The following is a 56,297-nucleotide window of genomic DNA, read 5'->3' as shown; positions in this document are numbered from 1 at the left end:
GCCTTGAAATGGGTGACTTCAAGAGGATTTATGCCCCACAAGTTGATCTGAATGCCGGTTTGTTTCTTGACCGTCTCGACATGGCGAAAGAAGTGTTTGTCCCCGGCAGTCAGGATGCTGACCATCCCCAGATGCGGCGATTTCAGCCAGGCCCGAAGGTTCTTGGCGATATTGTCGCGTTTTTTCGCAATATCATCCGCTATGATGATGTTTTCAACCCCCAGTTCGGCGCACATGCGACTGATGTTGCGCCTGCCCAGATCGGTCACCATGCCCCAGTCATAGGTATAGGTGATGCCCGATCCCGGCTTCAAGCGGCAAAACCAATCGCATGCGCCTGAACCGTGGCGGCAACCGACAAGCCAATGCAGCCCTCTACATCGTCGCTATAACCCGAATGCGCAATCATGAGGCCACACGAAGCTACGTCGTCAAACGCACCGCTCAAGGCAAAAGCAAGCGCGCGATCATTCGCTGCCTGAAACGCTATATCGTCCGCGAAATCTATCACCACCTTTGTGTGCCCAACGACGAAAAAGGCGCAGCTTGACAAACATAGGAGCATCACAGGGGGTCTGACACTTGTAGAGCCTGTAGCCTACTTCCGGAATCAAGGACTTCGAGCACCTTATTTATACTTACCATTCAAGGCGTTAGATGATGTTTTCAGCAAAAAAGTGAGGTGGTGCACCCAGCAGGATTCGAACCTGCGACCTCTGCCTTCGGAGGGCAGCGCTCTATCCAGCTGAGCTATGGGTGCATCCGGTGCCAGGAATCGCCTGACGTGCATACGCGGGCCGCAAGGGAATTGAAACAGGAATATGGCAGCCGTTCAACTCCTTGCTTTCCCGATCCTTTTCATCGCATCTCTCATCGCGACTACCCTTGCCAGCAGCCTTTGAAACGCGCCGCGCCCTATCTTGCGCAACCAGGCGGCAAACTCAGGCGCGGATATACAACCCGCGACCGGCCCTCGCAACGGAAAAATCCGGGCACCTTCCGCTGGCTTCTTTGCGCCTGTAAATATCCAATTCCCGCCCGGTTCACTCAAAACCACCCTCAAGGGTCCAGCCATTGTCACCAAACGAGGACGCGCCGCGACAGGCAGGTCGACAGGCGGCACCAGACCGCGCGGATCGGTGCCCGTCAGGGCACCGAGACCGACATCACGAAAACAGATCGTGACAAAGTTCCAGCGCCTCAACCAGCGCGTCGACCTCGGCCACCGTGTTATACATCCCGAAACTGGCCCTAACTGTCGCGGTGACGCCCAGATGCGCCATCAAAGGCTGCGCGCAATGATGGCCGGCGCGCACCGCGATGCCTTTCTTGTCCAACACGGTCGAGATGTCATGCGCATGCGCCGCGCCGTCCAGCGTGAAGGAAAAGATCGCGCCCTTGCCTTGCGATGTTCCCTGCACATTCAGCCAGTTCAGCCCGTCCAGCCGGTCGCGCGCATAATCGCGCAGCACCCGTTCATGGGCCGCCACATTCGTCATGCCGACCGCCATCAGATAATCCAACGCCGCGCCAAGCCCGATCTGCTGCACGATCGCCGGTGTGCCGGCCTCGAATTTCATCGGCGGATCATTATAGGTCACGGCCTCGCGTGTGACCTCGCGGATCATGTCGCCACCGCCCATGAAGGGCTGCATTTCGGCCATCCGGGCGCGTGTGATATGGATCGCACCCGAGCCGGACGGACCATAGAGCTTATGGCCGGTAATGGCATAGAAATCGGCCCCGATATCCTCGACATCCACCGCCATGTGAACCGCCGCCTGCGACCCGTCGACCAGCACCGGCACGCCCTGCTCATGCGCCCCCGCAACCACCGATTTCACATCGACCACAGTGCCAAGCACATTTGACATATGGGTCAGCGCAATCAGCCTGGTGCGCGGCGTGATTGCCGCCAGCACCGCCTGCGGGTCCAGATCGCCATTGGCATCGACATCGACCCAGACCAGCTTAACGCCCTGACGTTCGCGCAGAAAATGCCAGGGCACGATATTGGCGTGATGCTCGGCAATGCTGAGGATAATCTCGTCGCCCGGCCCCATCCGCGGCATGGCCCAGCCATAGGCCACCAGATTGATGCCCTCGGTGGTGCCCGAGGTAAAGACGATCTCGCCCTCATCGCGCGCGCCCAGAAACTGCGCGATAGTGCCGCGCACGGCCTCGTATCTCTCGGTCGCCAGATTGCTCAGATAATGCAACCCGCGATGCACGTTGGAATATTCCTCGCCATATCCGCGCGTCACCGCATCAATCACCACCTGCGGTTTCTGCGCCGAGGCCCCGTTATCGAGATAGACCAGGGGCTTGCCATTGACCTGCCGTGACAGGATTGGAAATTCGGCGCGGATTTTGTCGATATCATACATATGCGGTTTCCCTACCCGATCCGGAGCCCCAGAAGCGCAAAAAGGATGTTGAAGACGAAAGCCAATGCCATAAGGCTCAGGACAATGCCCAGAAACACCCGGCCCATCGAGGTAAACCCGTGCAGCGCCGCGATGAACTGGGCCAGCAGCCAGAAAAACAGCGCCAGAGCCAAAAGCGTGATGACATCACCCGCAGGCGGCAGGATCATCATGACGAAAATCTGCACCACATTCACGCAAAGCAGGATGAATTGCAGCCAGACAATCAGTGCCAATGCGCCCGCAAATGTGCCCGCGCCGCCGAAAACCCGCCCTATATGATATGTGGCCAGCACCAGAATGACGCCGATTGCCGCCTCGATCATGGTGAAACTGATCGCCGCGGTCGGGCCCATCTCGAATTCGGGGGTGGGAAAGAAGGTAAAGACAATCACCTTCAAAATCGCCGACAACACCAGTTGCAGCAGGAAAAACTGCCACAGAACCGGCACCGGCAGGCGCAGGTCAAGGATTGCCCGCGCGCCGCCCTTGGGGTCGGTCACGGTCGCGCGCGCCATGCGCAAAAGAACGCGGATATCCAGCAGGTCGGTCATTGCGCAGCCTCCGTTTCCGCCTCGATCAGGCAGGCGGCCCATATTCCAAAAAAAGCCACGGCGACCACCAGATTGATCGCCAGAAGCCCCGCATCGCTACCCGCGATCTCAACCAGGCCGCGCAGCAAAAACAGCGGTGAGACCGTCAGCACCGTCCAGAACAGCGCAATCCGCGCATCCGCGCCCCGACCCCGCGCGCCCATTGCGCGCGCCAAAAGATGGCTGAGACCCGCCAGCGCGTAAAAGATCAGCGGCCAGATAAAAAGCCAGGCAAAAAACGTGATGGCCAGCCGCGCGTCGCGTGGCGCGGCACCGGCGGCCCCGTCCTCCATCGCCACCAGGGCCGGGATCTGACTGATGAAGATCAGCACGCAGCCCAACAGCAGATAGACCAGCGCGCGCGCCTCGGGCCGGGTATCGGCAGCATTCGACGCAAGCAAGGCCCGCATCACCAGACGCGGATGCCTGTATGTGCGCAGAATTTGGGTTGTGACAGCCACGCCAGCTACCCCCGATGTCGATCAAGCCAGCCTTGCAGCCGGGTCAATATATCCGCGCGCAGGGCTTCATCCTCGATCTCGTCGATGGATTCGGCCAGAAAGGCCAGCACCAGAAGATCGGTGGCCTCGCCTTCCTGCAGGCCACGCGAGCGCAGATAGAACAGCGCCTCCTCGTCAATCGCACCGGTGGTCGAACCATGGCTGCACTGCACGTCATCGGCGTAGATCTCCAGCTCGGGCTTGGCCTGAAAGCTGGCATTCTCGTCCAGCAACAACGCCTGGCTCAACTGGTAGCCATCGGTTTTCTGCGCCCCCGGTTTGACCAGGATCTTGCCCTGAAACACGCCCTCGGCCCCGTTTCTGAGCACTTTCTTGAACACCTGTCGGCTTTCGCAACCTATCGCGTCATGGGTCACGAACACGGTGTCGTCATGATGGTAGCTGCCGGTCGCCCCGTCGCCAAGGGCGGCCGCGGCGATATGGGCCAGCGCGTTGTCGCCCGACAGCTCCACCACCTGTTCATTGCGCGTCAGCACGCCGTTCACCGTCAGGGTAAAGGATTTATACGCCGCGCCTGCGCCAATCCGGGCAAACATATGCGTTGCCGCGCGCCGTTCATGGTCGCGCCCTTGCAGGCGGATATGGTGAAAAGCGGCGTCATCGCCCAACTCGACTTCCATCACTCCCGAAAGCCGCGCAGCAGCGGGGCCATTTTCCAATATGGTCAGGCTCGCGCCCTCCTCGACCTTCACGACATGGTGCAGGATCGCATCGGAAATCTCTGATTTATGAAGGTAAATCAGGCTGATCGGACGGGGCACATGGCCAGTTGCGCGGATCACGACACCCTGTTCCGCATAGGCGGTATTCAACGCCGCATGGGGCCGGGGCACCGGGGTCTGGCCGCGGGTTTCCAGCACACCGTAAAGATCGCGTGCCCAATGGATGTCGCGGGCCATGGCGTCGGACAGGAGCTCGATCTCGACGCCCGCCATCGCCAGATCATCGCTGGCTGCGGCGTCGAACACACCGTCGACAAAGACGATCCGAAGCCGGTCAATATCGGAAAACGGCCGCACCTCATCGGTGACAAAGCATTTCGCGGGCACAGCCGCCGGCAGGTTCAGCGTCGTCGGATCGGTGAATTTCCAATACTCATCGCGCTTGCCCGGCAAGCCCATGCTCCGCAGGCGCGCCAGGGCAGATGCGCGCGCCGCATTGGCCCACCCCGCGCCGTCCGGCAGGGCAAGCCCCGCCACCCGCATATCGATCGGATCCGTTTTCGGTGCCGGATTGGCCATCAAGCCACCTCCGCCAGAATATCGACATAACCGTTCTGCTCGACCTCAAGCGCCAATTCGGGCCCGCCCGTCTTAACAATGCGGCCATCGGCCATGATATGGACGAGATCGGGTTTGATATGGTCCAGAAGCCGTTGATAATGCGTGATAACCAGAAATCCCCGATCGGCATTGCGCAGCGCGTTCACGCCTTCGGCCACCAGTTTCATGGCATCGACATCAAGCCCGGAATCGGTTTCATCCAGGATGCACATCGAAGGCTCCAGCATCGCCATTTGCAGGATCTCGTTGCGCTTTTTCTCACCGCCCGAAAAGCCCACATTGACCGGACGTTTCAGCATATCGGCATCAATTTTCAGATCCCTGGCCTTGGCCCGGATCACCTTGAGAAATTCGGCGGCCGACATCTGCGCTTCGCCGCGCGCCTTGCGCTGTGCGTTCACCGCAGTGCGCAGAAAGGTCATATTGCCCACACCGGGGATCTCGACCGGGTATTGGAAGGCCAGAAAAAGGCCCGCCGCCGCCCGTTCCTCAGGGTCCATCTCCAGCAGGTCATCCCCCTTCAACGTGGCCGATCCCGCTGTCACCTGATAGCCGGCCTTGCCGGAAAGAACATAGCTGAGCGTCGATTTGCCGGAGCCATTCGGCCCCATTATCGCATGCACTTTGCCGGCCTCGACGGTAAGGTCAACACCCTTCAGAATCTCTTTATCCTCTTCTTCAAGAGAGACATGCAGGTTTTTGATTTCAAGCATTTATAGTCCTTTCTGGCCGCATCGGCATGATATCATGTTTCTGATCATCTATCGCAACCCGACAGCGGTGCCACTGGCCGAATCCATCAGCATTTCATTGATCACTTCGCAACCTGGATCGACGCCCGCGACGGCATCCGCCCCAGGACCGCTGGCATGGGCCTGCATGGCATCCAGTGCAGTTTCACGCGCCCCGATTGCGGCAAGGCCGTGAAAATCAGCAAAGGCTGTTGTGGTGGCAATCATGTGTCCTCCTTCGCCCGCTTGCGGTCGTGGCGATGCGGATACCGGACAATATTGGCCGCAGCCAGGCCCGCGCGGCATTTGTCGCAGAACGCACCCATCCTAGCCGCGCCCCTTGCCCAGAGCCGCCCGCGGGGCAATCGAGCCAAAAATTCCGGAGGATACCGCAAGCCCGGCCACGGCCAGGGCGCTGAGCATGGAGACAACCACGTCGACCGCCAACGCAAATACGGCACGAAACGCACCCGTGAGCACGGCGGGAATAAGATAGCTACGAACCATCAAAGGGTGTCCTTTCCTGCGGTGACCCGAAAATTCTTCACCGAAGAATTTTCCGTCCAAAAAGTTTTCATGAAAACTTTTCTACCCCACCGAACCTTCCAGTGAAATCGCCACCAATTGCTGCGCCTCCATGGCAAATTCCATCGGCAGCGCCTGCAAGACCTCCTTGCAGAAGCCATTGACCACCAGCGCCACGGCCTCTTCCTCATCCATACCGCGCTGGCGGCAATAGAACAGCTGGTCGTCATCCACCTTCGAAGTCGTCGCCTCATGCTCGACCCGGGCCGAGTTGTTCTTGACCTCGATATAAGGCACCGTATGCGCGCCGCATTCGCTGCCGATCAGCAGGCTGTCGCATTGCGTATAATTGCGCGCATTCTCGGCTTTGGGATGCATCGAGACCAGCCCGCGATAAATATTCTGCGCCTTGCCCGCCGATATCCCCTTGGACACGATCCGGGATTTGGTATTCTTGCCCAGATGGATCATCTTGGTGCCGGTATCGGCCTGTTGATGGTTGTTGGTGATGGCGATGGAGTAAAACTCCCCCTGGCTGCCATCGCCACGCAAAATGCACGAGGGGTATTTCCAGGTTATGGCCGATCCTGTTTCGACTTGCGTCCACATCACCTTGGACCGGTCACCCCGGCAATCGGCACGTTTGGTGACGAAATTATAGATCCCGCCAACACCGTTTTCATCGCCCGGATACCAGTTTTGAACGGTGGAATACTTGATCTCGGCATCCTCCAGCAGCACCAGTTCCACCACCGCGGCATGCAGCTGATTGGTGTCGCGCATCGGCGCGGTGCAGCCTTCCAGATAGCTCACATAACTGCCCTTGTCGGCAATGATCAGGGTGCGTTCAAATTGGCCTGTATTCTCGGCATTGATGCGGAAATAGGTGCTCAGCTCCATCGGACAGCGCACGCCCGGCGGCACATAGACGAACGACCCGTCCGAGAACACGGCAGAATTCAGCGTGGCATAGAAATTATCGGTAATCGGCACGACTGATCCGAGATATTTCTTCACCAGATCGGGGTGGTTCTGGATCGCCTCTGAAATCGGGCAGAAGATCACGCCGGCCTCGGCCAGTTCCTTCTGAAACGTCGTTCCGACCGACACCGAATCAAACACCGCATCCACGGCTACCCGGCGGGTTTCCGCGGGCACGGCATCGGCCCCTTCGACACCGGCAAGAACCATCTGTTCGCGCAGCGGAATGCCCAGTTTCGCATAGGTCTCCAGCAGTTTCGGGTCGACGTCATCGAGGCTTTTGGGTTTTTCGACCATGCTTTTGGGCTTGGCGTAGTAATACTGATCCTGAAAGTCGATCTTGGGGTAGTTCAGCATCGCCCATTCGGGCTCGGTCATCAGCTTCCAGCGTTTGAAGGCCTGAAGGCGCCAGTCGGTCATCCATTCCGGCTCGCCGTTTTTCTCGGAAATCAACCGGACGATGTTTTCATTCACGCCCTTGGGCGCATAGTCCATCTCGATCTCGGTTGCCCAGCCATGCTTGTATTTGCCGCTCATCGCCTGAACGGTCTCGACGGTCTCGCGATCAACACCGTCACGCACTTCGGTTTCGGCAATTGCCATATCTGGGCTCCCTTATCTTCCCGTTCCGGTCCAAAACCGGCGGGCATGTCCATCATTTCGGGCCGCAGGGCCTCAGGCGACGCGCGCCCGGTGTCGTTTCAGGCTGGCATTCCACGCATCAGCGAAACGCAAAACCTCATCCTTTGTCGTTTCGGGACCGATCGAGATGCGGATGGCACTGGCCGCCTGCACCTCATCAAATCCCATCGCGCGCAACACGCGGCTCGGCCGGACCTTGCCGCTGGAACAGGCCGAACCCGCCGAAATGGCGAACCCTTTCAGATCCATCTGCATCACCTGCGTCTCGCCTTTCCACCCCGGCGTGATCAGGCAAGTGGTGTTCGGCAATCGTCGCGCGCCTTTCCCGACTAAAATAGTCCCGTTTTCGCTGACGTCCAGAGCCAATTCTAGAATATTTCTAAATTCCGCAACCTGATCCCATGCACCATCGGCCAGATCTTGCGTCGCAGCCTGCGCCGCGGCCCCAAATCCGGCAATGCCAATGACGTTCTCGGTCCCCGATCGGCGCCCTGTCTCTTGCCCGCCGCCAACCGACAGCGCCTCTATATCCAGCCCGCCGCGCACAATCAGCGCCCCGACCCCCTTCGGGCCACCAATCTTATGCGCCGAAACAATCGCCATATCGGCCCCGCTCCAGGCAAAGGAAAACGGAATCTTGCCGATCGCCTGCACGACATCCAGCAGCAGCCAACTGGCGCGCAAGGCCCCATGGGGCAACAGACCGCCAACGCGGGCCGGCGGTTCGGTGATCACGCCGGTTTCACTATTGGCAAGCCCCATCGCCAGCATGTGCCCGGGCCCATCCGGGCGCGATGCGGCGTTTGACAGGTCCGAATGCGCCAGCAGGCAATCATGAGCCGTATCCTGCACCATCACGTCACAGGTGGATGGGCGGCGCGCCAGGACCGAGGCCGCCTCGGTCGCGCCGCTGGTGAACACGACCTCGCCCGGATCACAGCCAACCGCTTCGGCCACCTCGGCGCGGGCTTTCTCGATCACCGCCTTCGCGGCACGGCCTTCGGCATGAACCGAGGACGGATTGCCCACCAGATCCATCGCCGCCGCCATCGCCGCGCGCGCCTCTGGCCGCAAGGGGGCCGTGGCATTCCAGTCAAGATAGCTTCGCATCGCCGCCTTCTTTGTGCTTCAAATATCCAAATCCATCGCCCGGCGGAATTTTCCTGCCCGCCCGGTCATCCACCACCCAACGAAACAACCCGCACAGATCCCCGATATTGCGGGCTCACCGCGCAACAGGCACCAAAAAATCTCTTGCCGCCATCGGCGGCGCCGCTGGATCAGGCCGCATCACGCGTCATCCACAACATGCAGGATGTTCGGCACCGCGGGGCATGGCATCAGATCGTTCTGCACCACATCCGACAGTCGCGCCTGATGCAAGAACACATAGACATGCGCGCTCAACCCTTCCCACAGCCGGTTGGTCATGCTCTGCGCACGGCTGCCCGAATGCGCGCCGCTGGCCCCCGCCCCGGTATGCAGCGCATTCACCGTTTCATCGACCGCCGCCAGCACATCGGCCACCCGGATCTCGGACGCGGCCCGCGCCAACCGGTAGCCACCACCGGGGCCGCGCACCGATTCCACCAGTTCGGCCCGGCGCAGTTTGACAAAAAGCTGCTCCAGATAGGGCAGCGAGATATCCTGCCGCTTCGAGATATCCGACAGCGATGACAGCGCGCCCGGTGCCTGCAGGGCAATATCGACCAGCGCCACCATCGCGTAGCGGCCTTTTGTGCTCAATTTCATCGGATTTCTCCCGGTGCCACGCGCTCCAGCCCGCGCATAAGATTGACCTTTCCCGGCAGGAGGCTTAACTGCGATCAACCCGGCCCGTCAGGCCGGAGCAATATTGGAACCATTCTAGGTTGCGCAACCCGGCCCGTCAATCGCGCCTGCACAATCCGGAGATGCGTAGCGAAAACGAGGACCGAAAGATGCCCGAGGTGATTTTCCCAGGCCCGGAAGGCCGGCTGGAAGGCCGTTACCACCCGCAAAAGGCAAAAGACGCGCCGATTGCCATCATCCTGCATCCGCATCCACAATTCGGCGGCACGATGAACAATCGGGTCGTCTACAACCTGCATTACGCCTTTCACAACATGGGCTTTACCGTGCTGCGCTTCAATTTCCGCGGCGTCGGGCGCAGCCAGGGCGAATATGATCAGGGCATCGGCGAGCTGTCAGACGCCGCTTCGGCGCTCGACTACCTGCAATCGATGAACCAGAACTCGAAACATTGTTGGGTTGCGGGCTTTTCCTTCGGGGCCTGGATCGGCATGCAGCTTTTGATGCGCCGCCCCGAGATCACCGGCTTCATCTCGGTCAGCCCGCCCGCCAACATGTATGATTTCAGCTTTCTGGCCCCCTGCCCGGCCTCGGGTCTGGTGATCAACGGATCGAGCGATCGGGTCGCCAAACCGCATGACACCCGTATTCTGGTCGACAAGCTGCATGAACAAAAGGGCATCACCATCACGCATCAGGAAATGGAGGGGGCCGGTCATTTCTTTGAAGACCCGTTCATGGACCCGATGATCGACTCTGTGCAGAGCTATGTGCGCCGCCGTCTGACCGAAACCACCCGTTGAGGCCACCCATGGATTTTGTGACCCAACTGGCCGACGAGCTTGCCAAAGACGCCCTCAAGGCCGAAGCCGATCTTGATGATGACCGCCTGATCGAACAGCTTTCCAACACGCTGCGCGCGTCATCGCAAACCATGCAGGAGGCGTTCATGACCTCCGTGCGTATCCGACGTTCGGAAAAGGCGGGCCGCAAATGGCTGGCCAACAGGATCGCCAAGGCCAGGGCAGAGTAGGCCCGGCGCATGGATCGCCTTCCACCAAAGGCCAACCGGCGCTGAATCGCGACAGATACCCATGGCTCCCGCACCTATGCCCCCGCGACAGCACGTCGCCGGTATACAATCGCATACCATCTTTCCAGATGCCGTATTTTAGGCTAGAGACAGCCTCAGACATGCAATTCACATGGTAGAGCCGAGGGACACACATGACCAAGATCAAAGTAGCCAACCCGATCGTCGAAATGGACGGCGACGAGATGACCCGCATCATCTGGCAGTTCATCAAGGACAAGCTGATCCTGCCCTATCTCGATATCGACCTGCTCTATTACGATCTGGGCATCGAAGAACGCGACCGCACCAATGACCAGATCACCGTGGATGCCGCCGAAAAAACCAAAGAGGTGGGCGTCGCGGTGAAATGCGCCACGATTACACCCGATGAGGCGCGGGTTGAAGAATTCGGCCTGAAACAGATGTGGCGCAGCCCCAACGGCACCATCCGCAACATTCTGGGCGGCGTCGTGTTCCGCCAGCCGATCATCTGCTCGAACGTGCCGCGCCTGGTGCCGGGCTGGACCCAACCCATCGTGATCGGCCGCCACGCTTACGGCGACCAGTATCGCGCCACCGACATGAAATTCCCCGGCCCCGGCACGCTGACAATGAAATTTGTTGGCGACGACGGCACGGTGGATGAACGTGAAGTGTTCAAGGCCCCGTCCTCGGGCGTTTTCATGGGCATGTATAACCTTGATGACAGCATCCGCGACTTTGCCCGCGCGTCAATGAATTATGGCCTTAAACTCGGCTGGCCGGTCTATCTGTCGACCAAGAACACCATCCTCAAGCAATATGACGGCCGCTTCCTTGAGCTTTTTCAGGAAGTGTTCGACGCCGAATTTGCGCAGAAATTCGAAGATGCCGGCATCACCTATGAACACCGCCTGATCGACGACATGGTCGCTTGTGTGATGAAATGGAATGGCGGCTTTGTCTGGGCCTGCAAGAACTATGATGGCGATGTGCAATCCGACACCGTGGCGCAGGGCTTTGGCTCGCTTGGCCTGATGACCAGCCAGCTGATGACGCCCGATGGCAAGATCGTGGAGGCCGAGGCCGCCCACGGCACCGTCACCCGCCACTATCGCCAGCACCAGAAGGGCGAACAGACCTCGACCAATTCCATCGCGTCGATCTTCGCCTGGACCGGTGGCCTCAAGCACCGCGCCAAGCTCGATGACAACGCGGCCCTGATGAACTTTGCCGAGACACTGGAAAAGGTCGTCGTGGACACCGTGGAATCGGGTTTCATGACCAAGGATCTGGCGCTGCTGGTCGGCCCCGATCAGAAATGGCTGACCACGATGGGTTTCCTCGAAAAAATCGAAGAGAGCCTGAACGCCGCATTGGCCGGATAAGGGCAGCGGAATTGCTGAACCAAGGCCGGTTTTCACATCGGACCGGCCTTTTTTCATGCCTGAATTCATCCTGGACCAGCAGCGCCCCGAAATCGCGCTTGACGACAGTGTCGAAAACACCTCAGACACCGACGCATGACGCTGCTGGATCCGCCCCCCTCAACCGACCATTCCCTGATCGAAGACATTATCGGCCTCATCGCGGGCACCGCGCTGATGGCGCTGACCGTGCAACTATTGCAGGCGGGCGGGCTTTTTACCGGCCAGATCGCGGGGCTGTCGCTGGTCCTGTCCTATGCCGGTCTTGGCGGCTTTGCGGTGGTGTTTTTTGTGCTCAATCTGCCGTTTTACTGGCTTGCGATGGCCCGTATGGGGGCCCGATTCACGCTCAAGACCTTCGCCGCAGTGGCACTGGTCTCGGTGCAAACATATCTCATGCCTGAGGTTTTCGAAATTGCGTATCTGCATCCGCTGGCGGCGGCCGGGCTGGCGGGCATCACCGGCGGCTCGGGGCTTTTGATTCTGTTTCGCCATGGCGCCACGCTCGGCGGCATCGGCATTGTCGCCATCTATCTGCAGGATACGCGCGGCATCAAGGCGGGCCATGTGCAACTGGCCTTCGATGCCGGTGTTTTTTCACTGGCGCTGGTTCTGTTCGACTGGCCGGTCGTGGCGGCCTCGGCCTTTGGCGCTGCCATCGTCAATCTGGTGATTACCCTCAATCACCGCCGTGACCGCTATATCGCGCGCTGATCCTCGCGGAGCCAAAGCCGTCGGAGCCGCCCCCGAAAATTGGCAGGTCTCAGCTGCCGCGATTGTGGATCCGCCCGTATAGCCTGGTGATGATGCGGCTGGCGGTCTTTTCAAACAGAAAGGGTAAAACCGCATGCACCGCCGCCGCCCCGGCCGCCAGAAACAACCACAACGCGAACGTGCTCGCGAAACGAGCATGTTCCAAATAGGTTTCTTCGACGCTGTCAGGGTGTTCGGTAAATAGACGGGCGATCATGTGGCTTTCTCCTTGGCGCAGTCAGCTGCCATATGTGATGAAAATACAATACCCGGTGCATGGCCAAAACCTATCCCGAACTTCCCGTCAATCCTCCGTATCTTTGGGACATTATCCCACCTATTGTCATGAAATGGAAAACCTGGATACATTTGACCGCAAGATCCTCACCGCCCTGCAACGCGACTGCACCCGGTCGCTTGATGATCTGGCCGAGATCGCCACGCTGTCGCGCAATGCCGTCTGGCGCCGGATCAAGGCGTTGGAGGAACGCGGCATCATCACCGCCCGCGTGGCGCTGTTGAATCCCGCCGCTCTCGGGCTGGGCCTTTCGGTTTTCATGCTGATCCGCGCCGGTGCGCACAGCCCCGATTGGACCACGCGTTTTGCCCGCGCGACGCGGGACATGCCCGAGATCCTGGCCGCCTATCGCATGACCGGCGATCTTGATTATCTGATCCATGCCCGTGTCGCCGATGTCGCCGATTATGACGGGCTTTATCAACGCCTCACCGCGCGGGTCGAAATTGACGATATCTCCGCCAGCTTCGTGATGGAGGAGATCAAGGAAACCACCGCGCTGCCGCTCTAGGGGCGGGATCAACCGATCCCGACCCAGGCCGCCACGCCTGCTTCTTTGCGCTTCAAATATCCAAAATCCCGGCCCCACCGCTCGCAGATCGGGGGCGGATGCGCGCCAAGGCCGGCCTGCGCCCTATCGGTTGCGGCAACCCCGTCAGTCAAACTCTTCGATCAACACCAGGTCGCGCTCGGATGCGCCGCGGGCATGGCTCAGGGCTTCCTGATAAATATCAGATTCATAGCAGGCATTGGCCGCCTCCAGCGACGGGAACCGTGCCACCACATTGCGCGGATGGGCCCGGCCTTCCTTCTGGATGGAGCGGCCGCCCCGGGCCAGAAAAACGCCGCCATGCTGCGCGATCGCCTCGGTCGCGATGGCCGCGTATTTCATATAGGCATCCTCATCGGTCACCGTCACATGGGCGACCCAAAGCGCTGTTGCCATTCGTCAAACTCCCTTCAAAACCGCGGCCGCAGCCGCTTTCGCGGCCGCCGCGCCACCAATATCACGGCCACCGCCCTGGGCCATGTCAGCCCGTCCGCCGCCGCCCCTGCCGCCCAGTTCGACCACCGCCGCCTTAAGCAGGTCAACCGCCGAAACCCGGCCCGTCAAATCATCGCTGACGCCCGCCGCCACCGCCACCTTGCCACCGGTATCGGCCATCAGCAAAACCACCGCGCCCGAACCCATGCGAGCCTTGTGCTCATCAATCAGCCCGGGCAGATCCTTGCCGGTCACACCCTCCAGCACCTGCGCAAGAAAGGTGATGCCGTTGATCTCTTCAGCCTCCGGGGCCGCCGCGCCGCTGCCCGCCATGGCCAGCTGGCGGCGCAATTGCGTTACCTCATTCTCCAGTGATCTGCGTTCAGCCATCAGGCTTCGCACCCGCGCGCCGACCTCGGCGGCAGGGGATTTCAACGCGCCCGCAATATCAGCCAAGCGGCGGTCCTGCGCGCTCAGATACTCAAACGCCGCCGCACCGGTCAGCGCCTCGATCCGGCGCACACCGGCACTGGAGGCGCTGTCGCCAAGCGTCACGAAGACCCCGATATCGCCGGTCCGGGCCACATGCGTGCCGCCACACAGTTCCAGCGAATAGGTCTGGCCATCCGCGCCCTTGCCCGATCCCGGCAGGCGGCCCATCGACACGACCCGCACCTCATCGCCGTATTTTTCCCCAAACAGCGCCTGCGCGCCCAGATCGCGGGCATCATCGGGCGTCATGATCCGGGTTTCGACGCGGCTGTTCTGGCGAATGAAGGCGTTGACCTCGGCCTCGATACTCGCCAATTCCTCCGGGCTCAGCGCCTTGGAATGGCTGAAATCGAACCGCAGCCTGTCAGCCGCATTCAACGAGCCGCGTTGCACCACGTGATCGCCAAGCGCGCGCCGCAGCGCCTCGTGCAACAGATGGGTTGCCGAATGATTGCCACGGATGGTGCTGCGGCGCGCGTGGTCAACGCTCAGCTGCGCCGCCTGACCGCTGGCAATCTCGCCCTCGGTCACATCGGCCACATGCAAGACAACGCCCGCCACCTTGCGGGTATCGGTCACGCTCGCCTGGCCGGTCTCGGTGCGGATGGTGCCGGTATCGCCGACCTGCCCGCCGGCTTCGGCGTAAAACGGCGTCTGGTTCAGCACCAGCACCACCTGATCACCTGAATTGGCGCTCGCAATCTCGGTCCCGTCCCGCACCAGCGCCAGCACCTGACCCTCTGCCACCTCGGTGTCATAGCCCAGAAATTCGGTGCCGCCATGTGTCTCTTCCAGGTCATACCAGATCGTGGCATCGGCGGTTTCGCCGGACCCCACCCAGGCCGCCCGCGCCTTGGCCTTTTGCGCGGCCATCGCGGCGTCAAACCCGTCCGTGTCGACCGCACGGCCCTGCTCGCGCAGCGCATCCTGGGTCAGGTCCAGCGGAAAGCCGTAAGTGTCATAGAGCTTGAAGGCCGCCTCCCCCGAAAGGTTTGCGCCATCGGGCAGGCGCAGCAATTCCTCATCCAACAGCTTCAGCCCGCGATCCAGCGTCTGGCGAAACCGGGTTTCCTCCTGGCGCAGGGTTTCCTCGATCAGCGCCTGCGCCCGGCCAAGTTCCGGATAGGCCTGCCCCATCTGGCCGACCAGCGCCGGCACCAACCGGTGCATCAGCGGATCATCCGCACCCAACAGATGTGCGTGGCGCATGGCGCGCCGCATGATCCGGCGCAGCACATAGCCGCGCCCCTCATTCGAGGGCATCACCCCATCGGCAATCAGAAACGAGGTCGATCGCAGATGATCGGCAATCACCCGATGATGCACGTTCTGGTCGCCATAAGGGTCCACCGATGTCAGATGCGCCGAGGTCTCGATCAGTGATCTGAACAGGTCGGTGTCGTAATTGTCATGGCTGCCCTGCAACAGCGCGCCAATGCGTTCCAGCCCCATGCCGGTATCGATCGACTGCATCTCGAGCGCCCGCATCGAGCCATCCTCGAACTGCTCGTTCTGCATGAAAACGATGTTCCAGATCTCGATGAAGCGGTCGCCATCCTCCTCCGGGCTGCCCGGCGGGCCACCCGGAATATGGTCACCATGATCATAGAAGATCTCGGTGCAGGGGCCGCAGGGGCCGGTGGGGCCCATCTGCCAGAAATTGTCAGACGTGGCAATGCGGATAATCCGGTCCTCGGGCACGCCGACCTTTTTCCAGATCTCGAAAGCCTCATCATCGCTGTGGTAGACCGTTACCAGAAGGCGGCTTTCATCGACGCCGAATTCCCTGGTGATCAGGGTCCAGGCAAAGGCGATCGCCTCGTCCTTGAAGTAGTCGCCAAAGCTGAAATTGCCGAGCATCTCGAAAAACGTATGGTGGCGCGCGGTATAGCCGACATTGTCCAGGTCGTTATGCTTACCGCCCGCGCGCACGCATTTCTGGCTGGTTGTGGCGCGCTGGTAATCGCGGTGCTCGACCCCGGTAAAGAGGTTCTTGAACTGCACCATGCCCGAATTGACGAACATCAGGGTCGGGTCGTTGCGCGGCACAAGCGGTGAGCTGGGAACGATTTCATGCCCCCGATCGCCAAAGTAATTCAGAAAGGTCGAGCGGATATCGTTCAGGCTGGCCATCGTGGCGGGGCCCCTTTGCTACAGGCGGATCAGCGGGTTTTCATGGGTGTAAACCGCTGCCCGGGCGCTGTCCATGGGGGACAGAAAAAGGGCGGCCTGCGCTGCTGCAATGCCGCCCCTTTCGGTCAATGGCGGGCCAAACTCAGCCCTCGATCATATCCGCATCACCTGCATTCATGTCGAAATCCAGCCCATGTGCGGCGCGGACCTTGTCTTCGATCTCAAGCGCGATGGCGGTGTTTTCCTTCAGATAGGTCTTGGCGTTCTCACGTCCCTGGCCGATGCGTTCATCACCATAGGAAAACCAGCTGCCCGATTTCTCGACAATCCCGGCCTTCACGCCCATATCGAGCAGCTCACCGGTCTTGGAGATGCCTTCGCCAAACATGATGTCAAACTCGACCTGCTTGAAGGGCGGGGCCACCTTGTTCTTGACCACCTTCACCCGGGTCGAATTGCCGACCACCTCGTCACGATCCTTGATCGAGCCGATGCGGCGAATATCGAGCCGCACCGAGGCGTAGAATTTCAGCGCGTTGCCGCCCGTCGTGGTCTCGGGGCTGCCAAACATGACGCCGATCTTGTGCCGGATCTGGTTGATGAAGATGACCATGCAATTGCTGCGCGAGATCGAGCTGGTGAGCTTGCGCATCGCCTTGCTCATCAACCGGGCATGCACGCCAACGGACGCATCGCCCATATCGCCTTCCAGTTCGGATTTCGGGGTCAGCGCAGCCACCGAATCAACCACGATCATGGCAACCGCGCCCGAGCGCACCAGCGTGTCGATGATCTCCAGCGCCTGTTCGCCGGTATCGGGCTGGCTGATCAACAGCTCATCCAGATTGACGCCCAGTTTTCTGGCATATTGCGGGTCCAGCGCGTGTTCGGCATCGACAAAGGCGCAGACACCGCCCTTTTTCTGCTCTTCCGCCACGCAATGCAGCGTCAGGGTGGTCTTGCCAGAGCTTTCGGGGCCATAAATCTCGACAACCCGGCCCTTGGGCAGCCCGCCAATGCCAAGCGCGATATCGAGGCCAAGCGACCCGGTCGAGGTTGATTCGATACCGACGATGGGGTTGTCAGCCCCCAGTTTCATGATCGAGCCCTTGCCGAATTGCCGTTCAATCTGGGCCACTGCGCTGTCCAGCGCCTTTTTCTTATCTGCGGATTTACGGTCAGTCATATCGAGAAGGTTCGCCGTTGCCATGGAGTTCGTCCTTATTCCATACCGCGAGGGCCGCGGCAATGATGCTCGTGTTCGCTTCTTGTTCTGGTTTCCTTTTGAGATCAAAATGAGAACATTTCAAGTAAAATCTTGTGAATTCCAGTTTTTTACCGGAAGGATTAAGAAAGTGTTGAGGCGGCGTGAATTATAGCGGAGTTTGGCCCATGTTGGTGTTCTGGAAGCAGAAATTCGTGCTGTTGGCGGTTCCCAAGACCGGCACGACAGCACTGGAACAGACGCTGTTGCCACATGCCAGCGCGGCCATATTGGACCCGCCTGGCCAAAAACACATCTCTGCTGTGCAATATCGCAACCGGTTGTCCAGATTTTTCGAACAGCGCGGCAAGCGCCCGATGGAGCTGGTTGCGGTGATGCGCGAGCCGGTCGAGTGGCTTGGCAGCTGGTATCGCTATCGCGGTCGGGCGCAATTATCGGGCAAGCCAAATACGACCGAGGGCCTGAGTTTCGATGAATTTGTCGCGGCCTGGTTGCAGCCCAAACGCCCCGATTTCGCCGATGTGGGCTCGCAGGCGCATTTTCTGACGGGTGATGATGGCCGCCTCGCCGTCGATCACCTGTTCCGCTATGATCGAATGGGGGATCTGGTGACGTTTCTGGAGGCCAGGCTGGAGGCCAGGTTCGACCTTCCCCGCGCCAATGTTTCTCCGAAAGGGCCGGTTGATCTGAGCGCTGCGATGCGCGCCCGGCTGGAGCGCGAGGCGGCCGCAGAATTCACGCTCTGGCGGTCACTTGGTGGAGCCTGAAGCCAAAGACCTGACGGGCAGCAGATCCACATATATCAGTGCAATTGGCGCTGCACGGTCGAGGTCAGATCCGAGAGCGAAAACGGCTTGGCCAGGAAAACGGAATTGGGCACCCTGGCACCGGTTTTCTCAAAAGCATCCTCGGCATAGCCCGAGACAAAGACCACCTTCACATCCGGGCGCTCCTTCAGAGCCTCAAGCACCCAGGTGGGCCCGTCCATGCCTGGCATAATCACATCGGTCACGAAAACATCTACCGCAAGCGAGCTGTCGGCAAGTTTTTCCAGCGCTTCCTCTGCGCTTTCAGCCTCCAGCACGGTATAGCCGCGCATCCTGAGCGCCCGCGACGCAAAGGCACGCACGGAGGCTTCATCCTCCACCAACAGCACCACGCCATCACCCGGCATCTGTGCGACACGGGAAACCAGCGCCGCCTCAGCCTCTGCCGCAACCGGTGCCTCCGTTTGCAGAGGCATATCATGGACCGGAAAATATATAATGAAATCCGTTCCTTCACCCTCATGGCTGTCGGCAAAGATAAAGCCACCCGTCTGTTTGACAATGCCGTAAACCATCGACAGGCCAAGCCCGGTGCCCTCGCCGGTGCGCTTGGTGGTAAAGAAGGGTTCAAAGATGCGCGGCAACTGATCGGCGGGAATGCCGATACCTTCATCGCGGACCAGAACGGTTACATATTGGCCCGGTGGCACGGTCGCCTCATCGCGAAACAGCGGTTCACTGAGATGCTCAACCCTGGTCTCGACCCGGATATCGCCACCATCGGGCATTGCATCGCGGGCATTGACGACAAGGTTCATCAAGACCTGTTCCAGTTGCCTCCGGTCGGCGCGGATCGGCAGCAGCCCCGGATCATGGTCCAGATTGAGGTGGACTTTTTCACCGACCAACCGGTTCAGAAGATGGGTGAGTTCCGATATGATATCGCGCAGATCGAGGATTTCGGGTTGCAGCGTCTGCTTGCGTGAAAATGCCAGAAGCTGCCCGACCAGGCTGGCGGCGCGGTTGGCATTCTGGTTGATCTGCACCAGATCGGCATAATCCGGCGCGCCCTGATCATGGCGCAGCAGCAGCAGGTCGCAATGGCCGGTGATCGCGGTCAGAAGATTGTTGAAATCATGGGCAACCCCACCGGCAAGTTCGCCGATTGCCTGCATTTTCTGGCTTTGCACGAATTGCTGTTCCATGGTTTTCAGCTCGGTCGCATCATGCAGCACGCCCAATAGCGTCGGATCCCCCTCGCCGGTGATACGGCCAAGGGTGATCTGCAGGAAACAATCATCGTCGCGCAGCCTTGCGCGGACCATTTCGGGGCGCCCCGGAATACGTTCTTCCAACGTATCGGTCAGCCAGTCATTGATCGGACGGCCAAGACCCTCAACCGCGCCGGACAGCGCCAGTTCTATGCCCGGTTTCAGGTTCAAAAGGCTCTGCGCCTGAGGATTGGCCGCCAAAAGCCGCCCATCGCGCGCAATATGGACCAGCGCCACCGGCAATGCCTCGAAGGCGCGGGCCGCGACGCTGTCTTCCAACGGCAGCAGGTCCACCGGCAGGGCATAGATCTCGCGCCGGCCATCGCCGGCCTGCAATTCAATCGGGACCGCGTCGAAAAACCCGTCCGCCCCCTTCAGCCGGGTTTTCTGGCCGGTCTGCACCGGCAGCGTTTCAAAGACATCGCCAAGCGCGCGCATGCGTTTGCCAAGGCTGCGCCGCATCGCCTCATTCATCGACAGGATGGTGTCATTGCGGCTGACCACCATCATCGGCAGACCGATCCAGTCCGCGCTGCGGCCTGCGGTCTCAACCGTTTCCTCAATGCGCCACATGGTGCCGCGCCCGACCCGAAACGCGGTAATCCGCAATGTCCCGCGTTTGGTGACCACGGTTTCGCGCGCCTGCCGGTCGCGCATCAGCGCGGTTTCCTGGCGGAACACGACCGCCGATGCATTGGCGATCAGGCCCGCGATGGCGCGCGACATCGGCAGGCCCAAACGATCCTTGAACCGGTCCACAGCGGCCGGATTCTGGAACACGATCGCGCCATGTGCATCGGTGCAGAAAACCGGTGCCGGATCATCGGTGGCGACCCGGCCCGCCGTGATCAGCAGCGCCCTGTCCTGGGCCCGGGCCCGCCGGCGCGACAGATGCAACAAGATCGCCGTCATGGTGACCGACCCCGCCACCACATAAAGCGAGATCCGCCAGAGCAGGGTCGGTGCAAGAAAGCTGAGCCCAAGGCTCAGCGCGGCCAGACACAGCAACGCCACCGACGGCCCGCCCTTGAGCCGCAGGCCGAATAGTCGAGGCAAGATAGCCTGATCCGCCACTCTGGTTCTCCAACGCGATTCGGGTGGTGACAATTTCGCAGGCATTTTCTTAATTGCCGATTAAGATTTCCCGCCTGAAACCCGGTATCTGCGAATAAACCCTGACGGGTCAGCCATTATGCGTCAATTCGGCCAGAAAAAACCCGTCCGAGGCGTCGGGCGGCAGGAACCGGGTCTGCTGCGTCAGCTGCCAATCGCCATTCTGCTCGAGGAAGGTGGCAATCTGATCCTCATTCTCGGCGCGCAGCAGTGAACAGGTCATGTAGACCAGCCGTCCGCCCGGGCATATAAATGCGCGCGCCTTGTCCAGAATCTCGGCCTGCAGGGCGATCAAGCCGGCCAGCCGTTCCGGTGTCAGGGCCCATTTCGCCTCCGGGTCGCGCCGCCAGGTGCCCGAGCCTGAACAGGGCACATCGACCAGCACCACATCATAGATGCGGGCGCTGTCCATCGGATGCAGCGTGACGCCCGCCCGATCGGCCCGCGGGGCCAGATCACGCATCCGCGCCGGCTTGGCATCATGAACATGGATCACCGCATCGCTGGTCGCCGCAATCGCCAGAGCCTTGCCGCCGCCGCCTGCACAATAATCCAGAATGGTGCCGGATCGGGGCCATGAAATGGCGGCCACCGCCTGCTGCACCGACAGGTCCTGGATCTCCACCAACCCCTCCAGATAGACCTGCGACTGGCGCAGATTTCGGCCACCACCAGTGACCTTCAGGGCGGTTTTCAGTATCGTTTTTTCCGTTAAAATAGCGTCTGTTACAAGTCGTTCTTCAACTTCTGACACAATGGCTTTGCGGGTATTCACCCGCAAATAAAGCGGGGCCCGTTGCGTCATCTGCCCGATCACGGCTTCGGCCTGTTCGCCAAGCGCCTCGCGCAAGGCCGGCTGCATCCAGACCGGCACATCGACCCAAGGATCAATGGCTCTATCCGGGGCCTGCTTTTCACCCCCATCCAGAGGGTCGGGCGCGTAGCCACCGGTGAACAGATCCTCCAGCGCCTTGCCTTGCTGACGGGCCAGCCCGATCATCAGGGCCCGCCCGCTGCGCCCGCCACCCGCAGCGGCACAGCTTTCCAGCCGACGCAGCACATCATAGACATGGTCACGGATGGCGGCACGGTCGCCCGAACCCGCATATCGTGCGCCGCGCGCCCAAGTGGTCAGCGCCTTTTCGGCGGGCGTGCCCGCAAGCCAGGCATCCAGAACCTCAATCGCAGCGGCCATGCGCGCGCCGGGGGTCATGGCCTATCCCGCCCGGTAATTCGGGCTCTCGCGGGTGATCTGCACGTCATGGACATGGCTTTCCTTCAGGCCAGACCCGGTGATGCGCACGAAACTGCACCCCCCCCGCATCTCATCGATCGTGGCCGCACCAGTATAGCCCATGGCCGCCCTGAGACCACCGACCAGTTGATGCACCACCGCCCCGGCAGAGCCTTTATAGGGCACCTGGCCCTCGACCCCTTCGGGCACCAGCTTGTCGCTGGCGGCATCTTTCTGGAAATAGCGATCCGCCGAGCCGCGCGCCATGGCACCAAGAGAGCCCATTCCGCGGTAACTTTTGAAGCTGCGGCCCTGATAAAGAATGACCTCTCCGGGGCTTTCATCGGTGCCGGCAATCATTGACCCGACCATGGCGCAGGAGGCACCCGCCGCAATCGCCTTGGCAAAATCGCCCGAATATTTGATGCCGCCATCGGCAATGACGGGAATATCTCCGGCGGCCTCGGCGCAATCCATGATCGCGGTCAGTTGCGGCACGCCGACGCCGGCCACGATCCGCGTGGTGCAGATCGAGCCCGGCCCGATGCCCACCTTGATCGCATCGGCACCGGCGTCGATCAAGGCCCGCGTGGCGGCGGCTGTTGCGACATTTCCGGCCACGACCTGCACCGCATTGGACAGGCCCTTGACCCGTTCGACCGCGCGCGCCACGCCTTCGGAATGGCCATGCGCGGTGTCGATGACAATCAGGTCACACCCGGCATCAATCAACGCCGCAGAGCGTTCGAACCCGGCATCACCCACAGTTGTCGCGGCGGCGACGCGCAGGCGCCCCAGCTCATCCTTACAGGCGGTGGGGTTCAGCACGGCCTGTTCGATATCCTTGAGGGTCAGAAGGCCGGTCAACTTGCCGTCGCCATCCGTGACCAGAAGTTTTTCGATCCGGCGCGCGCGCATCAGGCTTTTGGCTTCCTCCAGATCCGCCGGTTCGCGCAGGATGGCCAGGTTGTTTGACGTCATCATGGCATGAACCGGCGTCGTGTCGGAGGGCGCAAAGCGCATATCGCGATTGGTGACGATGCCCATGACATGGCCATTGCCGTCCACCACCGGGAAGCCGGTAAAATTATAGCGCTCAATCAATGCTTTGGCATCAGCCAATGTCTGATCGGGACGCAGGGTAACGGGATTGTAGACAATGCCGGATTCAAATCTTTTCACCCGGCGCACCTCACGGGCCTGCGCCTCGATATCCAGGTTGCGATGGATAACGCCCATGCCGCCGGCCTGCGCCATCGCGATCGCCATGCGCGCTTCGGTCACCGTATCCATCGCGGAACTGAGCAATGGAATGTTCAGCGCGATGGATCTGGTTACGCGCGTGCGGGTATCGGCAGCCGACGGCAACACCGAGGACGCGCCGGGAACCAGCAGAACATCATCAAAGGTAAGTGCCTCACGAATCTCCATTTGGGCCTCCTTGGGCGGAGCTTCAGTTGGCACGTCGCTATCTCATGGGCCGGAGCAAAGGGAAAGCCCGAATCTGGCAAAGCACCTGAAAACCGCGCCCTCAGCCCCGAAATCCGCTGGCGACAAGAAATTTCTCGGAGGAATCCGACCGGCTGGCCTCGGGTTTCATATAGGCGACCTTGGTGAATTTCTGTCTCAGGGTCTTTTGCAGGTCAACTTCGGCCCCGCCGGCCAGAACCTTGGCGACAAAGGTGCCGCCCTCCTCCAGCACGTCAAATGCGAAATATGCGGCCGCTTCACACAGCGCCATGATCCGCAGATGATCGGTCTGTTTATGGCCCGAAGAGGCGGCGGCCATATCGCTCAGCACCACATCGGCCTTGCCGCCGAGCCAGTCCTTCACCTGTGCGTCGGCGTCATCCTCCATGAAATCGAGCACGTGAAGCTCGGTGCCGGGAATCGGTTCCACCTCCTGCAGGTCGATGCCCAGAATTCTGCCGACACGCTTGCCTTGTTTGTCACCCAGGGCATTGACCCGTGGAACCGCGACCTGACACCAGCCGCCCGGGGCGCACCCCAGATCGACGACCCGGGCACCGGGCACGAGAAAGCGAAACTTGTCGTCAATCTCCTGGATTTTGAATGCCGCCCGGCCGCGATAGCCCTCACGCCTGGCGCGCTGCACATACGGGTCATTCAACTGGCGCTCCAGCCATAGGGTGGAGCTCAGCTTGCGCCCGCGCGCGGTCTTGACCTTGACCCTGAGTTCGCGCTGACCGCGACCGCTGGAATTTTTTGTCATCTCTGGATGTCCTCTGGCTTGCTCCTTCTTCGCGCATTGCCGCCCGAGGTGCAATCGGCACGGCTGCGCCAAAAGGGCCTTCGGCGAGGATATTTGAGGCACAAAGAAGCAGGCGGCGCGCGTTAAGGTTAACCCAGGGCGTATTAAGGTTAATGGCCCTTCTTCTTTGTCCAAATACTCAAAACTGCGCAGCATCGGCAACGAGCACAGCGTCTGACATTTGGCCGCGACCGATCAGAACGGACCATCTTCCAGCACCCCATCCGATGACATCTGCGCATAAAGCAGCCCCTCACGCAGGCCGCGATCGGCGACGCTGAGCCGATCGGTGGGCCAGGCCCGCAAAAGCGCCTGCAAAATGGCGGCCCCCGACATGATCAGCGCCTGACGGTCGCGCCCGATACGCGGATCGAGCCTGCGCCCGGAGGGCCCCAGCGACAGATAATCCTGAATCACCGTGTCAATCTGATCGGACGTCATGCGCAGCCCGTCGACCTTGTTTCGGTCATAACGTCTGAGACCCAGATGCGAGGCCGCGACCGTGGTGACCGTGCCGCTGGTGCCGATGATCTGGAACCCTTCGCGCGCCTGGTCGGCGGCATCGTCATAGGGCGAAAAATCAGCCAGTTGTTCCTCGAAAAACCAGCTCATCAAGGCAAAGCGGGCCCCGTCATCGGTGACATCGCGAAACTGGTCCTTCAACGTCGCCACGCCAAGCGGGATCGAAATCCAGTCAACCACCTTGGCCTTCGGGAAAATAGTGTCGGTATGATCAAAGCCCTGATGCAACCGCATGATGGCGCGCGGGCGTTCAATACGAGGCACCCGGCTGAGATCGATCCAGACCAGCTCGGTCGACCCCCCCCCGATATCGACGACCAGCAATTGTTCGGTCCGGGTTGAAACCAATGGCGCGCAGGCAACGACGGCCAGGCGCGCTTCCTCTTCGGGTTCGATGATTTCAAGGTTCAGTCCGGTTTCGCGTTCCACAACCGATATGAACTCAGCCGCATTGGTCGCCCGGCGGCAGGCCTCGGTTGCCACCAGCCGCATGCGTTTTACATCCCGGCGCTGCAATTTGTGCTTGCAGATTTTCAGGGCGCTGACGGTGCGCGCCATGGAATGGAGCGAAAGCCGCCCCGAGGCTTCAAGCCCATGCCCCAGTTGCACCGATTTCGAGAAACTATCGACCACATGCAACTGGTTGCCCTTGGGCTGCGCAATCAGCATTCGGCAGGAATTGGTGCCCAGATCGAGCGCCGCATAAAGATCGGCAGGGTCCGGCTGGATCGGAACTGCAGGCTGCGGTGCCACAGGGCTCGGCACCGGCGCAATAGGCGGGGATACGGCCAGCGGTCGTTTTTCTGGCATTCCACCTTTGGCATTGCCACGGCGGCGACGGCGGCCCATATCGCTTGTCCTTACTGCGTCCTCTACCGCCAAGCCTACGTCCTGCGGCCAATTCGCACAATGGGCTGTCGCAGGGTGCCTCATCATCTTCATGAGAATTTTGAGCCGCATCGACCATGGCCATGCCCCCCTTGATCCCGTAACACCTGCTTTGAAAGTCGCAAGGACGCGCCGGTTTGTCGAAAACGGATAAGGGCGCGCGCGCCGGGTCCCTATTGTGGCCAGCAGGACATCAATCGAGGATAGGCTCCATGCCCGCAGTCACCATTGTTTACTGGCGCGACATCCCCGCCCAGATCATCGTCGGCAAGGGCCGTCGCGCCACCAAGGCCCCCCTGCCCGAACGCTTTGAACAGGCCATTGACCGGGCCGCGATGAAGGCCGGGGCCAAGGATGATGATGCCTATATGGCCGGTTTTCGCAAAGCCCCCCCGGTCGAGGTCGAAGGCGACGCGCAACAGGTCGCAAATGCCGAAGCCGCGCGCATTGATGCAGAATACGACGCCAACAGGCTGAAAGCGCTGATTGCAAATGACGGGCTGGCGCTGCCGGTCGCTGAATGAGCGCCACGCCACCACGCATGATCTGGGAGACCCTGATGGCCCTGTTGAAATTCCGATCCCCCGCCCCTGCGGCCGCGGGTGCCAATCCCGCGCATCTGGAGGCGTTCCTGCAGGGCTATTCCATCGAGGTGATGCCGCGCACCGCCCAGAAGATCGAGGATTTCCGCGACCTGCTGCCGCGCGGCACCCGCGTCTATATCGCCCATATCGAGGGCACGCCGATTGAAGAGATGGTGGCCACGGCCCGGCGCATCGCGCGCGAAGGCTATGATGTCATGCCGCATTTCCCGGCCCGTATCATCAAGGATGCCGCCACGCTGGAAAACTGGATCGCCATGTATCAGGGCGAGGCCGGCGTGAAACAGGCGTTGCTGCTGGCCGGCGGTGTGGCCAGACCGCATGGAGATTTCCATTCCTCGATGCAGCTTTTGGAAACCGGGGCGTTTGATCGCGCCGGGTTTACCCATCTGAACGTCGCGGGCCACCCCGAGGGCAACCGTGACATCGACCCCAAAGGCGGCGATGCGGTGGTGATGGAAGCGCTGCGCTGGAAACAGGATTTTGCCAACCGGACCGATGCCAGGATGGCGCTGGCGACGCAGTTTGCCTTTGAGGCGGGGCCGGTCATCACCTGGGCCGACCGGCTCAAGGCCGAAGGCATCGACCTGCCCATTCATATCGGCATTGCCGGGCCTGCCAAGCTGCAGACCCTGATCAGGTTCGCCATCGCCTGCGGTGTCGGCCCATCGCTGAAGGTTCTGCAAAGGCGCGCCCGCGATGTGACCAAGCTGCTGCTGCCGTTCGAGCCCACCGAGATTTTGAATCAGCTGGCCGCCCACAAGGCTGCCAACCCCGATTTCAACATCGAAAAGGTGCATTTCTTCCCCCTTGGCGGCATCAAGACCAATGCCGGGTGGGTCACTCAAAACGGCGGCCGATCCGGTCGCCCCGCAAACCAGAACTGAGAAAAGAGCCCATGACCCGCACTGTCCTCGAATCCAAATCCAAGACCGTTATCATCGGCTTTGACGAACCCTTTTGCGTAATCGGTGAGCGGATCAACCCGACCGGGCGCAAGAAACTTGCGGCTGAACTGGAGGCGGGCGATTTCTCGACCGTTGAAAGGGACGCGCTGGAACAGATCGCCTGCGGGGCCATGGTGCTCGATATCAATGCCGGCGTGGTCTATAATTCCAACCCCAATCCGAACGAGACCGAACCGCCGCTGATGACACGTTGCATCGAGCTGGTGCAGGCGCTGGTCGATGCACCCTTGTGCATCGACAGCTCGGTGCCCGCAGCGCTTGAGGCCGGGCTGGCCGCCGCCAATGGACGGCCGCTGCTGAACTCGGTGACGGGCGAAGAGGACCGGCTGGAGCTGGTCCTGCCGCTGGTCAAGAAATACAACGTGCCGGTGGTGGCGATCTCGAACGATGATACCGGCATTTCCGAGGATCCCGATGTGCGGTTTGAGGTGGCCCGCAAGATCGTCGAACGCGCCGCCGATTTCGGCATTCCGGCCTGTGACATCGTGGTTGATCCGCTGGTGATGCCGGTGGGCGCGATGGCAACCGCCGGGCGGCAGGTCTTTACGCTGGTGCGTCGCTTGCGCGAAGAATTGGGCGTGAATACCACCTGCGGTGCCTCGAATATCAGCTTTGGCCTGCCCAACCGCCATGGCATCAACGCAGCCTTCCTGCCGATGGCCATCGGGGCCGGCATGACCAGCGCCATCATGAACCCGGTGCGGCCGGTGGAGATGGAGGCGATCAACGCGGCCAACTTTCTGATGAACCATGATGCCAATGGAGCCAAATGGATCAACTTCGCCAAAGTTCTGGAAGCGACCAAGGCAGGCACCCCCTTCCCCGAGGCCGCCGCCGCCGCGATGGCCGCGGGCGGCGGTCGGGGCGGGCGCCGGGGTGGACGCCGTCGCGCCTGATAACCATACGTTAGAGCGTGTCGCGTTTTATCGAATTCACCCGGCGGGCCGAACGCGTTCTGCGTCGCAAACTCTGCCTCGGCCCGCCGGGTGAATGCTTGTTTCCTGATGAACGCGACACGCTCTAAGCAAAACAGGGCGAAGGTGGGGGCATGTCCTACCTTCGCCCGTTTGATTCCCCCCGACCACTCAGCCAGACCGCGATCTGGTTCCGGCAGATTTTTTCCGCAAAAGCTGTGCAATCGGGCGGCGTCGTGCGCCGAAAAATCTGCGATGTGGAACGCAAGGTCGGCCGGGCTGCACTTGAACTCGAGGTGCGCCGCCGCGGCTTTCACCTGGTCGAAGCCGGCAACCAATTCATCATCATCTGCACGCGCGGTGACGTGCGCCTGATCTGCTAAAGCATGTCTCGCAATAGCCGAGACAGGATGCATCTATTGACGCGTTGAAATCCTTGATTTCAGGCAGCGTTACGTGAGTCAGGTTTTCTGAGACGTGCCATAGAAAAATCTTCCCGAAGATTTTTCGGCCCCCGAAGATTTTTCCCGAAAAATCTTCTTCCCGCCCCGGTTCTGCGCTATGGGCTTGGGTCTAGCCCCTGCCCCCCGGTGCTTCGCATGCCGATCCCTGCCCAAGACATTTCCACCGCTCCGCCCTGGCGGCAGTCGATCCCGCGTCTGGCGTATCGGCTTGGGGTGCTTGTGGCCATCGTCTATCTCTCGCATCTCGGCATCAACGCGGCCCTTTCCTGGACAGAAGGCCTGCCGCAGGGCGATCAGGATGCGGCTCAGTTCTGGGTGCTGGCGGCTGTGTTCGCTCTTTACGCGCTGCTGATCTCCATTCCCTTTGTTCCCGGGCTGGAAATCGCGCTGGCGCTGCTCATGCTGCGCGGTGCGGACCTGGCGGTGCCGATTTATCTGTCGACCATTCTGGGCCTGATGCTGGCCTATTGCGCCGGTCGCCTCATGCCGCTGACGGCCCTCAGCCGAGTGTTTCTTGACCTGCATCTGAGGCGGGCGGCGGCGTTGATCAATCAGATGGCACCCCTGTCGCCGCGCGACCGTATCGCCATGTTGCAGGCCGTCCTGCCACAGCGCATCGCGGCCCCGGTGATGCGATTTCGCTACCTCGGCCTGGCATTGCTGATCAACATGCCGGGATCGGTGCTGATTGGCGGCGGCGGCGGCATCTGTCTTGTTGCGGGGATAAGCCGCCTTTTTGCGCCGCATTGGGTCGTGCTGACGCTCTTCCTTGCGGTCCTGCCGCTGCCGCTGTTTATGTGGCTATCCGGAAGCGCAGGCCTTTCCACCTGGCTTCCGGGTTGAACTGCGTTACTGCATCGCGGCGGTGCGACGCGGAAAGGCATCAGTGGTAAACAGATAATCATCGCCACCGGCCCCGATATGGCAGGCAATGCACCCACCGGAAAGATCGCGGCCTATGGCCCCGGCCAGCGCCATGCCCGACGGGGCGCTATCCAATGCGCCATCGGGCTGATATTTGGCATAGAACCAATCATCATGTTCCGCATCATAGCCTTCGGCGCGCTGGAACATCACGGTAATGGCTCCAAGATTGCCCGCCGGATCGGCCAGAACCTCATCCGCAGTCACGCCGACCGGGCCGTAATTGCGCTTGACCACCAACAGGCCGGTCTCGCCCATGATCTCGGTCTCGACAAAGAAGGTCTCAAGCGTTTCGCCATGCGGCGGCCCACCCTGATATGGCAGGCCCATAATGGCACCGTCACCAGCCAGATTCAGCTCCAGCATCTGTGCCCACATGGCATCCGCAAATGCGATATCATCATCCGTTCCCGCCGTTTGCGCAATCACCGCACCGGCGGTCATCATGCCGGCCAAAGCCAGCCCCGCAACCAATTTCTTCATTGTTCATTTCCTTTCCGTAAGCGCCGCACAGGGCGCGGCACGGCCCCACCTGAACCGGTCAGCCGGATCACCTCGGACCCCATGACCGGGTCCGAATCGGAGACTTTTGACAACGCCCCTGCGCGGCTGACAGTTTGCTCCGGGAAGGCCCCGGATATTCGTCCATCAGGCCGCAGCCGGACACTAGCACGAAAATTTGGTGATTTTCCGCGATCACGGCGACATCACGCGGTGTTGACATCGCGCGAGCGGCTCCGAATGCCGCAGCCGGACCGATTTTTGCCGTTTCGCACCTGTTACCCGGCGCGTTCCGCGTTAGAAACCAGCAAAGGGAAAAGGTGCCGCGCATGTCTCATGATCCATTGGTGATTTTCACGCCCTCCGGCAAGCGGGGGCACTTCCCCGTCGGGACCCCGGTTCTGACGGCGGCGCGGCGGTTGGGCGTCGATCTGGACAGCGTTTGCGGCGGGCGCGGGATCTGCTCCAGATGTCAGATCACGCCGGCCTTTGGCGATTTTCCCAAACATGGCGTAACGGTCAGCGCCGATGCATTGTCGGAATGGAACGCGGTCGAGGCCCGCTATGACCGGGTGCGGGGCCTGAAAAAGGGCCGCCGTCTTGGCTGTCAGGCGACGGTGCAGGGCGATATCGTAATCGACGTGCCACCCGAAAGCCAGGTCCACCGGCAGGTGGTGCGCAAGGCGGCCAGCGCCCGACCGATCATCATGGACCCGGCCACGCGGCTCTATTTCGTCGATGTGGAAGAACCCGACATGCACGAACCCTCGGGCGATCTGGAACGGCTCAAGGCGGCACTGGAGGCGCAATGGCAACTGACCGGTATCAGCGCCGATCTGGGCGTCATCACCCGGCTGCAACCGGTGCTGCGCAAGGGCGGCTGGCAGGTCACCGTCGCAGTGCACCGGGCGGCAGGCAGCGAGACCGGCCAGATCCTCGAGATCTGGCCCGGCCTGCATGAGGGCGGCATCTACGGCCTTGCCATCGACCTCGGATCAACCACCATCGCGGCGCATCTTTGCGATCTGTCCACCGGCGACGTGCTGGCGTCATCGGGCATCATGAACCCGCAGATCCGCTTTGGCGAAGATCTGATGAGCCGGGTCAGCTATGCCATGATGAACCCCGGCGGCGACAAGGAAATGACGGCATCCGTGCGCGAGGCCATCAACGCACTGGCCGTCGAAATCGCGGCTGAGGGCGGCATTGACACCGGCCTGATCCTGGAAACCGTCTTTGTCTGCAACCCGGTCATGCACCATCTTTTATTGGGGATTGATCCGGTCGAACTGGGCCAGGCCCCATTCGCGCTGGCCACATCCTCGTCGCTGACCCTGCCCGCCCGGTCGCTGGATCTGGAGGCGCTGAATGCGCAGGCGCAGGTCTATATCCTGCCTTGCATCGCGGGCCATGTCGGGGCCGATGCCGCCGCCGTCGCCCTGTCGGAAGAACCCAACCTCTCTGAGGATCTGGTGCTGGTCGTCGATGTCGGCACCAATGCCGAGATCCTGCTCGGCAACCGCACCCGGGTGCTGGCCTGTTCCTCGCCCACCGGGCCGGCCTTCGAGGGGGCGCAGATATCTTCCGGCCAGCGCGCCGCGCCGGGGGCCATCGAGCGCATCGAGATCGACCCCGACACCAAGGAACCCCGGTTTCAGGTCATCGGCTGCGATCTCTGGTCGGATGATGCCGGTTTTGTGGATGCGGTTGCAACAACGGGGGTCACCGGCATCTGCGGCTCGGGCATCATCGAGGCGGTGGCCGAAATGCGCATGGCGGGGCTACTGGATGCGGCAGGGCTGATCGGATCCGCGGCCCAGACCGGCACGCCGCGCTGCGAGCCCGAAGGCCGGACGCATTCCTATCTGATCCATGATGGCAGCGCCGATGGCGGCCCGCGCATTACCGTGACCCAGGGCGATATCCGCGCCATTCAACTGGCCAAGGCAGCCCTTTATGCCGGGGCCAAACTGTTGATGGATGAAATGGGTGTCGATCACGTCGACAAGGTCACGCTGGCCGGGGCGTTCGGGGCCCATATCAGCCCGAAACACGCGATGGTTCTGGGCATGATCCCGGATGCGCCGCTGGACAAGGTGACATCGGCCGGCAATGCCGCCGGCCACGGCGCCCGCATCGCGCTGTGTTCGCGTGAGGCACGCAGCCGGATCGAGACGGTGGTGGGCCAGATTCACAAGGTCGAAACCGCGGTGGAGCCGAAATTTCAGGACCATTTCGTCAATGCCTCCGCCATCCCCAACGCGGTCGATCCCTTTGTGATCCTGAGATCGGTGGTGAGCCTGCCCAACCCGTCTTTCAACAGCGGTGATGGTGAGGGCGGCGGCCGGCGCAGACGGCGCCGGGGCTGACGGCCCCCCGCCAAAAGAGGATTGACGCCCGCCCGGGCCAAGGCTATCCCAATTGCCCAGAGCGCGGGTATGGTGAAAAGGTATCACGCGAGCTTCCCAAGCTTAAGTTACGGGTTCAATTCCCGTTACCCGCTCCATTAACTTCACCCTTTAATGCGCTGAAACTATATCGTTAAGTTTGATGGTTCCTGTAATATTCCGCCAAAGCACGCGTTGATCCGTCCTTATCCTCATCCGGCCCGCCGCGCAGCACCGGCTCCAGCGCGACGGCCAGCTCCTTGCCAAGCTCGACCCCCCATTGGTCGAAGGAATTGATGCCAAGGATCACGCCTTCGACAAAGACACGGTGTTCATAGAGCGCGATGATCTGGCCCAGAACATGCGGCACCAGCTTCGGGTATATCAGCGTCGTCGACGGTCGGTTGCCCGGGAAAACCCGGTGGCGGGCCTGACGTTCAAGCTCTGCCCCCGTCAACCCGGCCGCCGACATGCGCGCGCGGGCCTCTTCCAGCGACCGGCCCTTCATCAGCGCCTCGGACTGGGCCAGACAATTGGCGACCAGCAACCGGTGATGATGCGCCAGTTCCGGCTCATGCCCCTGGGCTGCCACCAGAAATTCGCACGGCACCACGCGGGTGCCCTGATGGATCAGCTGATAGAATGCGTGCTGGCCATTGGTGCCGGGTTCGCCCCAGACGACAGGGCCCGAGGGCAGCGCCAGATCGCTGCCATCCATCGCCACCCGCTTGCCGTTCGATTCCATCTCGAGCTGTTGCAGATAGGCGGGCAGACGTGACAGGCGCTGATCATAGGGCAGCACCGCACGGGTGGCATAGCCGCAGATCTGATTGTGCCAGATGCCCACCAATGCCAACAGGACGGGCAGGTTATCAGCCAGATCCGCCTCACGGAAATGGCTGTCCATCGCAAACCCGCCGGCCAGAAAATCGTTGAAATCATCCGGCCCCACCGCCAGCATGAGACCAAGCCCGATCGGCCCCCACAGCGAATAGCGCCCGCCGACCCAATCCTCGAACCCAAAGACGCGCGCCGGGTCGATGCCAAACTGCGCCGTCAGATCCGCAGCGCTCGACAGGGCCGCAAACTGCGCCCCGGGATCGGTGACCGTGGCCGCCATCCAGTCACGCGCGGTCTGCGCATTTGTCATCGTCTCGATCGTGGTGAAGGTCTTGGAGGCGACGATGACCAGCGTCCGCCCCGGATCGAGCCCTTTCAAAACATCATGGATATGGGCCCCATCGACATTCGAGACATAATGCAGCCGCGGCCCGTCATGATAGGGGGCCAGCGCCAGCGTCGCCATCGCGGGCCCCAGATCAGATCCGCCAATACCGATATTGACCACATCGCGATAGGCCCCGCCCTGCCCCGCAATCCGGCCAGACCGGACCCCATCGGAAAATTCGGCCATCCGGGCGCGGGTTTCCAGAATACCGGGCATCACATCCCGGCCCGCGACCATCACGGCACCACCGGGCGCACGCAGCGCCGTGTGCAGCACCGCGCGGCCCTCGGTTTCATTGATCTCAGCCCCGGCAAACATCGCATCGCGGCGCGGCTCGATATTGGCGCTGCGGGCCAGTTCCAGCAGCAGGGAAAACCCGCCAGTGTCGATCTGCGTTTTGGAGAAATCGAAAACCAACTCGCCAGACCGCGCCGAAAACTGGGCAAACCGATCGCCACTATCGAACATTTCGGCCATCACCCGGCCCGATTTCGCAGCCTGGTGTGCTTTCAGATCATCCCAAAGGGACATGTCGGTTTTCCTTTGTCCTCAGGCGGCCCAATGCACGGTGGCACCGGGCAAAACGGCCCGCACGGGGGCTTCTTCTGGCTCCAGGTGCTGCGCCCGTTCCAGGGCGGCACGCTTGGCATCACCGGTGATCACGATATGGGTCGAAAGCGCGGCAGACAGCACCGGCGCGGTCAGGGTCACGCGCGGCTCGGGCACCCCCGGCGCACGCATCGCCATCAAGACCGGGCCCGGATCGTTCAGCGCATCATGCAACCGGTCGGCCCCCGGGAATAGGGACGCCGTGTGCATGTCGGTGCCCATGCCAAGCAACAGCAGCGTGATCGGCAAATGCGGGCGCAACCCGGCGCTGAGGCTCTCGATCATTTCTTCGGGGGTCTCGGCGGCGGCGTAAAGCGGCACCAGCCTGGCGGCGGCAGCCTTGTCGGTCAGCAGACGTTGGCGCACCAGCCTTGTGTTCGAGCGGGGATGATCCTCGGGCAGCCAGCGTTCATCGCTGAGAAAAACCGACACCCGATCCCAATCCAGCGCCTGCGCGCTCAGGACATCGAAAATCGGCCCCGGTGTGGTGCCGCCCGGCACGCAGAAGCTGACGCTATCCTCGCGCATCAGGTGGTCATTCAGCTCAGCCGCCAGCTTGTCGGCGACATCGAGCATCATCAGGTCAATATCAGGGTATTCGATCAGCTCCATCATGGCTATATCTCCCGCCATCTGCGCCCGTCGCGATGCAGCAGCATCAGGGCATCTTCGGGCCCGGCCGTGCCCGGTTCATATTGTAGCGGAGTATCCTCTGAACGGGCCCAGGACGCAATGATCGGATCGGTCCAGGCCCAGGCGGCCTCGACCTCGTCGCCGCGCATGAACAGCGTCTGATCGCCTCGGATCACATCCATGATCAGGCGCTCATAGGCATCGGGCACATCGGCCCCTTCCGGCCCGAGCGCACGGGCAAATGTCATATCCATCGGCACCTCGATCAGGCGCATGCCGCCCGGCCCCGGTTCCTTGATCGTCATGCGCAGGTCGATCCCCTCATCGGGTTGCAGCCGGATGGTCAGGATATTGCTGCGCGGATGGGACGCTTCCGAAAAGATGTTATGCGGCGGTTCTTTGAAATGGATCACGATCTCGGACATGCGCGATTTCATCCGCTTGCCGGTGCGCAGATAAAACGGCGTGCCCGACCAGCGCCAGTTCGAGACATGGACCTTCAATGCGATGAAACTTTCCGTCAGGCTGGCGTCATTTTCTGCATCCTGGCGATAGGACGGGTGGGTGCCCGCCTTGTATTGCCCACGCACGACATCACCTTTAAGAACGGTATCCAGCGCCCTGATAACTTTCAGTTTTTCATCTCTTACGGAATTGGGTTCAAACTGCGAAGGCGGTTCCATCGCGGTCAGGCATAAAAGTTGCATCAGGTGGTTTTGCACCATATCGCGCATTGCACCCGATGTGTCGTAATAGGCCCCGCGCCCGCCGACGCCGACAGTTTCGGCAACCGTGATCTGCACGTGATCGACATATTGGGCGTTCCATAACGGCTCGAACAGGACATTGGCAAACCGCACCGCCATCAGGTTCTGCACGGTTTCCTTGCCCAGATAATGGTCGATCCGGTAAATCTGCGTCTCATCGAAATACGCCGCCAGGGTGGCATTCAGCGCGCGCGCGGTATCAAGATCGCGGCCAAAGGGCTTTTCGACGACAATGCGGGCATCGGGACGCGCGATGGCGTTGGATTTGAGCCGCTCGGCCAGATCCCCGAACAGGCCTGGAGCCACCGAGAAATAAAACGCCTGCGTGGCCCCGGGGCGCATGAGCTCGGCCAATTCCTGCCAGCCGCCGGTGCCCCTTGCGTCGATCGGCACATATGACAGCGTTTTCAGAAAGGCCTCGATCGTGGCGGGGTCTTGCTTGGCCTCCGAGACAAATTCCATGATCGCCGCGCGCGCAAAGGCGCGCCAGGCGTCGCTGTCCTGATTGGTGCGCGCGGCGCCGATGATGCGGGCACCGGGCGGCATCTGTTCGGCAAGGTAGCGCCGGTAAAGGCCCGGCAGGATCTTGCGGCGGGCCAGATCGCCGGTGCCGCCAAAGATCACCAGATCGAAATCTTCCACCGGTATGACGCGAGAGACCATTCGGAGATGTCCTTATTCGGGCGCGTATTCAAATTATGTTAGCGCTACCACAATCGCCGGTCATGGTGCAATAGCGCAGGCTGTCGCAAATGGGGGCGCTGCCCCCGTCGCCCAAGGGCGACGCCCCCGGGATATTTCAAGCGCAAAGAAGGCAGGTCGGGCGGGCGCGTTAAGGTTAACGGGAAGGCGATTGGGCCTGGTTGACCGGCGCGGGACGGACATTTGGTCAGACCATGACGCAAAGCAGTTCAAACAGGATCGAGGCCCCGAGATAGGCCGTGCCCCCCGATTGATCAAAGGGCGGAGACACTTCAACCATGTCTGCCCCGACGATATCGAGCCCTTGCAGCGCACGCACCACCTCGAGCGCCTCGAAACTGTTCGGGCCGCCCACCTCGGGCGTGCCGGTGCCGGGCGCGAAGGCGGGATCGACAAAGTCGATATCGTAGCTGACATAGGTGGGGGTGCTGCCGACAATCTCACGCGCCTCAGCCATGACATCGGCAAAACCGCGGGCGAAATATTCCCGGATCGGGATCAGCCGGATGCCGACGCTTTTGGCGAAATCCACATCCTCGCTGTCATACATGGTGCCGCGGATGCCGATCTGCACGACGCGCTTTGGATCGAGCAGACCCTCTTCGACCGCGCGGCGAAAGGGCGTGCCATGGGTATAGAGCTTGCCGCCGAAATAGGAGTGGAAAAGATCCGTGTGGCTGTCGAAATGGACCATGCCCAGGGGGCCATCATCCGCCAGGGCGCGCAGCACGGGCAGCGTGGTCAGATGATCGCCGCCTGCCATCAGCGGCCGGATGCCCTGCGCCTTCATTGCGGCAAAAAAGCGGGTGATACGCTCCATGGTGTCCATCAGATCGGCCGGGTTCGGGCCGACATCGCCAAGATCGGCGCAATTGGCCGCCTCGAACGGCCGGATCCCGGTGGCGTCGTTCTGGGCCCGGATCATGGTCGACATGTCGCGGATCTGGCGCGGCCCGTGGCGGGGGCCGGGCCGGTTGGTGGTGCCGGCATCCCAGGGCACGCCGACCAGACCGATATCGACCTCACCGATGCGGGCATGGTCAAGCGTCATCTGCGGCAACCGCATGAAGGATGGAACACCCGCGAAACGCGGCAGGTCAAAGCCCGAAACGGGTGTGAAAAACGGATCGGACATATGCGGATTTTCCTTTCCTGTCGGCGCGCAGGCTACTCGGGATTTTCCCATGCGTCCACGTGAATACCGAGAAATGGCCCTGTCACGGCAGCTGACATCTGCGGTGACATCAGGCCTCCAGCTCGGCATCCCAATAGAGGAAATCCAGCCAGCTTTCATGCAGATGCCCGGGCGGAAATTTGCGCCCGGTATTGCGCAGTTCACCGGCCTGCGGGCGGCGCGGTGGTTTGCGCAGCGAAAGCCCCGAACGGCGCAGCGATTTCGACCCCTTTCGCAGGTTGCATTCCGAACAGGCCGCAACGACATTTTCCCATGATGTGATGCCGCCTGATGCGCGCGGCACGACATGGTCAAAAGTCAGATCGCCACTGGCACCGCAATACTGGCACGAGAAATGATCGCGCAGAAATAGGTTGAACCGGGTGAAGGCCACCCGCTTTTGCGGCCGGACATAATCCTTCAACACCACGACCGAGGGGATACGAATCTCGATACTGGGCGAGCGCACGACCTCGTCATATTCGGCGATGATCTGGACCCGGTCGAGATAGGACGCCTTGATCGCCTCCTGCCAGGGCCAGAGCGACAGCGGGTAATAGGAAAGCGGCCGGTAATCGGCGTTCAGCACCAGGGCCGGGTGTTGCTTCAACGCCCCCGGTTCGCGGGTGAATTCGGTTCTGAAACTTGTTTCAACCCTGCCATGCATCACAGACTCCGCCTCTACCCCCGTAAACCCGTTTTCGGGCAGCAGGGCGGGTGCCAGCCGCCCCTGCCATGACCGGACTATATCTGGCGAAATTCGTCTGACAAGCCCTACATTTGGGGGGTTGGAGCGCGGCCCCGTGCAATGCCGCTGCCACCGGGCCGACAGAGGCGGGGTGCGGGTGGCGAGTGGGTGATTTTTGAGTATTTGGACAAAGAAGAAGGGAAAGGCGGAGGCAGGTGAACATACGCCTGGCGGTGGCGTTACGCGTCCCGATCAAGGCCAAGGCGTTGCCGGATGAAGGCCAGCGCGACCGACAGCCCATCGGGCGCGATACCATGGCCGGTGCCTTTCATGACATGGGCATAGACATCGATGCCCGCGCCTTGCAGCGCTTCGGCGGCCGCGGGCAATGATTCCGGTGGCACCACATCATCGCTATCGCCATGGATCAGCAGAACCGGCGGGCGCGACACGATCTCATCTGCCAGCGCTTCGGGCTCCATCAGGCGGCCCGAAAACCCCACGACACCGGCAAAAGCCGCCTCCCGGCGCGGCGCGACATGCAGCGCCATCATGGTGCCCTGCGAAAAGCCCACCAGAACGACCCGGTCCGGCGTCACGCCCTCAGCCGCGATCATCGCATCGAGAAAGCTGTTCAGCTCGACCACCGCGCGCGCCATCGCCTCGGCGGCCAGATCCTCGGGCGAGCCATCAAGCCAGGGGATCGGAAACCACTGATAGCCCATCGGATTGACGGTGGAGCGTTCCGGCGCATCCGGCGCGATGAAAACAGTGTCGGGCAGATGCGGGCCGAGCGTGTCCGCCAGCCCCAGAAGATCACGGCCATCGGCACCGTAACCATGCAGAAATATCACCAGGCTGTCGCCCTGCCCCGACGCGGCTTCGCGGCGGCCAAATTCCAGTGTCGGTGTCATCTGATGCCTTCTCGTTCTTTTGCCACGCGGTAGTAGGCCCAAAGAACGCGCGCGGCAACCGATCGCCAAGGCGACCAGGCCTGTGCCATCGCGCGCATTTCACGCTCCTTGGGGCGCGCGGGCAAGCCATAAAGGATACGCGCGGCCTCCTGCAAGGCCAGATCGCCGGGCGCAAAGACATCGGCGCGGCCAAGTGAGAACATGGCGTAGATCTCGGCCGTCCAACTGCCGATGCCGGGCACTTCGGTCAGCGTGGCGATGACCTGATCATCGGGTGCGTCGCGCAGGGCGCGGTAGTTGATGCGCGCATCGGCCAGCGCCCGGGCTGAGCCGATTTTCTGACGGCTGAGACCGCAGGCGCGCAGATCATCATCGCTGGCCCAGATGATCTTGCGCGGGCCGGTCAGCCCCGCCGCCCTGAGCCGCCCCCAGATCGCATTGGCGGCCGCAACCGAGACCTGCTGGCTGACAATGGCGCTGAGGATCTGGGCAAAGCCATCGCCGCGACGGCGCAACGGCAGCGGCCCGGTCTGATCCAGCGCATGGGCCATGCGCGGGCAGGCCTGCGCCAGCCAGGTCGCGCCTTCGGCCACGCAATCCAGGTCTTCGATGATGCGTCCAACCAAAGCGCGCGCCCCTTTTCGCGGCCAGCCTGTCACAGCCGGTGCAGCTTGCCAATCCCGCCATGTATTGCGGGCCGGGGGCCGCTCCGAAGTGATTGCCGCCAGGATTGTTGCCGCCAGAATGTTCGCAATGATTGCCTAAACTGTGCGTTCACGCACAGAGTGATTTGGCTTGCGGGGCTTTCCATCGGCACTGAACGGGGCTAGCGGTGGGGCCATGACTGACGTCGTCAACACCATCGAAGGCGACGCCCGCGCCCGCCGCAATGTGATTGTTCTGGTTGCCATGCAGGCAATTCTGGGCAGTCAGCTGCCGATGGTGTTCATCGTCGGCGGGCTGGCCGGCCAGATGCTGGCCTCGAACCCCTGCCTTGCGACATTGCCGATATCGCTGGTTGTTTTCGGGTCGATGACCACGGCCCCGTGGATTTCGACCTTCATGCAGCGCTATGGCCGCATGGCGGGCTTTATGGTCGGGGCGGGCGGCGGCGCGATCGGAGCGGCCGTGGCGGCCTATGGGCTTTATGCCAGTTCTTTCCCGATCTTTCTTCTGGGCTCCTATTTCACCGGCATCTATGTGTCGGCGCAGGGGTTTTATCGCTTTGCCGCCGCCGATGCGGCCTCGGATGCGTTCCGGCCCAAGGCGATTTCCTATGTGATGGCGGGCGGGCTGGCATCGGCGCTGATCGGGCCGCAGCTGGTCAAGGCCATGGGCGACGTGACGATCACGCCCTTTCTGGGCGTCTATATGGCGATTGTGGCGCTCAACCTTTTCGGCACGCTGTTATTTCCGTTCCTGAACCTGCCCAAGCCAGTCGCGGCCGCAACCGAAGGCCCCGCAGGCCGCAGCCGGCGCGACATGCTTCGCGATCCGCGCATCATCACCGCGATCATCGTCGCCATGGTATCTTATGCCCTGATGAACCTTGTCATGACATCGACACCGCTGGCCGTGGTCGGGGCCGGGTTCGAGCCCGAGCACGCCGCCGATATCGTATCGGCCCATGTCCTGGCGATGTATGTGCCGTCCTTTTTCACCGGCCATCTGATTGCGCGTTTCGGAACCCATCGGATCATGTCGCTTGGCCTGCTGATCCTGGGCGGTGCCGGGGTGGTGGCCCTGACCGGAATGGAGATTGGCCATTTCTTTGTCGCACTTGTTCTTTTGGGGGTGGGATGGAATTTCGGCTTCATCGGCGCCACCACACTTTTGACAGCCGCCCATGCCCCCGAAGAACGCGGCCGGGTGCAGGGCATGAATGACGCCATCGTCTTTGGCATGGTGACGGTGGCCTCGCTGGCCTCGGGCGGGTTGATGAACTGTTCCGGCGGATCGGTTGTGGCCGGTTGGTCAGCGGTCAACCTGGCCATGATGCCGTTTTTGGCGCTGGCGGCGGCGGCGCTGATCTGGCTGTGGCTGCGCCCGCCAACGACCCCCTGAGGCAGCGTCAGGACCGGCCCGCGCAACTGCCAAGCTCGGCCATTGTGGCGCGTGCGATAATGCGCTCCTCATCGGTGGGAATAACCAGAACCGGCACCGCACCGGCACCGATCCGGGTGGCGTTGTCAGCATTGGCCTCGGGCGCGATGGCGAGGCCCAGGAACGCCAGGCGTTCCAGCGCCCGGGCCCGAATGGGGGCGGCATGTTCGCCAATGCCGCCGGTAAAGACCAGCCCGTCAATGCCGCCCAGAACCGCCGCCATGGCCCCGATTTCGCGCGCCAGCCGAAACACGTAATAATCAATCGCCTGTTTGGCCTCAACGGCATGGGCAGACAGCAAGGTGCGCATGTCATGGCTGATGCCCGACAGCCCCTTCAGCCCGCTTTCATGATAGAGAAGATGCATGATCTGATCGGCATTCAGCCCCTCATGATGCATCAGATAAAGCACCACGCCGGGGTCGAGCTGGCCTGATCTCGTGCCCATCGGCAAGCCGTCCAGCGCCGAAAACCCCATCGTCGAGCCAACCGAGCGGCCCGCTTTCATGGCGCAGATCGAGGCCCCGTTGCCAAGATGGGCCACAACCATCCGGCCGGCCGCCAGATCGGGGAAATCACGCGCCAGCACGCCCGATATGTAATCATAGCTCAGCCCGTGAAACCCATAGCGCCGGACGCCGCGCGCGTAATAGCGCCGGGGCAGCGCGAATGTGTCATTGACCCAAGGGTGGCCGCGATGAAACGCGGTGTCAAAGGCCGCGACCTGCACCGCGGCCGGAAACGCCGCGCGGGCGGCCTGCACCGCGGCCAGGTTATGCGGCTGGTGCAGCGGGGCCAGCGGGATCAGCGCGCTCAGCTTCTCGATCATGGCATCATCCAGGCGCACCGGGGCCGACAGATCGGGGCCACCATGAACCACGCGATGGCCGACACCGGCAATGGCGCGCCCGGCGCGCCAGGGCGCGATGGCGTCAAGGATGGCCTGCACGCCGCGCACATGATCGGTGGCCCCAAGCGCCCGGCGCGTCAGCGTGCCCCCTTTCGGCTCCAGCACGAGATGGGCATCGGTGCCAAGTGCCTCGACCTGACCGGTCAGTTCCTCGACCGGTTCCGGCGATGTGTCGTAAAGGCCGAACTTTATCGAGGATGACCCGGCATTGAGGGTCAGGATCACATTCATGGCGAATGCGCCGCAGCAAGCACCGCCACCGCGCAAGAGGCCAGGCGCGCATGTTCATCATCCGACCGGCTGGTCAGGATCACCGGCACAGACGCCCCCAGAACCACGCCCGCCGCCTTGGCAGCGGCCAGATAGGTCAGCGCCTTGAACAGGATATTTCCCGCCTCAAGCCCCGGCACCAGCAAGATATCGGCGCGCCCCGCGACCGGCCCGCCCACCCCCTTGACCGCCGCCGCATGGCTGCTGACGGCGATATCCATCGCCAGCGGCCCCTGCACCGAGCCGCCGGTAATCTCGCCGGCCGCCGCCATGGCCGCAATCGCGGCCGCATCGACCGAGGATGGAATCGCCGGGTTCGCGGTCTCGACCGCTGACAGAACCGCCAGCTTGGGATCCGTGATCCCCAAAGCCCGCGCCAGATCCAGCGCGTTTTGCGCGATCGAGGCCTTGCAGGCCAGATCGGGCGCAATATTGATGGCCCCGTCGGTGATGAACAGCAACCGGTCCTGGCCCGGCACATCCATGGCAAAGGCATGGCTCAGGCGGCGCGCGGTGCGCAGGCCGCCATCGCGTTTCAGGATCGCGCGCAGCAAATCATCTGTATGCAGATGGCCCTTCATCAGCGCCCCGGCCCGGCCCTCATGCACCAGCGCCACGGCGCGCGCGGCAGCAGCGGCATGATCGGCGATATCGATGATCTCGATGCCGGTGATATCGGCCCCCAGCTCCTGCGCGGCGGCGGCGATCTTATCGGCGCAGCCGACCAGAACCGGATCAATCAGCCTGTGGTCGCGGCCCAACAGCGCGCCCTGCAGCGCCTCGGCGCTTTCCGGCGCGACAACGGCTGTCGGCAGCGGGGCCAAAGGGCGGGCAGCATCGGCAAGGCGCGCGAAATGGATGTGATCGGTCATCGGGAACTTTCGTTTGGCTGTTCGGGGATGGCGTGGGCAGATCAGGTGCCGACCATGGCCAGCGCAATGCCTGCGGTTTCCAGCCCTGCGCGCACCGTGCGCGCGATCTGCAAGGCCGCGTCATTGTCGCCATGCAGACAGATGGTATCAATCCGGGCCGGGATATGGACACCGCTCTCGGCGATGATGGCATCGGCCTGGACCATTTTCACCACCCGCAGCGCGGCATGGGCCGGGTCCTGGATCACGGCCCCTTGCTGCGACCGGTCGACCAGCGTGGCATCGTCATTATAGGCGCGGTCGGCAAATATCTCACCGGCCCAGTTGCACTCCAGCGCCGCAACCGCGCGCTCTTGCGCGGTGGCCGCCAGCACAAAGATGATCACATCGGGATCGACCGACAGCGCCGCCTCATAACAGGCCCGCGCCATCGCCTCATCTTCCGCGCACATATTCGCCAGCGCCCCATGCAGCTTGAAATGGCGCACCTCGGCCCCGTTCGCATTGGCCATGCCCCGGATCGCGCCGAACTGATAGCGGATGGCGTTTTGCAGATCCTCGGTGGCCATCTGCATCCGGCGCCGGCCAAAGCCCTGCAGGTCGGGAAATCCGGGATGCGCGCCGATACCGACGCCATGGGTGGCGGCGGTTCGGATCGTTTCGGCCATCACGCTCGGGTCGCCACCATGAAAGCCACAGGCCACATTGGCCGAGGTCACCACCTGCAAAATGTCGGCGTCGCGCCCCATCACCCAAGGCCCATAGCTTTCGCCCATATCCGCATTCAGATCAACGCTGGTCGCCATGGTTCATTCCTCCGGGTCGTGGATGGCAGAGATCACCCCGCCCACCAATTGATAGGACAGAAGGTCGGGAATGTCAGCAGGGTTGCGGACCCGCGACACCACGCCATCGGGCAGGGATTTGCGATGCCCGGCGGCGGCGGCGCGGGCGGCAAGGGCCGCGTCCAGTGTGACAAAGCGAAACCGGATCGGCGCGCCGGGGCTGGCCTGTGCCACCCGCGCCAGATCGGCCGAAATCACGGTGGCAATACGCGGGTAGCCGCCCATTGACTGGCATTCCGGCAACAAGACAAAAGGCGCGCCGTCGCCGATCACCTGAATGTCGCCGGGCACGATGATTTCTGACAATATCCCCAGATGCGCCGCCTGCGAGAACCCCGCGCCATCATGCGACATGCGCGCCCCCATGCGACTGGCGCGGGCGTCTTTGATGAATTCCGTGGCCTCGAACCGGGCCAGTGTTTCGGCACCGAACTGCCCGGTCTGGACTGATGGCAAAATGCGGATGATGCCGCCGCCAAACCGATCCTCTGGGGTCAGTTTCAGCCCGCCGGGATTGGGCGCGGGCGTGCAGGGCAGCGCCGCCCCTGCGATCAGCCGGGCTCCAATTCCCGCCGCCAGATGGGCCGAGCGCGCGCCCAGAATGCGCGGTGCGCTCAGCCCCGCCACGCTGAGATAGCCGTAACTGCCCGCCAGCGCGCCGCCGATTTTCAGCTCCGCCCCCTTGGGCAGCAGAAAACTGCCCGGCCAGGGCAGCCTTGTGCCGTCAAGCTCCGCCACCATCGGCGCGCCGGTCAGCGCGATCAACAATGAGGCCCCATCGGCGCGAAACCGCCCCCCCGCCCCGGCCATTTCAATGGCCAGGGCATCGCCCGCGGGCTGCAACATCAACGCCGCCCCTTCGGCCAGCGCCAGCGGGTCCATCGCGCCGCCCTGCGACAGGCCCTTGGCAAGAAACCCCGGCCGCCCGTAATCCTGCAGGCTGAGGCCCGGGGCCGCCTCGATGATCTGCAAGGCGGCACTCATGGCAGCGCCTCAGCCATTGCCGCCTGGCCGGTTTCAAGCCCCGCGACCGCATCTTCATATTCCATCACGCTGACCGGGCGATATGTGATCTCATCGCCGGCATTGAGCGCAAAGGGCGTGTCGCTGTGCTGCCGGAACCCGTCAAACGCCGCCTGCCCGATCCAGCGCCAGCCGGTCTGCGTATCAACCGGAAACATCACCATCTGCCGGATCGCCAGCCCCAACCCGCCCTTGGGCACCAGCGGGTTCAATTCGGTCTTGCGGGGGATATCGAACATCTCGGGCAATTGCCCCAGATAGGGCAGCCCCGGCGCAAAACCGATGGTCAGCACCCGCAGCCGGGTTTGCGCAATCGCCGCGATCACCGCCGCCTCCGGCAGCCCCACCATGGCCGCGGCTTCCTCCAGTTGCGGCCCATGATCCCCGCCAAACACCGCCGGAATGCGCCACAGCTTTCGGTTATGCGGCAGCCCCTCGGACAGCCAGTCGCGCGACGCCAACAGCGCCTGCACCTGATCCTCAAGCGCGCCGTGATCAACCAGATCGGGATCAAACCGCAAAAATACCGATTTCAGAGAGGTCGCCGTTTCCGCAACCCCGACCCAATTGGCAGCGTCCACTGCGGCGCGAAAGGCCAGCACGGCCGTATTGACCGGCATCGACAGGTGATCGGCAAAGGCCAGCAAAAGGCTGGCCTCTCCCATCCGGTGCAGGGTCGGAAACTGCGGCGGCGGCATTGGCGGCTCTCCTTGCGGGTGGCGGTTTTGCTGGCTCGCAGACATGGTGATCGGCTTTGCCGGACCTTGCAACCCGATTGCACCAAGGCCTGCCGCGCGGGCGGATTTTTCGGCCCGCGACGCCGCAGCCCTCTTGTGCGCCGGGCGGCAATCTCTTATCGAATGCCGCGGGCCGGTCTAGCTCAGCTGGTAGAGCATCTGATTTGTACTCAGGTGGTCGGGGGTTCGAGTCCCTCGACCGGCACCAACAGCCCCGCCCCAGATCGGCGGGCAAAAAAGCGCGGTTTCACCCCGGCAATTGCGCCATGACAACACGGTCGCGCCCATCGAGATCTTGCCGCACCCCAAGATCGATCAGGCCCGCATTGCGAAAAAAACCTGCAACATCAGCGCTCTGGCTTGGTCCGATCTCGACCATAAGAATGCCGCCCGGTGTCAGGTGGCGCGCCGCCCCCTCGGCAATGCGGAGATAGGCGCTCAGCCCGTCTGCACCATCGCTCAGGGCATGATGCGGATCATGTTGGGCCACTTCGGGGGCCAGATCCGCCATTTCATGCGCCCCGATATAGGGCGGGTTGGACAAGATCAGCGCAAAGCGCCCGGAAATCTCCGAAAACCAGTCGGATTCGCGGCAATCAATCCGATCCGCGACGCCATGGCGCGCCGCATTGGCCGCTGCCACCGACAGGCAGGCCGGGTCGATATCGGTGGCCAGCGCGCTCGCCCCCGGCCATTCGGCCAGCAATGTCACCGCAATGATCCCGGTGCCGGTGCCCAGATCGGCAAAGCGCGCCACCGGGCCCAGATCCAGCGCCGCCGCAATCAGGGTCTCGGTTTCCGGCCGCGGGTCCAGGGTTTCGCGTGCAACCCGAAATTCGCGGCCCCAAAAGAGCCTGCGGGACAGAATGCGCGCGACCGGTTCACGACTTGAACGTCGATTCAGAAACGACTGATATCGTTCGATTTCATCTGGTTTCAAATCCCGATCCGGCGTGATTGACAATCGCCCCGCCGGCACCTTGATCACCTCGGCCAGCAAAACCCGTGCATCGCGCGCGGCCCCGTCGATACCCTTTGCTGCCAACCGCGCCACCCCGGCCGCCAATGCCGCGCGCAGCGTGGTCATTCCATCTCGGCCAGCAGGCGGGCCTGATCATCGGCGGTCAGCGCGTCGATGATCTCATCGAGATCGCCGGTCATCACCTGATCGAGCTTGTAAAGCGTCAGGTTGATGCGGTGATCGGTGACGCGGCCTTGCGGGAAATTATAGGTTCGGATGCGCTCGGATCGATCGCCCGATCCGACCTGGCTCTTGCGGTCGGCGGCGCGTTCATCATCCATGCGCTGGCGTTCCAGATCATACAGCCGGGCGCGCAGAACCGACATTGCAATCTCACGATTGCGGTGCTGCGACTTCTCAGACGAGGTGACCATCAGCCCGGTCGGCAAATGGGTAATGCGCACCGCGGAATCGGTGGTGTTCACATGCTGCCCGCCGGCCCCGCTGGCGCGCATCGTATCAATGCGAATATCGGTGGCGGGGATGTCGATATCGACCTCTTCGGCCTCGGGCAGAACCGCGACGGTGGCCGCCGAAGTATGAATGCGCCCGCCCGATTCCGTGCTGGGAACCCGCTGCACCCGATGCACGCCGCTTTCATATTTCAGCCGCGCAAACACGTTCTCGCCGGTGATATGGCCGATCAGTTCCTTGATGCCGCCAAGCTCGGTCAGGCTTTCCTCGATGATCTCGAATTTCCAGCCGCGCGCCTCGGCGTAGCGTTGATACATGCGCAGCAGGTCGGCCGCGAACAAAGCCGCCTCATCGCCGCCGGTGCCGGGGCGGATCTCGATCATCGCGGGCCGGGCATCGGCGGCGTCGCGCGGCAAGAGCGACAGCTTGAGCGCCTGTTCGGCCTCTGGCAGGGCGGCGCGCAGGACCGGCAGTTCCTCCTGCGCCAGCGCGGCCATTTCCGGGTCATCCAGCAGCGCCTCGGCCTGCGAAATCTCCGATTGCAGCGCATGAAAGGCCGCGATCTGTTCGACCACCGGTTTCAGATCCGAATATTCCCGCGCGATACCGGCAATGGCATCGGCCGCCGGGCCGGCATTCAGCTGCGCTTCGAGAAACTCGAACCGTTCGGTGATCTGTCTCAGGCGCTCTGCGGGCAACATGGGGGCGGTTTGGCGCGGGCGGGCGGGGCCGTCAAGGGGCGTTCGGGCCAAGCGCGGCGTTCAGATCGGCGATGATCGCCGCCACACGGGCCCGGTTCGCGCCCAGATCAGAGCGGCCAAAGCGCGACCGCGAGAATATGGTGACCCTCGTGCCGGTCTGTGTTTGCGTCAGCCGGATCGACACCGCGTCGGGAAATCTGATGATCGGCGTGCGAACGATATAGGTGACAAACCCGTCCGATGCGGTGCCCGCAAGGCGGCTGGTCAGCGGGCGGGCGGCCATGATGGCGTCAAGCGCTGCGGCAATATCGGCGGGCGGGGCGGCCAATTGCAGCGCCGGGTCATCGCCATCGCCATCGCGCAGCAGGTAGGAATTGGGCGTGGCGGGGCGCGGCGCGGTTTCGGGATCGACATGCCAGCGCGCAACCGGCATCGGCGCGGTGCGGATCAGGACCAGGAGCACCCCGACAAGGGCCACCGAAATCAGAAATATCAGCCATGACAGGCGCATCTTCCGGTCACCTCCCGCACTGCTGTGGCACCATTCCGGCCACGGTCACCCCATTCAGATCCATCGCTCAGATCCCGCCTTTCAATTGCGCCCAAAGCAGCCGGCCACGGCGCGAAAATTCGCTTTCATCCAGCATGCCCTCGATCACCCGCCCCGGAACATCACGGGCCATTGTCAGCGTTGTTTTCGTGCGCCAAAGCGCCAGCAGGGCGGGCCGTGCGGGGCGCGCGATTGCCCTGCGCGCGGCCCGGCCCTCGGCCCATTTCGCAAGCCCGCGTTCGGCCAGTTCCCGCACGCCCTGCGATGTGCCATCCAAGAGCGGCACGCGCCCGCGCGCCTCCAGATCCGGCACCGCGCGCAGCAGCCCGGCAATTCCGGCCGCAAAGCCAAGCGCACGGATCGGGGCCTCGGCCTCGGGCGCGGCCCCGAGCGCGCGGGCCGCGGCCCAGACCAGATTGCCCGATGTGGCATCGATATAGGCATCAAAATGGGCCGCATCCTGGAACGGGTCGCGGCTGATATCCCACAGGCGCGCGGTGATCAGACCATCCAGCAGATCGGCGCATTCAGGCGGGATCGCGGCGGCCAATGGTGCCGCCACCTCATGCCCACGCGGCACCCTGCCTGCGGCCATATCCGCCGCCACATCGCGCCAGAATTGCAGCCGCATCTCGGCCATTATCGGCTCTGACACCATCCAGGGCGCGCGCGCCACCTCCAGATTGAACGCATAGAGCGGAAACAGAACCGCGCGCGCCGGTGCCGGGGCCGCCATGGTGGCCAGAAACCGGTCAGGATCACCGCGTTTCACGATCTCGGCGCAGGCGGTCAGGCTCATACCGGGCGCCCCACCGACAGCAGCCGCGTAGCGATGGTTGCAAACCCTGCCGCCGTGACCCGCGCGGCGATAGCGGCCGCGTCACGCATGGCCGGGTATTGCGCCCAATTGGCGCGCAGCCCGTCGCCTGATGTGTCGGTCAACTCGGCACCATCGCAGATCCGGGCATCGCGGGACAGATCGCGCTGCAGGGTGAAAAACGCGCAGCGCGTCATGTCGCCGGCGCCCCGTCGCGCACCAGTTTCCAGATCACCGCATCCAGCAGCGCCTCAAACGAGGCATCGACGATATTGGGGCTGACGCCGACCGTGGACCAGCGCCGCCCTGCCCCATCCTCGCTGTCGATCACCACGCGCGTCACGGCTTCGGTGCCGCCTTGGGTGATCCGTACCTTGAAATCGACCAGCCGGATATCGTCGATATAGCTCTGATAGGGGCCCAGATCCTTGGCCAGCGCCTTGGAAAGCGCATTGACCGGCCCCCGGTCTGATCCCGTTTCATCCATCGATTCACTGACCGACAACATCTTTCTGTCCCCGATCTTGACCACCACCACCGCCTCAGAGAGGCTCACCATCCGGTCATATTTGTTCTTGCGCCGCTCGACCGTCACCTTGTAGCGCTTGACCTCGAAAAATCGCGGCATCTGGCCAAGCGCACGCAGCGCCAGCAGCTCGAAACTGGCCTGCGCGGTGTCATAGGAATAGCCCTGATCCTCGCGCTCCTTGATCTCATCGAGGATCGCAGACAGCGCCGGATCGCCCGGCGCGACCTCCAGCCCGGCCTCGGCCAGACGGCGGCGCAGATTGGATTGCCCGGCCTGATTGGACATCGGGATGATACGGGCATTGCCGGTCAGCTCGGGGGCGACATGTTCATAGGTTGTGGGGTCTTTCAGGATGGCGCTGGCATGCAGCCCCGCCTTATGCGCAAAGGCCGAGGCCCCGACATAGGCCGCCTGGCGCATCGGCACCCGGTTCAGGATATCATCCAGCCTGCGGCTGGCGATGGTCAGGTGTTTGAGCGCGTCGCGCGTGATGCCGGTCTGATACTGGCTGGCATAGGGTTCCTTCAGCAAAAGCGTCGGGATCAGCGCGGTCAGATTGGCATTGCCGCAGCGTTCACCAAGCCCATTGAGCGTGCCCTGGATCTGGCGCGCCCCGGCCGCGACCGCAGCCAGGCTGCCCGCGACGGCGGTTTCGGTATCATTATGGGTGTGGATGCCCAGATGGTCGCCCGGAATGCCCGCCTGGATCACCGCGCGCGTGATGCGCCCGATCTCATCTGGAAGCGTGCCGCCATTGGTATCGCACAGCACCACCCATCGCGCACCGGCGTCATGGGCGGCCTTCAGACAGGCCAGCGCGTAATCGGGGTTGGCCTTGTAGCCATCAAAGAAATGTTCCGCGTCAAACAGCGCCTCGCGCCCCTGCGCGACCAGATGGGCGATGGATTTGGCAATGTTCTCAAGGTTCTCGGCCTGCGAAATGCCAAGTGCGGTTTCGACATGAAAGACATGCGTCTTGCCAACCAGACAGACGGCCCGCGTGCCCGCATTCAGGACCGCGGCCAGCACCTCATCATTTTCAGCCGACCGCCCGGCCCGCTTGGTCATGCCAAAGGCGGTCATGGTGGCGCGGGTCCTGGGGGCTGCATCAAAAAAGGCGCTGTCGGTCGGGTTCGCGCCGGGCCAGCCGCCTTCGATATAGTCAAGCCCGAGCTGATCGAGAAGCGTGGCAATCTGCTGCTTTTCGGCGGTGGAAAACTGCACGCCCTGGGTCTGTTGGCCATCGCGCAGCGTCGTGTCATAGAGGAAAAGACGGGTGCGGGTCATGGTGCCCCCCCCGCCCGGCCCCGCCGGGCAGCGCCCGACCCTCCCCCCGGGAGGGCGCTTTTGCGCGGGTGCGGTTGCAAGTAGCTTTGCGGATGTTGCGATGCTGTGGATGCCATGAGGCTGGAGCGCGCCCACCCAGGCTCGGGCGCTGCCCTGTGATGTAGACAGGGTCATTTGAAGTTCTCCAACAAAGAGGAATCAAAATTGCTACCAATGGACCATTTCGGCCCATCCGGCGTATCCTCAACCAATACACCAGATTTCTGCATTACATTGCGAATTTCGTCTGCACGTGAAAAGTCTTGCCGCCTCCGTGCTTCCTGCCGTTCGCGAAGTAAAGAATTCACTAGGACTTCAATCTCTTTTGGATAAATCCCGACCCAGCCAACACCTGAAAATGACAACAGATCAACTTTGGTATTCTCAGTAAACAAGCCCAACAAAATCATTGATCCCAGCAATGCATTGGCAGAATTTGGGTCACCCTTTTTTGCAAGTTGATGCATCTTGGCAATTGCTGCATGAGTGTTGAGATCATCACAAAGCGAACTTATCACTTCGGGATCTGCCTGGTATGTATTGTCGCTGCTATACAGGAGCCAGTTTTCTGGAGTTAAATTCAAGTGTGAGGATTTCAATCGATCGAACCAGTCTCTTAGCGTCCGCTCCGCCTCCTTCGCCTTTTTCTCCGTCCAATCCATCGGCTTCCTATAATGCGTCTGCAAGAACACGAAGCGGATCACCTCGCCCGGCACGCCTTGGTCCAGCAAATCCCTTACCGTAAAGAAATTGCCCAAAGACTTGGACATCTTCTTGCCCTCGACCTGCAACATCTCGTTATGCATCCAGTAACGGGCAAACTCCCCTTCCGGGTGGGCGCATTTGCTCTGCGCGATCTCGTTCTCGTGATGCGGGAATTGCAGGTCCAGCCCGCCGCCATGAATGTCAAAGCTTTCGCCAAGCAATTCATGCGCCATCGCCGAGCATTCGATATGCCAGCCCGGTCGCCCCCGGCCCCAGGGTGATGGCCAGCCCGGCAGATCATCGCTCGACGGCTTCCACAGCACGAAATCCATTGGGTTTCTCTTGTAGGGTGCCACCTCGACCCGGGCCCCCGCGATCATGTCATCGACCGTGCGGCCCGACAGCTTGCCATATTGCGCCCGCCAGCTATCGACGGCAAACAGCACATGGCCCTCGGCTTCATAGGCATGGCCCCTGGCGATCAGCTCTTCGATCATCGCCACCATCTGCGGAATGAAGACGGTCGCGCGCGGCATGTGGTCCGGCTCCAGCGCGCCCAAAGCGCCCATGTCCTTGAGATACCAGCCGATGGTCTCATCGGAGCGTTCCTGGACCAATTCTTCCAAACTCCCCGCCGCGCCTGCCTCTTTGCGGGCCAGGGCGGTGGCATTTATCTTGTCATCAACATCGGTGAAATTGCGCACATAGGTGACGTGATCGGCCCCATAAACATGGCGTAACAGCCTGTAAAGAATATCAAAAACCACCACCGGCCTGGCATTTCCCAGATGCGCCCGGTCATAGACCGTGGGCCCGCAGACATACATCCGCACATTCTTAGGGTCGAGCGGTTCGAACCGCTCTTTCTTGCGGGTTTTGGTATTGTGCAGGGTGATCTTGGTCATAAGAATTTCCTCGCGCGGGTGCCCGGCGGGGGTAGCAACTTAGAACCTGGGATGGAAGTAAGGATTGAGACCCGCCTGACGATGTCAGATGGGAATGCAGCAGATAATGGGCAGGGTCCGGGCCATGGCACCACTTTAGCCATGCGGATGGGCGCTGCCAAGCCCGGTGAAATTGCCCGCCTGGGCAATTGACAAATCAGGGATGAAATGCGCCCCTGCGGGCTGGCAAAAGACGCGCGGAGCTCACCATGCGGCAATCACGACGGATTACCACGCTGAACGGCGACAGCGCCGATGATGGCTGGGGCCTGTTCAATCTGGCGCGCAAGCGCAAGGCCGCCGGTGCGCGCATCATCGAGCTGACCCAAGGCGAGCATGATATCGGCACCGATGCCCGCATTCTTGCGGCGATGCATGGCGCCACATTGCGCGGCGTGACCGGGTATTCACCGGTGGCAGGCATCGCCAAGCTACGGGAAACAATCGCAAAAAGGCTGACGGAGCGCACCGGCGTGGCGACCACTCCCGATCATGTGCAGATCACGCCGGGTGGTCAGGCGGGGCTGTTTGCGGCCCATATGGCGGCTTGTGATCCGGGCGACGGGGCGCTGTATATCGACCCCTATTACGCCACCTATCCCGCCACATTGCGGGCCGTTGGTGCGATTCCGCTGGCGGTCGAGGCGCGGTCTTGCGATGGGTTTCAACCGCGTGCCGAGGCCATTGCCGCAAAAGCCGCCGGCGCGAGATCGCTGCTGATCAACACGCCCAACAACCCGACCGGCGCGGTCTATTCATCTGATACCATTGCCGGAATTTCCGGGGTGGTGCGCGACCATGACCTGTGGCTGATCTCGGATGAGGTCTATGACACGCAGGTCTGGGAAGGGTGCCATCTGAGCCCGCGCGCCTTGCCGGATATGGCCGAGCGCACGCTTGTGGTGGGCTCATTGTCGAAGAGCCACGCGATGACGGGCTCGCGGTTGGGATGGGTCGTCGGACCGCCCGAAGTTATTGAAAATCTTACATATCTCGGCAATGCCACCACCTATGGCGTGCCCGGTTTCGTGCAGGAGGCGGGGTTGCATGCGCTGTCTCTGGGGCCCGAATTCGAGGAAGAAATCGCCGCCCCCTTCCGCCGCCGCCGCGCCATTGTGCAGCGGCTGGTCGCAGGCCAGAATCTGGTGCGCGCGATCCCGGCGCAGGGTGCGATGTATACCATGTTGGACATTCGCGCGACCGGGCTTTCGGGCGAAGAATTTGGCCGCAAATTGCTCGATCAGGAAAACATCGCGGTGATGCCGGGGGAAAGTTTTGGCCATGCAGCGGCCGGTCATTTGCGGCTGGCGCTGACGGTCGAGGATGATCTGCTGGAGGATGCGGTGGCGCGGCTCTTGCGGCTGGCGGAGCGGCTTGCCGGGTAAAAAGTGACGCATGTGTCATTTATTTTTGACGCAAGTGTCACTTTTATAGCGCGTCGCGCCTGATCGGATTCGAGCATTCATCACCCGGACCGAGGCAGCCTTCGCGCAATCGAATGCGTTCGGGTCGGCCGGTGAATTCGATTTGGCGCGACGCGCTCTGGCTGCCACCCGCTGACACGGCTTGCCGATTTACTTAACATGTGCATTATCTGGCGCGAGCGGAGGGATAAGACATGGATCATGACGAGTTGGTGAAATGGTCGGCGCGGGCCGCAGCCTGGGCGCGCGATTATCACGCCGGGCTGCGCGACCGCCCGGTGCGCCCGCAGGTCACACCGGGCAGCATCCGGGCCGCATTGCCCGCCGCAGCCCCCGAAGCGCCCGAGCCGATGGAAGACATCTTTGCCGATTTCGAACGTCTGGTGCCGGGTAACATGACCCATTGGCAGCACCCGCGTTTCTTTGCCTATTTCCCGTCCAATGCCGCCCCCGCCTCGATGCTGGCGGAACAATTGGCCAATGCGATATCGGCGCAGGGCATGTTGTGGCAGACCGCCCCGGCAGCCAATGAGATCGAAGAACAGATGATCACCTGGCTGGCCGGGGCGATGGGGCTGCCAGAGGCGATGCGCGGCACCATCCATGACAGCGCCACCACCGCCACGTTCTGCGCCGTGCTGACGATGCGCGAACGGGCCCTGGACTGGGCCGGATTGACGCAAGGCCTGAGCGGCGGCCCGCGTTTGCGGATCTATGCGTCGCAAGAAACCCACAGCTCGATCGACAAGGCGGTGCGGCTGGCCGGGATCGGGCAGGATAACCTGGTCAAAGTGGCGCTGCGCGATGATCTGTCGATGGATCCGGAGGCTCTGAGGGCCGCGATTGCGGCCGATCGCGCGGCGGGGCATCTGCCGGCGGGGGTGGTCTTTTGCGCCGGGGGCACATCCGTGGGGGCTTTCGACGATATTGGTGCCGGGCTGGCGGTGGCGCGGGCGGCGGGGATTTACACCCATGTCGATGCCGCCTGGGCCGGATCGGCGATGATCTGCCCCGAGTTCCGGACGCTTTGGGCCGGGGCCGAGGGCTGCGATTCGATCGTCTTCAACCCGCATAAATGGATGGGGGTTCAGTTCGATTGTTCGGTGCAGTTTCTGGCCGATCCCAGGCCACAGGTGCGCACCATGGGGTTGCGGCCGGATTATCTGGAGACGCTGGAGGGCGGTGCGGTGACCGATTTCAACGAATGGACATTGCCTTTGGGGCGGCGGTTCCGGGCGTTGAAACTGTGGTTCGTGCTGCGCGCCTACGGGCTGGAGGGGCTGCGCGCGATGATCCGCAACCATGTCGCCTGGGTGGCGGAGCTGCGCGACAAGGTCGCGGCGATTGGCGAGCTGGAAGTGGTGACCGAGCCGCGGTTGGCGCTGTTTACCTTTGCCCATCGCGGTGGCGATGGCGCGACGGAAGATCTGATCCGGGCAGTGAATGCCGATGGCCGGATCTATCTGACCCAGACCCGGCACAAGGGGCGGTTCGTGATCCGCATGATTGCGGGCAGTTTCGCCTGCACCCGCGAGGATGTGATGATGGTCGAGACTGTGTTGCGGGAGATGCTGGCCTGAACCGGGTCGGTGGCGGCGGCCCCCCCCCCGGGGGGGGGGGGGGGCCCCCCCCCCCCCCCCCGGGGTTGAGGAGAGGGTAAGGGGGGGGGGGGGGCGGGGGGGGGGGGGGGGGGGGGGGGGGGGG

Annotated in this window: 55 protein-coding genes, 3 tRNA genes and 1 pseudogene (1 of these 59 running past the window's edge); 18 read left to right on the top strand and 41 right to left on the bottom strand. The window is 62.2% G+C overall.

Annotation, left to right across the window (positions count from 1 at the left end; all coding sequences use genetic code 11):
* On the bottom strand, window positions 1-314 hold the beginning of the coding sequence (locus ACW8PS_RS12855; RefSeq protein ID WP_491527848.1) for a hypothetical protein. Its footprint begins 538 nt before the window's first position; only the first 314 of its 852 coding nucleotides appear in the window; the start codon lies at window positions 312-314; its stop codon lies off the left edge, out of view.
* Between ACW8PS_RS12855 and ACW8PS_RS12850 the strand changes: the two are divergent.
* Window positions 299-550, top strand: a pseudogene (locus ACW8PS_RS12850) (transposase); the annotation flags it as partial. The gene ACW8PS_RS12855 and the pseudogene ACW8PS_RS12850 sit on opposite strands and share 16 nt — an antisense overlap.
* Before the next feature lie 133 nt (window positions 551-683).
* Here ACW8PS_RS12850 and ACW8PS_RS12845 read toward each other — a convergent pair.
* From ACW8PS_RS12845 to iscR, 11 genes are all read right to left on the bottom strand, one after another.
* Window positions 684-760: transfer RNA gene (locus ACW8PS_RS12845), tRNA-Arg, on the bottom strand.
* A 406-nt stretch (window positions 761-1,166) separates the two neighbouring features.
* Window positions 1,167-2,387 (bottom strand): cysteine desulfurase, encoded by a 1,221-nt coding sequence (locus ACW8PS_RS12840; RefSeq protein ID WP_491527847.1) that lies wholly within the window; start codon window positions 2,385-2,387, stop codon window positions 1,167-1,169.
* 11 nt (window positions 2,388-2,398) lie between these two features.
* Entirely contained in the window at window positions 2,399-2,980 is a 582-nt protein-coding gene (locus ACW8PS_RS12835) for a YIP1 family protein (RefSeq protein ID WP_491527846.1), read from the bottom strand.
* Window positions 2,977-3,480 (bottom strand): hypothetical protein, encoded by a 504-nt coding sequence (locus ACW8PS_RS12830; protein ID WP_491527845.1) that lies wholly within the window; start codon window positions 3,478-3,480, stop codon window positions 2,977-2,979. The genes ACW8PS_RS12835 and ACW8PS_RS12830 overlap by 4 nt, the downstream gene beginning before the upstream one ends.
* A 5-nt stretch (window positions 3,481-3,485) precedes the next feature.
* Window positions 3,486-4,781 (bottom strand): Fe-S cluster assembly protein SufD, encoded by a 1,296-nt coding sequence (gene sufD, locus ACW8PS_RS12825; RefSeq protein WP_491527844.1) that lies wholly within the window; start codon window positions 4,779-4,781, stop codon window positions 3,486-3,488.
* Complete coding sequence (sufC, locus tag ACW8PS_RS12820; protein ID WP_491527843.1) at window positions 4,781-5,536, bottom strand: Fe-S cluster assembly ATPase SufC; 756 nt, start codon at window positions 5,534-5,536, stop codon at window positions 4,781-4,783. The genes sufD and sufC overlap by 1 nt, the downstream gene beginning before the upstream one ends.
* Window positions 5,537-5,584: 48 nt before the next feature.
* A complete protein-coding gene (locus ACW8PS_RS12815) occupies window positions 5,585-5,782 on the bottom strand; it encodes a heavy metal-binding domain-containing protein (protein ID WP_491527842.1) in 198 nt (65 codons plus the stop codon).
* Window positions 5,783-5,881: 99 nt separating this feature from the next.
* A complete protein-coding gene (locus ACW8PS_RS12810; RefSeq protein WP_491527841.1) occupies window positions 5,882-6,061 on the bottom strand; it encodes a hypothetical protein in 180 nt (59 codons plus the stop codon).
* Window positions 6,062-6,142: 81 nt separating this feature from the next.
* Window positions 6,143-7,663 carry a Fe-S cluster assembly protein SufB gene (gene sufB / locus ACW8PS_RS12805; RefSeq protein ID WP_491527840.1) on the bottom strand — a complete coding sequence of 507 codons (1,521 nt, stop codon included), beginning with the start codon at window positions 7,661-7,663 and terminating at the stop codon, window positions 6,143-6,145.
* 72 nt (window positions 7,664-7,735) lie between these two features.
* Complete coding sequence (locus ACW8PS_RS12800; protein ID WP_491527839.1) at window positions 7,736-8,812, bottom strand: cysteine desulfurase family protein; 1,077 nt, start codon at window positions 8,810-8,812, stop codon at window positions 7,736-7,738.
* A gap of 180 nt (window positions 8,813-8,992) precedes the next feature.
* Window positions 8,993-9,454 carry a Fe-S cluster assembly transcriptional regulator IscR gene (gene iscR, locus ACW8PS_RS12795; protein ID WP_491527838.1) on the bottom strand — a complete coding sequence of 154 codons (462 nt, stop codon included), beginning with the start codon at window positions 9,452-9,454 and terminating at the stop codon, window positions 8,993-8,995.
* Between the two features lie 188 nt (window positions 9,455-9,642).
* Here iscR and ACW8PS_RS12790 point away from each other — a divergent pair, with 188 nt between their 5' ends.
* The 4 genes from ACW8PS_RS12790 (at window position 9,643) to ACW8PS_RS12775 (ending at window position 12,688) form a co-directional block, all read left to right on the top strand.
* Window positions 9,643-10,296 carry an alpha/beta hydrolase gene (locus ACW8PS_RS12790; RefSeq protein WP_491527837.1) on the top strand — a complete coding sequence of 218 codons (654 nt, stop codon included), beginning with the start codon at window positions 9,643-9,645 and terminating at the stop codon, window positions 10,294-10,296.
* An 8-nt stretch (window positions 10,297-10,304) separates the two neighbouring features.
* On the top strand, window positions 10,305-10,526 hold the full coding sequence (locus ACW8PS_RS12785; RefSeq protein WP_491527836.1) for a hypothetical protein: 222 nt from the start codon (window positions 10,305-10,307) through the stop codon (window positions 10,524-10,526).
* Between the two features lie 194 nt (window positions 10,527-10,720).
* Window positions 10,721-11,935, top strand: a complete 1,215-nt coding sequence (locus ACW8PS_RS12780) for an NADP-dependent isocitrate dehydrogenase (RefSeq protein WP_491527835.1) — start codon at window positions 10,721-10,723, stop codon at window positions 11,933-11,935.
* 135 nt (window positions 11,936-12,070) lie between these two features.
* Window positions 12,071-12,688: a YitT family protein gene (locus ACW8PS_RS12775; RefSeq protein ID WP_491527834.1), complete on the top strand. Its 618-nt coding sequence runs from the start codon at window positions 12,071-12,073 to the stop codon at window positions 12,686-12,688.
* Window positions 12,689-12,737: 49 nt separating this feature from the next.
* On the opposite strand, the gene ACW8PS_RS12770 is transcribed toward ACW8PS_RS12775, so the two are convergent.
* Window positions 12,738-12,944 carry a DUF6356 family protein gene (locus ACW8PS_RS12770; protein WP_491527833.1) on the bottom strand — a complete coding sequence of 69 codons (207 nt, stop codon included), beginning with the start codon at window positions 12,942-12,944 and terminating at the stop codon, window positions 12,738-12,740.
* A 133-nt stretch (window positions 12,945-13,077) separates the two neighbouring features.
* Here ACW8PS_RS12770 and ACW8PS_RS12765 point away from each other — a divergent pair, with 133 nt between their 5' ends.
* Window positions 13,078-13,536, top strand: coding sequence for an Lrp/AsnC family transcriptional regulator (locus tag ACW8PS_RS12765; RefSeq protein WP_491527832.1), 459 nt, complete (start codon window positions 13,078-13,080; stop codon window positions 13,534-13,536).
* A gap of 144 nt (window positions 13,537-13,680) precedes the next feature.
* Here the strand turns inward: ACW8PS_RS12765 and ACW8PS_RS12760 are convergent, their stop codons facing one another.
* From ACW8PS_RS12760 to recA, 3 genes are all read right to left on the bottom strand, one after another.
* On the bottom strand, window positions 13,681-13,971 hold the full coding sequence (locus ACW8PS_RS12760) for a DUF1330 domain-containing protein (protein WP_491527831.1): 291 nt from the start codon (window positions 13,969-13,971) through the stop codon (window positions 13,681-13,683).
* 3 nt (window positions 13,972-13,974) lie between these two features.
* A complete protein-coding gene (gene alaS, locus ACW8PS_RS12755; protein WP_491527830.1) occupies window positions 13,975-16,635 on the bottom strand; it encodes an alanine--tRNA ligase in 2,661 nt (886 codons plus the stop codon).
* Between the two features lie 142 nt (window positions 16,636-16,777).
* Window positions 16,778-17,845 (bottom strand): recombinase RecA, encoded by a 1,068-nt coding sequence (gene recA / locus ACW8PS_RS12750; RefSeq protein WP_491527829.1) that lies wholly within the window; start codon window positions 17,843-17,845, stop codon window positions 16,778-16,780.
* Window positions 17,846-18,027: 182 nt separating this feature from the next.
* Here recA and ACW8PS_RS12745 point away from each other — a divergent pair, with 182 nt between their 5' ends.
* Complete coding sequence (locus tag ACW8PS_RS12745; protein ID WP_491527827.1) at window positions 18,028-18,627, top strand: gamma-glutamyl kinase; 600 nt, start codon at window positions 18,028-18,030, stop codon at window positions 18,625-18,627.
* A 35-nt stretch (window positions 18,628-18,662) separates the two neighbouring features.
* Here the strand turns inward: ACW8PS_RS12745 and ACW8PS_RS12740 are convergent, their stop codons facing one another.
* The 5 genes from ACW8PS_RS12740 to ACW8PS_RS12720 form a co-directional block, all read right to left on the bottom strand.
* Window positions 18,663-20,972, bottom strand: coding sequence for a hybrid sensor histidine kinase/response regulator (locus ACW8PS_RS12740; RefSeq protein ID WP_491527826.1), 2,310 nt, complete (start codon window positions 20,970-20,972; stop codon window positions 18,663-18,665).
* Window positions 20,973-21,081: 109 nt separating this feature from the next.
* A complete protein-coding gene (locus ACW8PS_RS12735; protein ID WP_491527825.1) occupies window positions 21,082-22,224 on the bottom strand; it encodes an RsmB/NOP family class I SAM-dependent RNA methyltransferase in 1,143 nt (380 codons plus the stop codon).
* A 3-nt stretch (window positions 22,225-22,227) separates the two neighbouring features.
* A complete protein-coding gene (gene guaB / locus ACW8PS_RS12730) occupies window positions 22,228-23,676 on the bottom strand; it encodes an IMP dehydrogenase (protein ID WP_491527824.1) in 1,449 nt (482 codons plus the stop codon).
* Between the two features lie 100 nt (window positions 23,677-23,776).
* Complete coding sequence (locus tag ACW8PS_RS12725; RefSeq protein ID WP_491527823.1) at window positions 23,777-24,478, bottom strand: RlmE family RNA methyltransferase; 702 nt, start codon at window positions 24,476-24,478, stop codon at window positions 23,777-23,779.
* Between the two features lie 234 nt (window positions 24,479-24,712).
* Window positions 24,713-25,849 (bottom strand): Ppx/GppA phosphatase family protein, encoded by a 1,137-nt coding sequence (locus ACW8PS_RS12720; protein ID WP_491527854.1) that lies wholly within the window; start codon window positions 25,847-25,849, stop codon window positions 24,713-24,715.
* A gap of 290 nt (window positions 25,850-26,139) precedes the next feature.
* Between ACW8PS_RS12720 and ACW8PS_RS12715 the strand changes: the two genes are divergently transcribed.
* The 5 genes from ACW8PS_RS12715 to ACW8PS_RS12695 all read left to right on the top strand — a co-directional run bounded on the left by ACW8PS_RS12715 (window position 26,140) and on the right by ACW8PS_RS12695 (window position 29,718).
* Window positions 26,140-26,451 carry a virulence factor gene (locus tag ACW8PS_RS12715; RefSeq protein WP_491527822.1) on the top strand — a complete coding sequence of 104 codons (312 nt, stop codon included), beginning with the start codon at window positions 26,140-26,142 and terminating at the stop codon, window positions 26,449-26,451.
* A gap of 35 nt (window positions 26,452-26,486) precedes the next feature.
* Window positions 26,487-27,416 (top strand): methylenetetrahydrofolate reductase, encoded by a 930-nt coding sequence (locus tag ACW8PS_RS12710; RefSeq protein ID WP_491527853.1) that lies wholly within the window; start codon window positions 26,487-26,489, stop codon window positions 27,414-27,416.
* An 11-nt stretch (window positions 27,417-27,427) separates the two neighbouring features.
* Window positions 27,428-28,393 (top strand): methyltetrahydrofolate cobalamin methyltransferase, encoded by a 966-nt coding sequence (locus tag ACW8PS_RS12705; protein WP_491527821.1) that lies wholly within the window; start codon window positions 27,428-27,430, stop codon window positions 28,391-28,393.
* Between the two features lie 152 nt (window positions 28,394-28,545).
* Window positions 28,546-28,794 (top strand): N-(5'-phosphoribosyl)anthranilate isomerase, encoded by a 249-nt coding sequence (locus tag ACW8PS_RS12700; protein ID WP_491527820.1) that lies wholly within the window; start codon window positions 28,546-28,548, stop codon window positions 28,792-28,794.
* 216 nt (window positions 28,795-29,010) lie between these two features.
* Window positions 29,011-29,718, top strand: coding sequence for a hypothetical protein (locus tag ACW8PS_RS12695; protein ID WP_491527819.1), 708 nt, complete (start codon window positions 29,011-29,013; stop codon window positions 29,716-29,718).
* A 6-nt stretch (window positions 29,719-29,724) separates the two neighbouring features.
* Here the strand turns inward: ACW8PS_RS12695 and ACW8PS_RS12690 are convergent, their stop codons facing one another.
* A complete protein-coding gene (locus ACW8PS_RS12690) occupies window positions 29,725-30,282 on the bottom strand; it encodes a hypothetical protein (RefSeq protein WP_491527817.1) in 558 nt (185 codons plus the stop codon).
* A gap of 347 nt (window positions 30,283-30,629) precedes the next feature.
* Here ACW8PS_RS12690 and ACW8PS_RS12685 point away from each other — a divergent pair, with 347 nt between their 5' ends.
* Window positions 30,630-32,669, top strand: coding sequence for an ASKHA domain-containing protein (locus ACW8PS_RS12685; RefSeq protein WP_491527815.1), 2,040 nt, complete (start codon window positions 30,630-30,632; stop codon window positions 32,667-32,669).
* 63 nt (window positions 32,670-32,732) lie between these two features.
* Window positions 32,733-32,806: transfer RNA gene (locus ACW8PS_RS12680), tRNA-Gly, on the top strand.
* A gap of 35 nt (window positions 32,807-32,841) precedes the next feature.
* On the opposite strand, the gene pgi is transcribed toward ACW8PS_RS12680, so the two are convergent.
* From pgi to ACW8PS_RS12645, 7 genes are all read right to left on the bottom strand, one after another.
* Window positions 32,842-34,446 carry a glucose-6-phosphate isomerase gene (gene pgi, locus ACW8PS_RS12675; protein WP_491527814.1) on the bottom strand — a complete coding sequence of 535 codons (1,605 nt, stop codon included), beginning with the start codon at window positions 34,444-34,446 and terminating at the stop codon, window positions 32,842-32,844.
* A gap of 18 nt (window positions 34,447-34,464) precedes the next feature.
* The gene (pgl, locus tag ACW8PS_RS12670) at window positions 34,465-35,136 is read right to left on the bottom strand and encodes a 6-phosphogluconolactonase (RefSeq protein ID WP_491527852.1); all 672 of its coding nucleotides are present in this window, start codon (window positions 35,134-35,136) and stop codon (window positions 34,465-34,467) included.
* A gap of 5 nt (window positions 35,137-35,141) precedes the next feature.
* Entirely contained in the window at window positions 35,142-36,587 is a 1,446-nt protein-coding gene (gene zwf, locus ACW8PS_RS12665) for a glucose-6-phosphate dehydrogenase (protein ID WP_491527813.1), read from the bottom strand.
* Window positions 36,588-36,813: 226 nt separating this feature from the next.
* Window positions 36,814-37,761, bottom strand: a complete 948-nt coding sequence (speB, locus tag ACW8PS_RS12660) for an agmatinase (RefSeq protein ID WP_491527812.1) — start codon at window positions 37,759-37,761, stop codon at window positions 36,814-36,816.
* A 109-nt stretch (window positions 37,762-37,870) separates the two neighbouring features.
* Entirely contained in the window at window positions 37,871-38,467 is a 597-nt protein-coding gene (locus ACW8PS_RS12655; protein WP_491527811.1) for an HNH endonuclease, read from the bottom strand.
* Window positions 38,468-38,727: 260 nt separating this feature from the next.
* The gene (locus ACW8PS_RS12650; protein WP_491527810.1) at window positions 38,728-39,402 is read right to left on the bottom strand and encodes an alpha/beta hydrolase; all 675 of its coding nucleotides are present in this window, start codon (window positions 39,400-39,402) and stop codon (window positions 38,728-38,730) included.
* Window positions 39,399-40,028 carry a DNA-3-methyladenine glycosylase family protein gene (locus ACW8PS_RS12645; protein ID WP_491527809.1) on the bottom strand — a complete coding sequence of 210 codons (630 nt, stop codon included), beginning with the start codon at window positions 40,026-40,028 and terminating at the stop codon, window positions 39,399-39,401. The genes ACW8PS_RS12650 and ACW8PS_RS12645 overlap by 4 nt, the downstream gene beginning before the upstream one ends.
* A 214-nt stretch (window positions 40,029-40,242) precedes the next feature.
* Between ACW8PS_RS12645 and ACW8PS_RS12640 the strand changes: the two genes are divergently transcribed.
* Window positions 40,243-41,466, top strand: coding sequence for an MFS transporter (locus ACW8PS_RS12640; protein ID WP_491527808.1), 1,224 nt, complete (start codon window positions 40,243-40,245; stop codon window positions 41,464-41,466).
* Window positions 41,467-41,473: 7 nt separating this feature from the next.
* Here ACW8PS_RS12640 and ACW8PS_RS12635 read toward each other — a convergent pair whose 3' ends face one another.
* The 5 genes from ACW8PS_RS12635 to ACW8PS_RS12615 are packed head-to-tail and all read right to left on the bottom strand — an operon-like array spanning window position 41,474 to window position 46,123.
* Complete coding sequence (locus tag ACW8PS_RS12635; protein ID WP_491527807.1) at window positions 41,474-42,646, bottom strand: acetate/propionate family kinase; 1,173 nt, start codon at window positions 42,644-42,646, stop codon at window positions 41,474-41,476.
* On the bottom strand, window positions 42,643-43,599 hold the full coding sequence (locus ACW8PS_RS12630; RefSeq protein ID WP_491527851.1) for a bifunctional enoyl-CoA hydratase/phosphate acetyltransferase: 957 nt from the start codon (window positions 43,597-43,599) through the stop codon (window positions 42,643-42,645). The genes ACW8PS_RS12635 and ACW8PS_RS12630 overlap by 4 nt, the downstream gene beginning before the upstream one ends.
* Window positions 43,599-44,363, bottom strand: a complete 765-nt coding sequence (locus ACW8PS_RS12625; RefSeq protein ID WP_491527806.1) for a LamB/YcsF family protein — start codon at window positions 44,361-44,363, stop codon at window positions 43,599-43,601. The genes ACW8PS_RS12630 and ACW8PS_RS12625 overlap by 1 nt, the downstream gene beginning before the upstream one ends.
* A gap of 3 nt (window positions 44,364-44,366) precedes the next feature.
* Entirely contained in the window at window positions 44,367-45,386 is a 1,020-nt protein-coding gene (locus ACW8PS_RS12620; protein ID WP_491527805.1) for a 5-oxoprolinase subunit C family protein, read from the bottom strand.
* Complete coding sequence (locus ACW8PS_RS12615) at window positions 45,383-46,123, bottom strand: 5-oxoprolinase subunit B family protein (RefSeq protein WP_491527804.1); 741 nt, start codon at window positions 46,121-46,123, stop codon at window positions 45,383-45,385. Before ACW8PS_RS12615 ends, ACW8PS_RS12620 begins: the two co-directional genes overlap by 4 nt.
* Window positions 46,124-46,294: 171 nt before the next feature.
* Between ACW8PS_RS12615 and ACW8PS_RS12610 the strand changes: the two genes are divergently transcribed.
* Window positions 46,295-46,370: transfer RNA gene (locus ACW8PS_RS12610), tRNA-Thr, on the top strand.
* 39 nt (window positions 46,371-46,409) lie between these two features.
* Here the strand turns inward: ACW8PS_RS12610 and prmC are convergent.
* From prmC to cysS, 7 genes are all read right to left on the bottom strand, one after another.
* On the bottom strand, window positions 46,410-47,240 hold the full coding sequence (gene prmC, locus ACW8PS_RS12605; protein ID WP_491527850.1) for a peptide chain release factor N(5)-glutamine methyltransferase: 831 nt from the start codon (window positions 47,238-47,240) through the stop codon (window positions 46,410-46,412).
* Between the two features lie 5 nt (window positions 47,241-47,245).
* Window positions 47,246-48,298, bottom strand: coding sequence for a peptide chain release factor 1 (gene prfA, locus ACW8PS_RS12600; RefSeq protein ID WP_491527803.1), 1,053 nt, complete (start codon window positions 48,296-48,298; stop codon window positions 47,246-47,248).
* Between the two features lie 31 nt (window positions 48,299-48,329).
* A complete protein-coding gene (locus ACW8PS_RS12595; RefSeq protein WP_491527802.1) occupies window positions 48,330-48,809 on the bottom strand; it encodes a DUF1499 domain-containing protein in 480 nt (159 codons plus the stop codon).
* Window positions 48,810-48,876: 67 nt separating this feature from the next.
* Window positions 48,877-49,647 carry a squalene/phytoene synthase family protein gene (locus tag ACW8PS_RS12590; RefSeq protein ID WP_491527801.1) on the bottom strand — a complete coding sequence of 257 codons (771 nt, stop codon included), beginning with the start codon at window positions 49,645-49,647 and terminating at the stop codon, window positions 48,877-48,879.
* Window positions 49,644-49,862 (bottom strand): hypothetical protein, encoded by a 219-nt coding sequence (locus ACW8PS_RS12585; RefSeq protein ID WP_491527800.1) that lies wholly within the window; start codon window positions 49,860-49,862, stop codon window positions 49,644-49,646. The genes ACW8PS_RS12590 and ACW8PS_RS12585 overlap by 4 nt, the downstream gene beginning before the upstream one ends.
* Window positions 49,859-51,481, bottom strand: a complete 1,623-nt coding sequence (cimA, locus tag ACW8PS_RS12580; RefSeq protein WP_491527799.1) for a citramalate synthase — start codon at window positions 51,479-51,481, stop codon at window positions 49,859-49,861. The genes ACW8PS_RS12585 and cimA overlap by 4 nt, the downstream gene beginning before the upstream one ends.
* Before the next feature lie 170 nt (window positions 51,482-51,651).
* Window positions 51,652-53,130, bottom strand: a complete 1,479-nt coding sequence (cysS, locus tag ACW8PS_RS12575; protein WP_491527797.1) for a cysteine--tRNA ligase — start codon at window positions 53,128-53,130, stop codon at window positions 51,652-51,654.
* A gap of 248 nt (window positions 53,131-53,378) precedes the next feature.
* On the opposite strand from cysS, the gene ACW8PS_RS12570 reads away from it, so the two are divergent.
* Both ACW8PS_RS12570 and ACW8PS_RS12565 read left to right on the top strand, forming a co-directional pair.
* The gene (locus ACW8PS_RS12570; RefSeq protein WP_491527796.1) at window positions 53,379-54,554 is read left to right on the top strand and encodes a pyridoxal phosphate-dependent aminotransferase; all 1,176 of its coding nucleotides are present in this window, start codon (window positions 53,379-53,381) and stop codon (window positions 54,552-54,554) included.
* Window positions 54,555-54,787: 233 nt separating this feature from the next.
* Window positions 54,788-56,173, top strand: coding sequence for a pyridoxal phosphate-dependent decarboxylase family protein (locus ACW8PS_RS12565; protein WP_491527795.1), 1,386 nt, complete (start codon window positions 54,788-54,790; stop codon window positions 56,171-56,173).
* Window positions 56,174-56,297: the final 124 nt, after the last annotated feature.

Source organism: Alterinioella sp. (assembly GCF_058343375.1).
The sequence above is the reverse complement of the archived record's forward strand: the minus strand, read 5'-3'. Positions and strand labels throughout refer to the sequence as shown.

Coding starts and splice junctions, on each gene's coding strand:
- speB (WP_491527812.1), bottom strand. CDS start 37,761: ATGTCCGATCCGTTTTTCACACCCGTTTCGGGCTTTGACCTGCCGCGT.
- pgl (WP_491527852.1), bottom strand. CDS start 35,136: ATGGAGCTGATCGAATACCCTGATATTGACCTGATGATGCTCGATGTC.
- sufB (WP_491527840.1), bottom strand. CDS start 7,663: ATGGCAATTGCCGAAACCGAAGTGCGTGACGGTGTTGATCGCGAGACC.
- ACW8PS_RS12635 (WP_491527807.1), bottom strand. CDS start 42,646: ATGAATGTGATCCTGACCCTCAATGCCGGGTCATCCTCGATAAAGTTC.
- sufD (WP_491527844.1), bottom strand. CDS start 4,781: ATGGCCAATCCGGCACCGAAAACGGATCCGATCGATATGCGGGTGGCG.
- ACW8PS_RS12785 (WP_491527836.1), top strand. CDS start 10,305: ATGGATTTTGTGACCCAACTGGCCGACGAGCTTGCCAAAGACGCCCTC.
- ACW8PS_RS12710 (WP_491527853.1), top strand. CDS start 26,487: ATGGCCCTGTTGAAATTCCGATCCCCCGCCCCTGCGGCCGCGGGTGCC.
- recA (WP_491527829.1), bottom strand. CDS start 17,845: ATGGCAACGGCGAACCTTCTCGATATGACTGACCGTAAATCCGCAGAT.
- ACW8PS_RS12780 (WP_491527835.1), top strand. CDS start 10,721: ATGACCAAGATCAAAGTAGCCAACCCGATCGTCGAAATGGACGGCGAC.
- ACW8PS_RS12690 (WP_491527817.1), bottom strand. CDS start 30,282: ATGAAGAAATTGGTTGCGGGGCTGGCTTTGGCCGGCATGATGACCGCC.
- ACW8PS_RS12800 (WP_491527839.1), bottom strand. CDS start 8,812: ATGCGAAGCTATCTTGACTGGAATGCCACGGCCCCCTTGCGGCCAGAG.
- ACW8PS_RS12590 (WP_491527801.1), bottom strand. CDS start 49,647: ATGAGCCTGACCGCCTGCGCCGAGATCGTGAAACGCGGTGATCCTGAC.
- ACW8PS_RS12640 (WP_491527808.1), top strand. CDS start 40,243: ATGACTGACGTCGTCAACACCATCGAAGGCGACGCCCGCGCCCGCCGC.
- ACW8PS_RS12725 (WP_491527823.1), bottom strand. CDS start 24,478: ATGACAAAAAATTCCAGCGGTCGCGGTCAGCGCGAACTCAGGGTCAAG.
- alaS (WP_491527830.1), bottom strand. CDS start 16,635: ATGGCCAGCCTGAACGATATCCGCTCGACCTTTCTGAATTACTTTGGC.
- ACW8PS_RS12720 (WP_491527854.1), bottom strand. CDS start 25,849: ATGCCAGAAAAACGACCGCTGGCCGTATCCCCGCCTATTGCGCCGGTG.
- cysS (WP_491527797.1), bottom strand. CDS start 53,130: ATGACCAAGATCACCCTGCACAATACCAAAACCCGCAAGAAAGAGCGG.
- ACW8PS_RS12565 (WP_491527795.1), top strand. CDS start 54,788: ATGGATCATGACGAGTTGGTGAAATGGTCGGCGCGGGCCGCAGCCTGG.
- ACW8PS_RS12810 (WP_491527841.1), bottom strand. CDS start 6,061: ATGGTTCGTAGCTATCTTATTCCCGCCGTGCTCACGGGTGCGTTTCGT.
- ACW8PS_RS12835 (WP_491527846.1), bottom strand. CDS start 2,980: ATGACCGACCTGCTGGATATCCGCGTTCTTTTGCGCATGGCGCGCGCG.
- guaB (WP_491527824.1), bottom strand. CDS start 23,676: ATGGAGATTCGTGAGGCACTTACCTTTGATGATGTTCTGCTGGTTCCC.
- zwf (WP_491527813.1), bottom strand. CDS start 36,587: ATGGTCTCTCGCGTCATACCGGTGGAAGATTTCGATCTGGTGATCTTT.
- ACW8PS_RS12655 (WP_491527811.1), bottom strand. CDS start 38,467: ATGCATGGCAGGGTTGAAACAAGTTTCAGAACCGAATTCACCCGCGAA.
- ACW8PS_RS12585 (WP_491527800.1), bottom strand. CDS start 49,862: ATGACGCGCTGCGCGTTTTTCACCCTGCAGCGCGATCTGTCCCGCGAT.
- ACW8PS_RS12620 (WP_491527805.1), bottom strand. CDS start 45,386: ATGAGTGCCGCCTTGCAGATCATCGAGGCGGCCCCGGGCCTCAGCCTG.
- prfA (WP_491527803.1), bottom strand. CDS start 48,298: ATGTTGCCCGCAGAGCGCCTGAGACAGATCACCGAACGGTTCGAGTTT.
- ACW8PS_RS12650 (WP_491527810.1), bottom strand. CDS start 39,402: ATGACACCGACACTGGAATTTGGCCGCCGCGAAGCCGCGTCGGGGCAG.
- ACW8PS_RS12700 (WP_491527820.1), top strand. CDS start 28,546: ATGTCCTACCTTCGCCCGTTTGATTCCCCCCGACCACTCAGCCAGACC.
- iscR (WP_491527838.1), bottom strand. CDS start 9,454: ATGAAATTGAGCACAAAAGGCCGCTACGCGATGGTGGCGCTGGTCGAT.
- ACW8PS_RS12735 (WP_491527825.1), bottom strand. CDS start 22,224: ATGACCCCCGGCGCGCGCATGGCCGCTGCGATTGAGGTTCTGGATGCC.
- ACW8PS_RS12760 (WP_491527831.1), bottom strand. CDS start 13,971: ATGGCAACAGCGCTTTGGGTCGCCCATGTGACGGTGACCGATGAGGAT.
- ACW8PS_RS12570 (WP_491527796.1), top strand. CDS start 53,379: ATGCGGCAATCACGACGGATTACCACGCTGAACGGCGACAGCGCCGAT.
- ACW8PS_RS12715 (WP_491527822.1), top strand. CDS start 26,140: ATGCCCGCAGTCACCATTGTTTACTGGCGCGACATCCCCGCCCAGATC.
- ACW8PS_RS12615 (WP_491527804.1), bottom strand. CDS start 46,123: ATGCCGCCGCCGCAGTTTCCGACCCTGCACCGGATGGGAGAGGCCAGC.
- ACW8PS_RS12840 (WP_491527847.1), bottom strand. CDS start 2,387: ATGTATGATATCGACAAAATCCGCGCCGAATTTCCAATCCTGTCACGG.
- ACW8PS_RS12745 (WP_491527827.1), top strand. CDS start 18,028: ATGTTGGTGTTCTGGAAGCAGAAATTCGTGCTGTTGGCGGTTCCCAAG.
- ACW8PS_RS12685 (WP_491527815.1), top strand. CDS start 30,630: ATGTCTCATGATCCATTGGTGATTTTCACGCCCTCCGGCAAGCGGGGG.
- sufC (WP_491527843.1), bottom strand. CDS start 5,536: ATGCTTGAAATCAAAAACCTGCATGTCTCTCTTGAAGAAGAGGATAAA.
- ACW8PS_RS12695 (WP_491527819.1), top strand. CDS start 29,011: ATGCCGATCCCTGCCCAAGACATTTCCACCGCTCCGCCCTGGCGGCAG.
- ACW8PS_RS12790 (WP_491527837.1), top strand. CDS start 9,643: ATGCCCGAGGTGATTTTCCCAGGCCCGGAAGGCCGGCTGGAAGGCCGT.
- ACW8PS_RS12595 (WP_491527802.1), bottom strand. CDS start 48,809: ATGCGCCTGTCATGGCTGATATTTCTGATTTCGGTGGCCCTTGTCGGG.
- ACW8PS_RS12775 (WP_491527834.1), top strand. CDS start 12,071: ATGACGCTGCTGGATCCGCCCCCCTCAACCGACCATTCCCTGATCGAA.
- cimA (WP_491527799.1), bottom strand. CDS start 51,481: ATGACCCGCACCCGTCTTTTCCTCTATGACACGACGCTGCGCGATGGC.
- ACW8PS_RS12770 (WP_491527833.1), bottom strand. CDS start 12,944: ATGATCGCCCGTCTATTTACCGAACACCCTGACAGCGTCGAAGAAACC.
- ACW8PS_RS12765 (WP_491527832.1), top strand. CDS start 13,078: ATGGAAAACCTGGATACATTTGACCGCAAGATCCTCACCGCCCTGCAA.
- ACW8PS_RS12815 (WP_491527842.1), bottom strand. CDS start 5,782: ATGATTGCCACCACAACAGCCTTTGCTGATTTTCACGGCCTTGCCGCA.
- ACW8PS_RS12625 (WP_491527806.1), bottom strand. CDS start 44,363: ATGGCGACCAGCGTTGATCTGAATGCGGATATGGGCGAAAGCTATGGG.
- ACW8PS_RS12705 (WP_491527821.1), top strand. CDS start 27,428: ATGACCCGCACTGTCCTCGAATCCAAATCCAAGACCGTTATCATCGGC.
- pgi (WP_491527814.1), bottom strand. CDS start 34,446: ATGTCCCTTTGGGATGATCTGAAAGCACACCAGGCTGCGAAATCGGGC.